At 36.8% G+C, this 57,671-nt stretch carries 41 protein-coding genes, 4 tRNA genes, 6 rRNA genes and 1 pseudogene (1 of these 52 running past the window's edge); 37 read left to right on the top strand and 15 right to left on the bottom strand.

Annotated elements, in window-relative coordinates:
• The first annotated feature begins 242 nt into the window (after positions 1 to 242).
• The 6 genes from argS (at position 243) to I5168_RS13290 (ending at position 6,930) form a co-directional block, all read left to right on the top strand.
• Complete coding sequence (gene argS, locus I5168_RS13315; RefSeq protein ID WP_431472082.1) at positions 243 to 2,027, top strand: arginine--tRNA ligase; 1,785 nt, start codon at positions 243 to 245, stop codon at positions 2,025 to 2,027.
• Between the two features lie 143 nt (positions 2,028 to 2,170).
• Positions 2,171 to 3,523: a DEAD/DEAH box helicase gene (locus tag I5168_RS13310; RefSeq protein ID WP_431472081.1), complete on the top strand. Its 1,353-nt coding sequence runs from the start codon at positions 2,171 to 2,173 to the stop codon at positions 3,521 to 3,523.
• Between the two features lie 196 nt (positions 3,524 to 3,719).
• Positions 3,720 to 4,214, top strand: a complete 495-nt coding sequence (locus tag I5168_RS13305; RefSeq protein WP_105018542.1) for an OmpH family outer membrane protein — start codon at positions 3,720 to 3,722, stop codon at positions 4,212 to 4,214.
• Between the two features lie 113 nt (positions 4,215 to 4,327).
• Entirely contained in the window at positions 4,328 to 4,642 is a 315-nt protein-coding gene (locus I5168_RS13300; RefSeq protein WP_167341642.1) for a hypothetical protein, read from the top strand.
• Positions 4,643 to 4,698: 56 nt separating this feature from the next.
• Positions 4,699 to 6,294, top strand: coding sequence for a SulP family inorganic anion transporter (locus tag I5168_RS13295; RefSeq protein ID WP_431472080.1), 1,596 nt, complete (start codon positions 4,699 to 4,701; stop codon positions 6,292 to 6,294).
• Between the two features lie 9 nt (positions 6,295 to 6,303).
• Positions 6,304 to 6,930, top strand: a complete 627-nt coding sequence (locus I5168_RS13290) for a carbonic anhydrase family protein (protein ID WP_167341644.1) — start codon at positions 6,304 to 6,306, stop codon at positions 6,928 to 6,930.
• 585 nt (positions 6,931 to 7,515) lie between these two features.
• On the opposite strand, the gene meaB is transcribed toward I5168_RS13290, so the two are convergent.
• From meaB to I5168_RS13250, 8 genes are all read right to left on the bottom strand, one after another.
• Positions 7,516 to 8,526 carry a methylmalonyl Co-A mutase-associated GTPase MeaB gene (gene meaB, locus I5168_RS13285; protein ID WP_431472079.1) on the bottom strand — a complete coding sequence of 337 codons (1,011 nt, stop codon included), beginning with the start codon at positions 8,524 to 8,526 and terminating at the stop codon, positions 7,516 to 7,518.
• A 5-nt stretch (positions 8,527 to 8,531) separates the two neighbouring features.
• Positions 8,532 to 8,933 (bottom strand): hypothetical protein, encoded by a 402-nt coding sequence (locus I5168_RS13280; protein WP_042279046.1) that lies wholly within the window; start codon positions 8,931 to 8,933, stop codon positions 8,532 to 8,534.
• Between the two features lie 46 nt (positions 8,934 to 8,979).
• Positions 8,980 to 9,324: a DUF3140 domain-containing protein gene (locus I5168_RS13275; RefSeq protein ID WP_431472078.1), complete on the bottom strand. Its 345-nt coding sequence runs from the start codon at positions 9,322 to 9,324 to the stop codon at positions 8,980 to 8,982.
• Between the two features lie 138 nt (positions 9,325 to 9,462).
• Positions 9,463 to 12,864, bottom strand: a complete 3,402-nt coding sequence (secA, locus tag I5168_RS13270; protein WP_431472077.1) for a preprotein translocase subunit SecA — start codon at positions 12,862 to 12,864, stop codon at positions 9,463 to 9,465.
• Between the two features lie 118 nt (positions 12,865 to 12,982).
• A complete protein-coding gene (locus tag I5168_RS13265; protein WP_042279049.1) occupies positions 12,983 to 13,204 on the bottom strand; it encodes a DUF2795 domain-containing protein in 222 nt (73 codons plus the stop codon).
• A gap of 179 nt (positions 13,205 to 13,383) precedes the next feature.
• Positions 13,384 to 13,956 (bottom strand): cob(I)yrinic acid a,c-diamide adenosyltransferase, encoded by a 573-nt coding sequence (locus I5168_RS13260; protein WP_167341648.1) that lies wholly within the window; start codon positions 13,954 to 13,956, stop codon positions 13,384 to 13,386.
• A gap of 153 nt (positions 13,957 to 14,109) precedes the next feature.
• Positions 14,110 to 14,673 carry a YceI family protein gene (locus I5168_RS13255; protein WP_431472076.1) on the bottom strand — a complete coding sequence of 188 codons (564 nt, stop codon included), beginning with the start codon at positions 14,671 to 14,673 and terminating at the stop codon, positions 14,110 to 14,112.
• Positions 14,674 to 14,723: 50 nt separating this feature from the next.
• Entirely contained in the window at positions 14,724 to 15,155 is a 432-nt protein-coding gene (locus I5168_RS13250; protein WP_431472075.1) for a MarR family winged helix-turn-helix transcriptional regulator, read from the bottom strand.
• Positions 15,156 to 15,308: 153 nt separating this feature from the next.
• Between I5168_RS13250 and I5168_RS13245 the strand changes: the two genes are divergently transcribed.
• Positions 15,309 to 15,884 (top strand): porin family protein, encoded by a 576-nt coding sequence (locus I5168_RS13245; RefSeq protein WP_431472074.1) that lies wholly within the window; start codon positions 15,309 to 15,311, stop codon positions 15,882 to 15,884.
• Here the strand turns inward: I5168_RS13245 and I5168_RS13240 are convergent.
• Both I5168_RS13240 and I5168_RS13235 read right to left on the bottom strand, forming a co-directional pair.
• On the bottom strand, positions 15,874 to 16,365 hold the full coding sequence (locus I5168_RS13240; RefSeq protein WP_431472073.1) for a CIA30 family protein: 492 nt from the start codon (positions 16,363 to 16,365) through the stop codon (positions 15,874 to 15,876). The genes I5168_RS13245 and I5168_RS13240 overlap by 11 nt on opposite strands.
• 54 nt (positions 16,366 to 16,419) lie before the next feature.
• A complete protein-coding gene (locus tag I5168_RS13235; RefSeq protein ID WP_431472072.1) occupies positions 16,420 to 18,003 on the bottom strand; it encodes an ABC transporter substrate-binding protein in 1,584 nt (527 codons plus the stop codon).
• A 156-nt stretch (positions 18,004 to 18,159) separates the two neighbouring features.
• Between I5168_RS13235 and I5168_RS13230 the strand changes: the two genes are divergently transcribed.
• Both I5168_RS13230 and I5168_RS13225 read left to right on the top strand, forming a co-directional pair.
• Positions 18,160 to 18,573 (top strand): DUF2141 domain-containing protein, encoded by a 414-nt coding sequence (locus tag I5168_RS13230; RefSeq protein WP_431472071.1) that lies wholly within the window; start codon positions 18,160 to 18,162, stop codon positions 18,571 to 18,573.
• A 60-nt stretch (positions 18,574 to 18,633) separates the two neighbouring features.
• Entirely contained in the window at positions 18,634 to 19,545 is a 912-nt protein-coding gene (locus tag I5168_RS13225; protein WP_431472070.1) for a TIGR01777 family oxidoreductase, read from the top strand.
• A 20-nt stretch (positions 19,546 to 19,565) separates the two neighbouring features.
• Here the strand turns inward: I5168_RS13225 and I5168_RS13220 are convergent, their stop codons facing one another.
• Positions 19,566 to 20,288 (bottom strand): hypothetical protein, encoded by a 723-nt coding sequence (locus I5168_RS13220; protein WP_431472069.1) that lies wholly within the window; start codon positions 20,286 to 20,288, stop codon positions 19,566 to 19,568.
• Between the two features lie 75 nt (positions 20,289 to 20,363).
• Positions 20,364 to 21,017, bottom strand: a complete 654-nt coding sequence (locus I5168_RS13215; protein WP_042279062.1) for a YceI family protein — start codon at positions 21,015 to 21,017, stop codon at positions 20,364 to 20,366.
• Positions 21,018 to 21,274: 257 nt separating this feature from the next.
• On the opposite strand from I5168_RS13215, the gene I5168_RS13210 reads away from it, so the two are divergent.
• The 14 genes from I5168_RS13210 (at position 21,275) to rrf (I5168_RS13145) (ending at position 36,198) form a co-directional block, all read left to right on the top strand.
• The gene (locus I5168_RS13210) at positions 21,275 to 21,826 is read left to right on the top strand and encodes a nucleotide exchange factor GrpE (RefSeq protein ID WP_431472068.1); all 552 of its coding nucleotides are present in this window, start codon (positions 21,275 to 21,277) and stop codon (positions 21,824 to 21,826) included.
• Position 21,827: 1 nt separating this feature from the next.
• A complete protein-coding gene (gene dnaJ, locus I5168_RS13205; protein ID WP_431472067.1) occupies positions 21,828 to 22,961 on the top strand; it encodes a molecular chaperone DnaJ in 1,134 nt (377 codons plus the stop codon).
• Between the two features lie 225 nt (positions 22,962 to 23,186).
• Positions 23,187 to 24,113, top strand: coding sequence for an ABC transporter ATP-binding protein (locus I5168_RS13200; protein WP_167341655.1), 927 nt, complete (start codon positions 23,187 to 23,189; stop codon positions 24,111 to 24,113).
• Positions 24,106 to 25,398, top strand: a complete 1,293-nt coding sequence (locus I5168_RS13195) for an ABC transporter permease (RefSeq protein ID WP_431472066.1) — start codon at positions 24,106 to 24,108, stop codon at positions 25,396 to 25,398. The genes I5168_RS13200 and I5168_RS13195 overlap by 8 nt, the downstream gene beginning before the upstream one ends.
• 4 nt (positions 25,399 to 25,402) lie before the next feature.
• The gene (locus tag I5168_RS13190) at positions 25,403 to 26,284 is read left to right on the top strand and encodes a mechanosensitive ion channel family protein (RefSeq protein ID WP_167341656.1); all 882 of its coding nucleotides are present in this window, start codon (positions 25,403 to 25,405) and stop codon (positions 26,282 to 26,284) included.
• Positions 26,265 to 27,152 carry a DUF6268 family outer membrane beta-barrel protein gene (locus I5168_RS13185; protein WP_244895670.1) on the top strand — a complete coding sequence of 296 codons (888 nt, stop codon included), beginning with the start codon at positions 26,265 to 26,267 and terminating at the stop codon, positions 27,150 to 27,152. The genes I5168_RS13190 and I5168_RS13185 overlap by 20 nt, the downstream gene beginning before the upstream one ends.
• Entirely contained in the window at positions 27,152 to 28,315 is a 1,164-nt protein-coding gene (locus I5168_RS13180; RefSeq protein WP_167341657.1) for a sigma-54-dependent transcriptional regulator, read from the top strand. Before I5168_RS13185 ends, I5168_RS13180 begins: the two co-directional genes overlap by 1 nt.
• A complete protein-coding gene (locus I5168_RS13175) occupies positions 28,315 to 29,199 on the top strand; it encodes a PPK2 family polyphosphate kinase (protein ID WP_167341658.1) in 885 nt (294 codons plus the stop codon). The genes I5168_RS13180 and I5168_RS13175 overlap by 1 nt, the downstream gene beginning before the upstream one ends.
• A gap of 121 nt (positions 29,200 to 29,320) precedes the next feature.
• Positions 29,321 to 30,655, top strand: coding sequence for an MATE family efflux transporter (locus I5168_RS13170; protein WP_431472065.1), 1,335 nt, complete (start codon positions 29,321 to 29,323; stop codon positions 30,653 to 30,655).
• A gap of 478 nt (positions 30,656 to 31,133) precedes the next feature.
• A 16S ribosomal RNA gene (locus tag I5168_RS13165) occupies positions 31,134 to 32,659 on the top strand.
• A gap of 116 nt (positions 32,660 to 32,775) precedes the next feature.
• A tRNA-Ile gene (locus I5168_RS13160) sits at positions 32,776 to 32,849 on the top strand.
• A 133-nt stretch (positions 32,850 to 32,982) separates the two neighbouring features.
• Positions 32,983 to 33,056: transfer RNA gene (locus tag I5168_RS13155), tRNA-Ala, on the top strand.
• A 140-nt stretch (positions 33,057 to 33,196) separates the two neighbouring features.
• Positions 33,197 to 36,010: ribosomal RNA gene (locus tag I5168_RS13150) — 23S ribosomal RNA — on the top strand.
• 80 nt (positions 36,011 to 36,090) lie between these two features.
• Positions 36,091 to 36,198: ribosomal RNA gene (gene rrf, locus I5168_RS13145) — 5S ribosomal RNA — on the top strand.
• Between the two features lie 131 nt (positions 36,199 to 36,329).
• Here the strand turns inward: rrf (I5168_RS13145) and glyA (I5168_RS13140) are convergent.
• Positions 36,330 to 36,881, bottom strand: a pseudogene (gene glyA, locus I5168_RS13140) (serine hydroxymethyltransferase); the annotation flags it as partial.
• A gap of 449 nt (positions 36,882 to 37,330) precedes the next feature.
• Between glyA (I5168_RS13140) and I5168_RS13135 the strand changes: the two are divergent.
• The 5 genes from I5168_RS13135 (at position 37,331) to rrf (I5168_RS13115) (ending at position 42,395) form a co-directional block, all read left to right on the top strand.
• A 16S ribosomal RNA gene (locus I5168_RS13135) occupies positions 37,331 to 38,856 on the top strand.
• A gap of 116 nt (positions 38,857 to 38,972) precedes the next feature.
• A tRNA-Ile gene (locus tag I5168_RS13130) sits at positions 38,973 to 39,046 on the top strand.
• 133 nt (positions 39,047 to 39,179) lie between these two features.
• Positions 39,180 to 39,253 (top strand) — tRNA-Ala (locus I5168_RS13125).
• 140 nt (positions 39,254 to 39,393) lie between these two features.
• Positions 39,394 to 42,207: ribosomal RNA gene (locus I5168_RS13120) — 23S ribosomal RNA — on the top strand.
• A gap of 80 nt (positions 42,208 to 42,287) precedes the next feature.
• Positions 42,288 to 42,395, top strand: a 5S ribosomal RNA gene (rrf, locus tag I5168_RS13115).
• Together the 16S, 23S and 5S rRNA genes with 4 tRNA genes alongside form the textbook arrangement of a ribosomal RNA operon.
• 131 nt (positions 42,396 to 42,526) lie before the next feature.
• Here rrf (I5168_RS13115) and glyA (I5168_RS13110) read toward each other — a convergent pair.
• Positions 42,527 to 43,804 (bottom strand): serine hydroxymethyltransferase, encoded by a 1,278-nt coding sequence (glyA, locus tag I5168_RS13110; RefSeq protein WP_431472064.1) that lies wholly within the window; start codon positions 43,802 to 43,804, stop codon positions 42,527 to 42,529.
• 98 nt (positions 43,805 to 43,902) lie between these two features.
• Between glyA (I5168_RS13110) and fahA the strand changes: the two genes are divergently transcribed.
• From fahA to I5168_RS13080, 6 genes are all read left to right on the top strand, one after another.
• Entirely contained in the window at positions 43,903 to 45,198 is a 1,296-nt protein-coding gene (gene fahA / locus I5168_RS13105) for a fumarylacetoacetase (RefSeq protein WP_105018587.1), read from the top strand.
• 68 nt (positions 45,199 to 45,266) lie between these two features.
• On the top strand, positions 45,267 to 46,874 hold the full coding sequence (gene bshC / locus I5168_RS13100) for a bacillithiol biosynthesis cysteine-adding enzyme BshC (RefSeq protein WP_431472063.1): 1,608 nt from the start codon (positions 45,267 to 45,269) through the stop codon (positions 46,872 to 46,874).
• A gap of 82 nt (positions 46,875 to 46,956) precedes the next feature.
• Positions 46,957 to 48,492, top strand: coding sequence for a glutamine-hydrolyzing GMP synthase (gene guaA, locus I5168_RS13095; protein ID WP_431472062.1), 1,536 nt, complete (start codon positions 46,957 to 46,959; stop codon positions 48,490 to 48,492).
• Position 48,493: 1 nt separating this feature from the next.
• Positions 48,494 to 50,428 carry a LysM peptidoglycan-binding domain-containing protein gene (locus I5168_RS13090; protein WP_431472061.1) on the top strand — a complete coding sequence of 645 codons (1,935 nt, stop codon included), beginning with the start codon at positions 48,494 to 48,496 and terminating at the stop codon, positions 50,426 to 50,428.
• Positions 50,429 to 50,447: 19 nt separating this feature from the next.
• Positions 50,448 to 50,849 carry an OsmC family protein gene (locus I5168_RS13085; RefSeq protein WP_042278073.1) on the top strand — a complete coding sequence of 134 codons (402 nt, stop codon included), beginning with the start codon at positions 50,448 to 50,450 and terminating at the stop codon, positions 50,847 to 50,849.
• Positions 50,849 to 51,376, top strand: coding sequence for a DUF922 domain-containing protein (locus tag I5168_RS13080; RefSeq protein ID WP_431472060.1), 528 nt, complete (start codon positions 50,849 to 50,851; stop codon positions 51,374 to 51,376). The genes I5168_RS13085 and I5168_RS13080 overlap by 1 nt, the downstream gene beginning before the upstream one ends.
• Here I5168_RS13080 and I5168_RS13075 read toward each other — a convergent pair.
• Complete coding sequence (locus I5168_RS13075) at positions 51,371 to 51,868, bottom strand: hypothetical protein (RefSeq protein WP_146104989.1); 498 nt, start codon at positions 51,866 to 51,868, stop codon at positions 51,371 to 51,373. The genes I5168_RS13080 and I5168_RS13075 overlap by 6 nt on opposite strands.
• A 95-nt stretch (positions 51,869 to 51,963) precedes the next feature.
• Here I5168_RS13075 and I5168_RS13070 point away from each other — a divergent pair, with 95 nt between their 5' ends.
• The 3 genes from I5168_RS13070 to yidC all read left to right on the top strand — a co-directional run.
• Positions 51,964 to 54,684 (top strand): reprolysin-like metallopeptidase, encoded by a 2,721-nt coding sequence (locus I5168_RS13070; protein ID WP_431472059.1) that lies wholly within the window; start codon positions 51,964 to 51,966, stop codon positions 54,682 to 54,684.
• Positions 54,685 to 54,866: 182 nt separating this feature from the next.
• Positions 54,867 to 56,486 carry a CTP synthase gene (locus tag I5168_RS13065; RefSeq protein WP_431472058.1) on the top strand — a complete coding sequence of 540 codons (1,620 nt, stop codon included), beginning with the start codon at positions 54,867 to 54,869 and terminating at the stop codon, positions 56,484 to 56,486.
• Positions 56,487 to 56,554: 68 nt separating this feature from the next.
• On the top strand, positions 56,555 to 57,671 hold the 5' portion of the coding sequence (gene yidC / locus I5168_RS13060) for a membrane protein insertase YidC (RefSeq protein ID WP_431472057.1). 695 nt of this gene lie beyond the right edge of the window; 1,117 of the gene's 1,812 nt are visible here — the first part of the coding sequence; it begins with the start codon at positions 56,555 to 56,557; its stop codon lies off the right edge, out of view.

Here is a 57,671-nt window from a genome sequence, read left to right as displayed (position 1 = left end):
TAATTGAGTCTGTTTTACTGATTAATCCTTTCAATATATATCATTAAAAGACATTAAGGTAGCTGTGTTTTTTTAAAAATGAAATAATGTTTGAGGTTTTATGCTTTCGCGAAAGCGTAACAATTAAATAGAAATATTTAATTACCCTAGTATCTTGTCTATAATACCCTAGTTCACAAGTCTTTTTTCTATTCCATTATCTGTTTAGAAATACTACCTTTGCAGGCCTAAATTACTATACTATGTCTGTGATCCATCAGTTGGAAAATGTTACTAAAACAGCAGTTAAAGAGTTGTTTCAAGTTGATCTAGAAAAAGTTGAGGTAACTCTAACTCGCAAAGATCAAAATGGCCATTTTACCATTATGGTTTTTCCAATGTTGCGTCAAATTAAAGGTAATCCAGCAGTCATAGGTGAACAAATAGGAGCGTACTTACAAGAAAATACCGAGCTCATCGGTAGCTACGAGGTAATCAAAGGTTTTTTGAATGTAACTTTGACAAACGCTGTCTTTATTATCGCTTTCAATGAAATGCTAAGTAATTCTAAGTACGGTTTTACTCCAGTTGATGATTCCTCACCAGGTATTATGGTTGAATATAGTTCACCTAATACGAATAAACCACTACACCTGGGTCATATAAGAAATAACTTATTAGGTTATAGTGTTGCGCAAATTCTAGAAGCATCGGGTAGACGTGTGAATAAAACACAAATAATAAACGATAGAGGTATCCATATATGTAAATCCATGCTTGCCTGGCAAGAACAGGGAAATGGAGAAACTCCAGAAAGTACAGGATTAAAAGGTGATAAACTAGTTGGGAATTATTATGTGAAGTTTGATAAACAATACAAGGAAGAAATAGCTCAACTCATTAATGAAGGTATAGATCCTAAAGAAGCAGAAAAACAAGCTCCATCCTTACTTAAGGCACAAGAAATGCTAAGGAAATGGGAAGCTGGTGATCCAGAAACAGTTGCTCTTTGGGAAAAAATGAATGGCTGGGTTTATGATGGGTTTGAGGTGACTTATAATAATCTAGGAGTAAGCTTTGATAGTCTTTACTATGAGAGTAATACCTATTTACTGGGTAAAGACATCATTGAAGAAGGTTTGCAAAAAGGCGTTTTCTTTAAGAAAGATGATGGTTCAGTTTGGATTGATTTATCAGATGAAGGATTGGATGAAAAGCTAGTACTACGTAGTGATGGTACTGCCGTTTACATGACTCAGGATATAGGTACTGCTATTCAGCGTGTTAAGGATCACCCTATAAACGCTATGGTTTATACGGTAGGAAATGAGCAAGATTATCATTTCAAAGTCTTGTTTTTAATCTTAAAGAAACTGGGGTATGATTGGGCCGAAAACCTGCATCACCTTAGTTATGGAATGGTTGAATTACCATCAGGTAAAATGAAGTCACGTGAAGGAACCGTTGTAGATGCCGATGATTTAATGGAAGAGATGACAGCTACTGCACGTAAAATAGCTCTTGAACAAGGTAAACTTGATGGACTTTCTGCACAGGAACAAGAAGACCTTTTCAAAATTATAGGACTAGGAGCTCTCAAGTACTTCATGCTTAAAATTGACCCAGTGAAGAACATGATGTTTAACCCTGAAGAGTCTGTTGATTTTCAAGGAAACACAGGTCCTTTTATTCAATATGCACATGCTAGGATAAAATCTATTTTAAAGAAGGCTCAATTTGATTCTGTTAAATTAAATGCTAATAGTGATCTAGATATCACCGACAAGGATATTGCAATCATTAAAACAATTGAGCAATTCCCTGATGTGATCCACAATGCTGCTACAAAATTAAATCCTGCTAGTATTGCCAATTATACGTATGAACTAGTACGAGAATTTAATTCTTTCTATCAAAATGTCCCTAAGATCGTTGAAGAGGAAAATGCCGATTTAAAACAGTTTAGACTGTTGTTGTGTTACAAAACAGCGTTAGTAATCAAGGACGCTTGTTCACTGCTAGGAATCGATGTTCCTGAACAAATGTAAATACTCATATGAAACCCAACTATTAATTAATTTAAAAGTTGATTAATAGGAATTATAAATTACGATTAACTATTTGACTGTATGACTGAATAATAGTGGTCAAGTAGATTAATTTACCTTTGCAATCTAGAAAGCAATAAACCATGAATACCTTTACTGAATTAGAACTAAGAACACCGCTGCGTAAAAGTATAGAAGACCTAGGTTTTCAAACCATGACTCCTATACAGGAAAAGTCCTATTCAGTGGTAGCATCAGGACGTGATGTTATAGGTATTGCCCAAACGGGTACAGGGAAAACTCTTGCTTACATGCTTCCCTTGCTTAATTCTTTACCCTATGCACAAATCGATGATCCTAGAATCTTGGTGCTGGTGCCTACCCGAGAATTAGTAGTTCAAGTAGTGGATAATATTAAATCCTATTCAGCGCAAATGGAGCTAAGGGTTCAAGGAGTTTATGGAGGCACTAATATTAACACGCAAAAGAAAGCTCTGGCAAACGGTGTTGATATTGTGGTAGCAACTCCAGGAAGGTTGTATGATCTTATAGTACATCAATCTATAAGTTTTAAACATTGCAAAAAGGTGGTTATCGATGAGGTAGATGTGATGTTGGATTTAGGATTTAGATTTCAACTTACCAATATCTTTGATCATTTACCCAATAAAAGACAGAATATCATGTATTCTGCAACAATGACTGATCAAATAGAAGCCTTTATCAAGGACTATTTTTACAACCCTACCAAGGTGTCTGTAGCAGTTTCTGGAACAAGGCTGGATAACATAAATCAACAAAGTATAGCAGTACCTAACTTTTATACTAAGGTAAATTTACTCATGCACCTTATAAGCGATCACGAGGTTTATAGTAAAGTACTGGTTTTTGTAGATAATAAACGTAGTGCTGACAGGTTGCATGAGGTCATCCAACCTCATTACGGTAATGAAGTAGCAGTTATTCATTCCAACAAAACACAAAATTATCGTTTACGATCCATTGAGGCATTTACAAACGGTGATTGTCGTATCCTTGTAGCTACAGATGTAATGGCACGTGGACTGGATATTGAGGGAATTTCACACGTTATTAATATCGATGTACCCGCATTTCCTGAAAACTACATGCATCGTATAGGACGTACTGGTAGGGCTCAAAATGCTGGTAATTCTATTTTATTTTACACTGAAAAGGAGATAGAATCAAAACAAGCTATTGAACAACTTATGGATTATTCTATTCCAGAAGTTGCCTTTCCTGATGAAGTAGAAGTGTCAAAACAAAAAACTCCTGAAGAACAACCCAAGGTCAGAGAAATTTTTAATCCTAATAAAGTAGAAGAAGACGAGCGTGGTGCCGCTTTCCATGAAAAAAAGGATAAAAACAAAAAAACAAATCAAGGCGGTAGTTACCGTCGCAAAATGGCGGCTAAGTATAAAAAGCCCAAAACTCGTGGCGATAAGAATGCCAATCGTCGTCGCAAGAAAAGGTAACGACATCTTTTGAGCCATTTTCCATTAAAGTAGTAGGTTAATTAATGTTAAGGAGAGTACTTGTTACGCTTTCGCGAAAGCGTAATAACCACTTTTTCAACAGGTTATATTTACGGCATTATAATTGAAATGTCTGAGTGAAATAATATGCAAGGTGTGACATGTTGTTTATCTTGCAAACCTTAAATAACTACAAATGAAAAAAGTATTTTTATTATTCTTTTTAATAGGTTCAATGGCAATGGCACAGACTGCCTATGTGAATTCTGATTATCTACTAGCTTCAATGACAGAGATGCAAGCGGCAAATGCAGAAATTCAAAAATTGAATAAAAGTTTAGGCAGCGACTTGCAAAAAGCAGAGGCAAATGCGAAACAAAAATTAGCCGATTTACAATATAAAGCAAGTGCTCCTGGAGTTACAGAAGAACAAATGAAGCAGTATGCCTCACAAGCAGATGCATTACAAAAGGAATTAGAAAGTAGTGCTCAAAGTGCAGAAAGAACACTAGGTCTTAAACGTCAAGAATTGTTAGACCCAATTCTAGAAAGGGTTAATGATGCAATAGAGACCGTTGCCAAAGAAAAAGGTTTTAAACTTGTCGTAAATGCAAGTGCAGTGTTGTTTGCAGATGAGTCTGTTAATCTTACACCAGCAGTAGCAGCAAAATTAGGTGTTACTTTGAAGTAAGTAATCTGATTAATAAATAGCTAAGCCACCTTTAAGGTGGCTTTTTTTACGCCCTATATTGTTCTATTAAATATGTTTATAGTAGTTATAAAAATAGTTTATATTTACCCCATATGCAGTTAGGAAGACTATATATGATAGGTGCGGTGATCTTAGCTTTAGCTTTGATCTCAATACCTGTTATTCCTACTTTAATGGATCAAGTAAGTAAATCAGAACTAGTTTATGATATTGATATCGAATTAGATTCTGAACAAATTTCTCTTAACGAGATAGAGAAAGAAAACCAACTACCAGTTTTATTTTATTCGATCTTATCCATTTCGATACCATCTTATAAGGTGAAAAGCTCGATTAGTCATCATAATGCATTTAATTGGGATTCTCCCATCAGGCAAATCCAATTGCCGCCGCCAGTCATAGCGTAATATTTCTACCCTTTATTTAGTATTATCCATGCACATGCATGTAAAAAAAACGTATTATGTCTACAACCAAGTATTTACAAAATTTAAAATCAGATTTACCGGCAAGTATCGTAGTGTTTTTCGTTGCACTACCACTTTGTTTAGGAATAGCGCTAGCCAGCGGTGCACCGCCTTTTGCGGGAATAATAGCTGGTATTATAGGAGGAATAGTAGTAGGAGCTCTTAGTGGTTCTCAAATTGGAGTAAGCGGTCCAGCAGCTGGGCTTGCTGCAATTGTACTCGCATCTATTAGTGAATTAGGATATGAAACCTTTCTAGCCGCAGCAGTGATAGCTGGCGTTATCCAAATAGTTTTTGGAGTTGTACGTCTAGGTGTTATAGGATACTACTTTCCTAGTAGTGTGATTAAAGGGATGCTAGTAGGTATTGGTATTATTATTTTCACTAAACAAATTCCACATTTTTTCGGGTTAGATAAAGATCCTCAAGGAGATTGGATGTTTTTTCAATTAGACGGAGAAACTACTTTTTCTGAAATAGGAAAGATTGGTGAATTTATCAGTCCTGGTGCAACTATAATAGCTGTAATTTCATTGGCAATTTTGTTGTTATGGAGTAACGTATTAATTAAAAAGTCTAAAGTGTTCCACTTAATTCAAGGGCCTTTGGTAGCTGTGGTAGTAGGAATATTATACTATTATTTTACTCAAGATAATACAGTATATGGTATTGCCAATGAACACCTAGTAAATGTTCCTGTGCCATCCAGTATGGATGACTTTTTTGGTCAATTTACTTTTCCTGATTTTAGTGATTTAGGTAATTTTTCAGTTTGGATAACTGCCTTTACGATTGCACTAGTAGCTAGTCTTGAAACATTATTGTGTGTGGAAGCTACTGATAAACTAGATCCTCAAAAACGAGTAACACCAACTAACAGAGAATTACTGGCCCAAGGAACTGGTAACGTACTTTCTTCTTTAATAGGAGGATTACCTATTACTCAAGTTATTGTGCGCAGTAGCGCCAATGTTCAAAGTGGTGGACGTACTAAAATGAGCGCAATAATTCATGGTTTCTTCCTTTTGATATCAGTTATATCAATCCCTACCATACTTAACATGATCCCTAATTCGGTTCTTGCAGCTATATTATTAATAGTAGGATATAAACTTGCTAATCCAAAAACTTTTGCAGCAATGTGGAAAGCAGGATGGAGACAGTTTATACCCTTTATCGCAACTGTGATAGTTTTATATTTTAACTTCCTTGCAGGAGTAGGAGTAGGACTGGCCATAGGAATTGTATTTACTTTATATCAAAGTTTTAAGAACAGTCATTTTCTACATAAAAAAGAAGCTGAGGTGGACAACCAGCATAAGATAAACATGACTTTTGCTGAAGAAGTGACTTTCTTCAATAAAGCAACTATTTTAAAAGAATTAGATAGCATACCAGAAGATACCTTCCTAGAGATAGACGTGCGTAATACAGTTTATCTAGATCACGATGTTATCGAAATTTTAGAGGACTTTGGGACAAAAGCTAAAAATAGAAACATCTACATAAAACTATACTCACAAAGAGGTACGGTGGAAAATCCGGATAGTTTTATCGAGTTTTTTAAACGAAAAAAATTACAATCAGCTTAATTATTAATGATGATTACACAAAATAAAGAAACACAAGCGGCGATGACTCCGCAAGCCGCTTTAAAAGAATTAAAAGAAGGAAATCAAAGATTTGTTGGGCAACAACAAATTTCACGAAATTTAAACGAACAAATACAATCAACTAGCACTGGACAATTCCCATTTGCTACCGTACTTCATTGTATAGACAGTAGGGTAAGCGCCGAGCATATTTTTGATCAAGGGATTGGAGATTTATTTAGTGTAAGAATTGCAGGAAACTTCGTTAATGAAGATATTTTGGGAAGTATGGAGTTTGCTACTAAACTTGCTGGAACCAAAGTTATTTTAGTATTAGGTCATACTGCATGTGGTGCCATTAAAGGTGCTTGTGATCATGCACGTATGGGTAACCTTACCACATTGATTAATAAATTAGAACCAGCAGTTGAAGCTGTAAAAGAGCCAAAGGAAGAAGACCAACGTACATCTAAAAATATTGACTTTGTAAATGCTGTCGCTAAACAAAACGTATTGATGACCATTGAAAACATCCTTAAAAAAAGTGAGGTAATCAGAGAACTTGTAGAGGATGAAGATGTTTTATTAGTTGGTGGTATGTATGACATTTCAACAGGCTCAGTAGACTTTTATTAATACAGTCAGTGTTTGAAAAAACATTTAAATATTCAAGACCTAGTTTTACAATACACAGTATTGGTAGAACTAGGTTTTGTTTTTCCATATTGGTAGGATTTGTTGTAGGACTGATTCTATTTTATGGCTTTTACTTATTTTTTTATATAGATTCCTTTTTAAGTTTCAATAATGATTACCGTTTATACGATGGCTTTATCAAGATAGGCATAAAGATAGTTCAACACTATATGCTTTATCTGGATTAAGTTTTTGTCTAGGTTATCTTATTACCGTCTATCTATGGCTTACTTCCCATATTAATCATATCAATAGAAGAATTTCAGGATTTGCGAGATATGGAGCAACACAAGTATTGTTCTATTTTTTTATGGTATTGTATTTTGTTTTTAAAATGCAATCAGTCACTATGGAATATGCCCAGATAATAGTTCAAGAATACCAATATAGCTTTTGGTTGTTACCAGTTTTTCTCTTTCTTTTTGCAAATCAGCACCTATCTAAAATTTACAAAAATTGGGTGCAACTTATATTTTCATCAATAAGCATTACTGCTGCCTGCTTGTTGTTGATACTAATTGTCGGTTAGAGAGAAAGTAATCTGTCGGCTGCATCAAATGCCGATATTTTACGCTCAACAACAGAAGTTTCTATCTCTTTAATTTGATTTATTATTTCGGATCTTGAATAGAATGCTTCTTTTAATCGGTCTTCTATAGTTTGATGTAACCAGTATAATTCCTGTGAGTTACGACGTTCCAGTAAACTACCGTTTTGATTACTATGTTGTCTAAATGATGCAATCTCTTGAGCAATTTCTTCAATGCCTTCATTGTGCAATCCACTACATAAATGCACCTTAACTGGATATTGATGGGATTTAGGATTTATAAGATGCAACGCATTTTGAAACTCTCTTCTGGCATGTAAAGCTGCTTTTTTATTATCACCATCAGCTTTATTGATGATAACAGCATCGGCCATTTCCATTATTCCTCGTTTAATCCCTTGTAAATCGTCTCCAGCGCCTGCTAGTTTAAGGAGAAGGAAAAAGTCAGTCATACTGTGAACCGCAGTTTCACTTTGACCGACTCCAACAGTTTCTACCATAATAAAGTCAAATCCTGCCGCCTCACACAGCAAGATGGCTTCTCTGGTTTTTCTTGCCACGCCACCTAGAGTTTCGCCTGCTGGACTAGGTCTTATATAAGCAAATTTACTTTTAACCAATTGTTCCATTCTAGTTTTGTCTCCTAGTATGCTTCCCTTGGACACGCTACTACTGGGATCAATAGCTAGTACAGCTACCTTAAAACCTAATTTGATTAAATGAATTCCTAGAGACTCTATAAATGTTGATTTGCCTACTCCCGGAACGCCAGTTATTCCTAATCTAAAGGAGTTTCCTGAATAGGGTAGTGCTTGTTGTAGTAACGCTTTCGCGAAAGCATAATCCTCACTAGCTTTACTTTCAACACCAGTTATTGCTCTACTTAAAGCACTTATATCTCCTTTTCTTAATTTCTCAAAAACTTCCTGTGAGGAAGGTTTTTTCCTGCGTTGCCAGGATTTAGGATTAAGGTGCTCTAAACTCATAAAAGTTATTTGGATGCAAATTTATAGCCTAGATAAGCCATAGGTATATAGGCAATTGTTAAATCTAGTATCATAAACCAGGTAGGTCCTCCAAACATTGAAATAGCGGTAATACCACCAACTAGGAAAAACCCACCAATTAATAAAGACCAAAGTAGTTGGTATGATACAGCAACTTTTGAAGCAATGTATGCCCCAAATAAGGTTCCTAAAGCATGTGCCAAAAATGGGAAGATGAAGTATTCCATCGATAGGGTAGGAATCACTTGAGCATAGGCCTCATAATCATTAGGATCGATTCCTGTGGGAAAAACTGCGTTACCTATAAAGACGATACCGCTGTTGAGTAAACCACCAGCGATTATTCCTGCTGGTAATGCTATAATATTTCGTAATAGAGGTTTCATAATGGTAGATTTTCAACCACTAAAATACTACTATTACTGAACAATCTTAACAATTCATTTCTTTACAAGGGTCATGTCCCCAATTTTTAAGACTGTATCTCCAATCGCTTTCTTTTATATCGCTGTCTGGTTTTTGAGCTGTGTGCCTGTGAATATATCCTATCACTTTATTCATGTGCTCGTAGTCATTTTGATTGAGATCGTCCTTCTTCTTGTTTTTGATAGTTATAATCTTACGTCCAGACTTATGACCTTTTGATTCTCCATCACCACTATCTTGACCTACACTTTTTGATTTGTCGGTATCTAACCATTGTTCTAGTTCACTCGGAGTCATGTTTACAGCATCATAGAACTCGTTATAAATTTCTTCATTACTCTTATCACTCATTTTTTATTTAAAACTATAAAATGAATATACCTTTTGTAGTTAGTAAGTTGTTAACTAAGAATATTTTAACTGGGTTTACTGAATAAAAAAATCCCCAACAAAAAATGTTGAGGATTTATCTTATGGTGATAGTTACAATTATGCTTTACCTTGAACCACCCATTCACCTTTGTTTATTAAAGGGATTGCTTGTTTAAATTTAACTTCTTTAGTCTCACCTGTCATCACGTTCTTAATCACTACCTTTTCATTACGACCGATTTTAGGTTGTTCACGGGTTATGGTCTCAGTAACTTGTGGACGTTGTTGACTAGCGCCTGCTCCAACTGATCTAGCTTGTGCTGCTCGCTCATCGCTGTTTAAAACTTCTTCTTTTTGAGTGGTAGTTTTTTCAGTCTTTCTTTCTCTTGCTTCACTTATGTTTGAAGTGTCTCTAGTAGGTAGGTCACCTTTGAACATAAATCCTATTACTTCTTTATTTACTTTATCGACCATTTGTTTGAAAAGTTCAAAGGCTTCAAATTTGTAAATAAGTAGAGGATCTTTTTGTTCATGGACAGCTAGTCTCACACTTTGGCGTAATTCATCCATTTGACGTAGATGATTTTTCCAAGAGTCATCAATTATGGCTAGCGTAATGTTTTTCTCAAAATCTGTAACTAGAGTTCTCCCTTCGCTCTCGTAAGCATCGTTAAGGTTAGTCGCTACATTAAGTGTTTTTATACCGTCAGTAAAAGGAACTGCAATACGTTCATAATTACGTTCATCATTTTCTACGATGTTTTTAATTACCGGAAACACTTCTTGCGCAGTGCGCTCCATTTTATCCTTATAATGGTTGTATGCTGCTTTATAAACGATACCTGTGATTTCTTGATCAGATTTTGACTTGAATTCTGATTCATTGATAGGACTGCTCATTGAGAAAAATCTTATCAATTCAAATTCAAAATTCTTGTAGTCTTGAGCAAGTTTATTACTTGTAGTTACATCTTCGGCGATATCATAGATCATGTTTGCGATATCTACAGCAAGACGTTCTCCAAATAAGGCATTATAACGGCGTTTATAAATTACCTCACGTTGCGTGTTCATTACATCATCATAATCAAGAAGATTTTTACGCACACCAAATGCGTTTTCTTCTACTTTTTTCTGTGCTCGTTCAATGGATTTAGAAATCATAGAATGTTGAATAACTTCACCTTCTTTCATTCCTAATCGGTCCATAGTTTTCGCCATACGCTCTGATCCGAATAACCTCATTAAATTATCCTCAAGAGAGACATAGAACTGTGAACTACCTGGATCACCTTGACGACCAGCACGACCTCTTAACTGGCGATCTACACGTCTAGAATCATGACGTTCTGTACCAATTATGGCAAGACCACCTGCATTCTTAACTTCGTCTGATAGTTTAATATCTGTACCACGACCAGCCATGTTTGTAGCGATGGTTATTTGTCCTGGGTTACCAGCTTGAGCGACTATATCAGCTTCCTTTTTATGCTGTTTTGCATTAAGAACATTGTGTTCTATTCCTGCACGTTGTAATGTACGACTTAATAATTCTGAAATTTCAACAGAGGTTGTTCCTATAAGAACAGGTCTTCCTTGTTCTCTTAAAGATAAAACCTCATCAATTACTGCCTTATATTTTTCACGTTTAGTCTTATAAACCAAGTCTTGTCTATCGTCACGAGCAATTGGTCTGTTAGTTGGAATTTCAACAACATCTAACTTATAGATTTCCCAGAATTCACCAGCTTCAGTAATTGCAGTACCTGTCATTCCCGATAATTTTTTATACATACGGAAATAGTTTTGCAAGGTAATGGTAGCAAAGGTTTGTGTGGCGTCTTGAATTTTTACATTTTCTTTTGCCTCAATTGCTTGGTGTAAACCATCGCTGTAACGTCGTCCTTCCATTACACGACCTGTTTGTTCATCAACAATTTTTACAGACATTTCACGTGTAATCCCTTTTGCAGTTTCTTTTTCTTCTTCTGCAACTATATATTCAACATCTTTTTCAAAAAGAGTGTAAGCTTTAAGAAGTTGATTTAGAGTATGAATACGTTCTGATTTTATCGAATATTCACGAAACAGATCTTCTTTCTTTTCAGCTTGTTCTTCGGCAGAAATATCTTCTTTTTCAATTTTGGCAATCTCAATACCTAACTCAGGAAGTACAAAGAACTCTGGATCTTCGGCACCTGATAAATGCTCAATACCTTTATCGGTCAATTCAACCTGATTGTTCTTTTCATCAATCACGAAATAAAGAGATTTGTCAATCTCTGGCATTTCACGATTGTTATCTTGCATGTAAAAATTCTCAGTTTTTTGAAGTAAAGTTTTATTTCCTTCTTCACTTAGGAATTTTATCAATGCCTTATTCTTAGGTAATCCTCTATAAACTGTGTAAAGTAATTTACCACCTTCTTTAGTGTCACCGTCATTAATCAATTTCTTGGCTTGTGCAAGTGTTTGCGTTAATTCTCTACGTTGAATGGTTACCACATTCTCGACAGGAGCCTTCAACATGTCAAATTCTTGACGATCACCACCTTTTGGAATAGGACCAGAGATGATTAAAGGCGTACGAGCATCATCAATTAAAACCGAATCGGTCTCATCAATGATTGCATAGTTGTGTTTACGTTGAACAAGATCCTTTGGCGAGTGAGCCATGTTGTCTCTCAAATAATCAAAACCAAACTCGTTATTAGTACCGTAGGTAATATCTGCTAGATAAGCTTTTCTACGTTCTTCTGAATTAGGTTTGTGATAATCGATACAATCGATAGTAAGTCCATGGAATTCAAAAATAGGTCCTATCCAGGCACTATCACGTTTTGCTAGATAATCGTTAACGGTAACTACATGAACACCATTACCAGTTAAGGCATTAAGATAAACAGGAAGAGTAGCTACGAGTGTTTTACCTTCACCAGTTTGCATTTCGGCAATTTTTCCTTGATGAAGTACAGTACCACCAATAAGCTGTACATCATAATGAATCATATCCCAAGTAACTGCTTTACCAGCTGCATCCCAAGAATTGGCCCAAATAGCATTGTCACCATCTAATCGAACATAATCTTTTACAGCAGAAAGTTCACGGTCTCTAGGTGAAGCCTGTACTATTAATTCTTCATTTTGAACAAAACGTCTTGCAGTTTCTTTAACAACAGCAAAAGCTTCGGCCATTATTTCTTCTAGAACAGCTTCTGTTTGATCATAAGCAACATCATTTAATTGGTCGATCTCATTATATAAATCTTCCTTTTTATCGATGTCTTGTTCTTGTTCTACTTGAAGTTTAAGATTTTCAATTTGCTCTAAAGTATCCTTTTTAGCAGCTTGAATTTTATCTTTAAATTCTTGAGTTTTTGCTCTTAATTCATCTATGGAAAGAGAACTTAATTCCTTCTCAAAGGAAAGAATTTGATTCACGTAAGGCTGTAAATCTTTAATATCTTTCTTTGCTTTATCTCCAACAAAGATTTTTAAAACGGAATCTAATAGTCCCATATATTGTTACTTAATTGATTAATAGTAGTTTAAAAAATGAATACTACCTTTGCTAATATCCTAAATTCAAGCAAAAAAAAAGTCTCTTTGCGAGACTTTTTTATGATGTAATTGTTTTTTAATATTCATCCTCGTTCCAGAGGTAATCCTCATCGGTAGGATAATCGGGCCATATTTCTTCAATAGACTCATATATTTCACCTTCATCTTCAATTGCTTGAAGATTTTCAACCACTTCTAAAGGTGCCCCAGTACGTATGGCATAGTCAATAAGCTCATCTTTCATAGCTGGCCATGGAGCGTCACTTAAATATGATGCTAGTTCAAGCGTCCAATACATAATTTTACTCGTTAATTTTTGCAAAAATAAACTTATCGTCGATTTATGCAAGTTATTATTTATTAATGATTCAAGATTTGCAAAGAGCGTACAAGCTTTTGAAAATCAAAATGTTTTGTGCCCAGTGTTATAGACTCAGTTACCCCACTTGTGAATGCTGATTTAAAATCAACTGATTCTTAATACTTTTTTGGGACCCATTTTATTTCTTCGGCTTGCAAATCAAATGACAATTTACGTGCCAAGACAAATAAGTAGTCAGACAGTCTGTTTAAATACCTTAAAACCTGTTCGTCAACAGGAGTATTTTCGTTTAATTCACTAGCTAAACGCTCTGCTCTTCGACATACTGTTCTAGTAATGTGACAAAATGACACCGATTGATGTCCGCCAGGAAGAATAAAGTGAGTCATAGGCGGAAGATCCTCATTCATTCTATCCATTTCTTGTTCTAGCATTAATATATCTTCATCGGCTATTTTGGAAATATTAAGGCGATCTTTACCATTTTTCAATTTTTCTTTTTCTGGTGGTGTTGCTAGTATAGCACCTACTGTAAATAAATGATCTTGTATATCGATAAGAATTTTTTTAGTAGACGCTGTAACTGGTTGGTCTCTCAATAAACCTATCCATGAATTGAGCTCGTCAACCGTACCATAACTATCAATTCTTAAATTATGTTTAGGTACTCTTGTGCCTCCAAATAAAGCAGTGGTTCCTTTATCACCTGTTTTAGTATAGATTTTCATAAAAATAAGATTCCTACAAATGTACTAGTATGACGCAAGAGTTTACTAAAAAGTATCATAATCTATACGCACCTTATTATTGTATAAAATTAAAATCCCACGAATAGCATTCGTGGGATTTAATTCACTATAATAGTTCAATTTGAAATTTTGCTAGTAAATTAAGGATACTTCAACCTCAAAATTATCATAGATAAAATTGTCGCCTAATCCCTTAAAAAAACTTTTAGACCCATATTTTACGTTGTACTTGCTTCTGTCTATAACAAGGGTAGTGCTAGCTTCATTATTGTTATAAGTAAGATCAAAAGTTATTGGGTGAGTAATACCTTTAATTGACAAATCTGCAGTGATTGTCGCATTTCCTTCCTTATTATCAATACTCGTAAAATCTAGAGTGGCTTGTGGATGATTTGCTGTTGAAAAAAAATCATCACTTTTTAAGTGACCTTCTAATTTTCCTTTCATTTCTCCTTCTAGATCTGTAACTACCAGACTAGACATATCAATTACAAAACTTCCACCTTTAATCTTATCATTTTCAAACTCTAAAGTTCCCGATGTTAGATTAATAGTTCCTGTGTGCTGTCCACCAAATTTCTTACCGGTCCATACAGCGGTGCTTTTTTCAGTATTTATTTTTTTCATGTTAACATTGTTTGTGAATGTTGCAGCTACTATAGCTAGAACAACAGTCGATTTAAAAATTAGATTCATTTTAATTGTTTTTACATTAATTGTATATACATATATTTATTAAAATTTTTTTAAAGCTTCATAAGAAGGGCAATTAATCGATTTTTCTCCTCGTCGTTAAGGTTTTGAGTGATTTCGCTTTCTTTTTCGTCCACTTGATGGTCGAGGATAGTTAGTAGATTTAATCCTTCTTGAGTTATGGTAATTTCAATTTGTCTGCGATCTGACGGACATTGTACTCGTTTTACCAATTTTTTTGTAACTAATTTATCGATTACTCTAGTGGTGTTAGAATTGGCGTGAATCATGTCCTTGCTTACATCCTGTAAACTGGCTGGTTTACCATTTCTACCTCTTAAAATACGCAATGCATTAAATTGTTGAAGGGTTATTCCTTGCTCTTTTATAGCGCTACTTACTTCATCAGTAAAGTCTGTACCCTTCTTGATGATTGTAGTAGTTAGCTTTCGCGAAAGCGGAATATGCATTTTGTTTTCTTTCATTAATTACAATTGAATTAATTGTAGGTACAAATATATTATTTTACTCTTACGATTAGATTTATTTCATGTTAAAAATAAATTAAGCTTTTTAAGATCAAAGAAATGCAAAGAGAATAAATAGTAAGTTTGAACGTTAACAAAAGAAAAATTGCTATGAGAAAATTGATTTGTTTAATTGCCTTGATGTCTGTTTATTTTGCTCAAGCTCAAACTGATGGAGGAGTAGGACTAAAGGCAGGAGTTAATTATGGGTCTACAGGAGATTTATCTCAAGACGGTCAAACTATTATTGATAATCCTGATGAGAAAATAGGATTTCACGTTGGTGTTTTTGGGAAAATTGATTTAGGAGCTATTTATATAAGACCAGAATTAATGTATACTCAATTGAATAGTGAGTATAATGGGCTGGGATTTGAAGTTAATAAATTGGATGCTCCTGTTTTAGTAGGTGTCAATATTATAAGACCTCTCCATATTTTTGCAGGGCCTAGTTTTCAATATATTCTAGATACTGACCTTGAGGATGTTGATATTGATGACGTAGAAGAGGATTTTACCATAGGAGCACAATTTGGAGTAGGCGTTAATTTAGGTAATCTGGGTATTGATGTGCGTTATGAACGTGGTTTTACAGAAAACGAAGCCGAGTTCACCAATGTAGGATCTCTAGGTACACTTGATACTAGACCTAGTCAAATCATATTAGGACTTAGTCTTACTCTATAATTTCTAAGTTATGAAACAAGATTTCAAAATCTTGTTCCTTTTTATTACCAATAAGCAGCCCAATTTCAATGGGCTGTTTTCCATTATAAACTTCTTTATTTAATTTTCTACCGCGGTATTGAGGTTTTAAATCTTTTACGGTAAAATTAATGGTTTGCTTTTCACCAGTTGTTTGAAATTTATATACGTAAGATATCCAGGAATCTTGCGCAGCTCTCAACCTAAATTCAAAATCGCTACCATCTCCTGTTATCGTGAGCTTGAAGGATTTAACCTCGTTAATATCTAAAGGTTTTACATTATATCGCAACGAGGCAAAACCACCGTTGTTTCTTGTCGATACATGACCGTAATATCGTAGTTGTTTACTTGTGATCTCAAAATTAGATTGTGACAATCCACCCATCACGCCATCATTTATTACATACCAATTTTCAGCATCATTTTTATCTGGTGTTATAGTATGAGTGGTGGTTAGCATAAGGCATAAAATGAAGAACAGAAAACGCATTTTTTATATAAGTCGCGTAAATTATTACTTACTTAATTTTTTTACCGATGTAAGATCAAGAATATTGGTCGGATCTGCTTTTAGGTTTATTATATTTTTTGGGTAAAATCTGGTACTTTCATCATAGTATAGAGGTATTACAGGAGCTTCTTCATTAATAATACTGTCCATTTTTTTATACAGTATCACTCGTTCGTCTACACTAGCTGTGACAATACTTTTTTTGTATAAAGCATCGTAGTGATCATCATGAAAAAAACTATAATTAGAACCTGATGGTGTATGATTTTTAGAATAAAATAAGCTTAGGTAATTTTGAGCGTCTGGATAGTCGGCAATCCAGCTACTACGAAACATTTCTAATTGTCCTTTACTACGCAATTGTCTTAAAGTTCCTGGCGGCATTACCTCAATTTGTATAGTAATACCAATTTTTTCTAATTCTTTTTGGATAAACTCACAAAGGTCTAAATAATTTGCGCTGGTAGCTAGATTGATAATTACTGAATTGGCACCTGATTCTTGTTTATAAGCATTTACCAATTCACGAGCTTTTTTCCTATTATAAATGAGCTCTGGTGCTTGTTGAGAACCTGGTAAACCAGCAGGAATGAAACCACGCGTAGCTGGTATTCCTATGTTGTTTCTTAAATAGGTAATCATTTTGCCACGATCAAACCCTATATTTATGGCAGTTCTTATTTTTTTTGACTGCAATGCAGGATTTTTAGACTTTAAATTAATTCCTAGATATTCTGTATTTAAGAATGGTGCTTTGGCAAGGGTTATATCTTGTTGATGTTTCTCTTTGAGATCACCAGTGCTGGTTAACAATTCATCTTTATAACTAGCATCAATAGCGTTAATAAAGTCAAGATTTCCTTGAGCAAACTCAAGATACTCACTTTGTTTATCTGGCTTAAAAGTAATCGCTACTGATTCAAGATAAGGAAGCCTATTTCCCTGTGAATCAGTTTCCCAATAAGATTGATTTTTACGTAATACCATTTTTACGTTTTCTTCCCATCTTTTTAAATAGAAAGGACCAGTACCTACTGGCTGACTTCTAGGATTTAACTCGAGAACTTCGATTGCATTTTCAGATAATATAGATGCATACTGCATGCTCATTAAACCTAAAAAAGCAGGAAACGCTTGCTTAAGTTTAATGTTTAACACACTATCATTGGTCACCTCGATATTCTCAATATTACTTACTATAGTAGAACCTGGACTGGCTAGCGCTTCATTTTTTAATCTATTTAAACTATAGGCGACATCACTGGCTTTAACACGTTCCTTTTTATCTTGATTAGGATAATAGAAATAGCTGTTGTTCCTTAAAATAAAAGTGTATTTTGTGGCTGTGCTGTCAATGTTCCAGCTTTTAGCAAGATCAGGAATCACATTTAAATCCTTATCCAATTTGACGAGTGTGTTATACAATTGATTACAAACCCACATATTGCGTTGGTCTTTGGCAAATGCAGGATCTAAACTTGTGACACCAGCATGCTCGTTATACTTAAAAACAGGACCGTAATTATTATGATCAGATTTATTACAGCTATAAATCAATACAAGTAACAGGAGTATAAATAGTCTCATTGTCGTAAATATACAATGCATTCTCAATGTGTTAATGGTAGTTATAGGGATAGATGACAATTGAGTACTTATATTTTACAATTGAGTAAGTTGAATTACGCTTTCGCGGAAGCATGATCACATATTTGCATTGTCAAACATATTAAACACACAATTATGAAAACGATTATCACTTCAATTTTACTAGCATTAGTTTCTTTAACAATAAATGCACAAGAGGAAAAAACTTTTACATTGACGGTAACTGTGAACAACGCATCTACCGATGATGGAAAAATGGTTTATGCTTTAAACACTGCGGAAACATGGAATAAGAAACCTTATCAATCAACAAGTATAGAGATCAAGGACGGTAAAGCGATTGCGACTTTTGAAAACATTCCGCAAGGTGAGTATGCCGTGACCGTACTGCACGACAAGAATAATAATCAAAGAATGGATTTTACCGATAATGGTATGCCTACTGAGGCATATGGATTGAGTAATAATCCCATGAGCTATGGTCCACCACAATGGAGCGAGGCCAAATTTGAGATTAGTGAAAACAAAGAGATTATTGTAAGGTTGTAATAACGTTAATCTCTTGATAATAAGTAATAGGATGTCTTTAAGTCATCCTATTTTTACTTTATGAAGGTACTAATAACAGGAGCAACAGGACTTGTAGGTAAACAAATCGTTAATGATTTACATGAAAAGGGACATGTGGTCCATTATTTGACCACGAGACAAGAGGCAATTAAAGATGAGCCTAACTACAAAGGTTTTTTGTGGAATGTAAAAGAAGGTAGTATAGATGTAAAATGTCTAGACGGCGTTACTAATATCATTCATCTAGCAGGTGAAACTGTTTTTCAAAGATGGACCGATGATGCTAAGAAACGTATTATGGATAGTAGGGTGTTTTCAACCCAGTTATTAATCGATACGCTTAAAAACAACAAGCATCAAGTTGAACACGTAACTACTGCAAGCGCGATAGGGATCTATCCGGATCAACAAGATGGTCGAGCATTAAAGGAAAATGAAATTCCACCTACGGCTTCCAATTTTTTAGCAGATGTTTGTATCGCTTGGGAAAAAATAGGAGCTCTTTTTACCCAGCTTGGATTGAAACACAGTATAGTGCGCATAGGTATCGTACTTTCAGACAAAGGTGGTGCTCTTGACCAAATGAGCAAACCGGTAAAGTACTATGCTGGCGCAGGTTTTGGAAACGGGAAAATGTGGCAAAGCTGGATTGCTATTGACGATCTTTCAGGTATTTTTATACATATAGCTCAAGAACAGTTGGAAGGTATTTATAATGGAGTTGCGCCTAATCCAGTGCGCAACAGGAATATGATGGAAACTATAGGGAAGGTTATAGGAAAACCCGTTTTTCTACCAAATGTCCCCAAATTTATAATGAAAATGATGCTAGGTGAAATGTCTGCTATCGTTTTGTCTAGCCAACATGTAAGTAGTGAAAAAATTGAAAAAACAGGATATACTTTTGAATATAGAGAATTAGAAAATGCTCTTCAAAACTATTTATCCTAAAGAAAATAATCATTGACAGGCTAGTTATTGTTTCTTTTTCTGAGCACTACTATTAAAAGAATAACTAGTACAACCGTTATTGCAATACCAGTACCTAAATAAAATAGATTCATTAAACCATTAATAGTTTTTTTATTTAATGGTTTTTCGAATTTGAATAAATGATCTGTTTTGACTTGGTTATGATGACAAGCAGCATATTGATTGATGCCAGTGTATTTTGAATTGAATTGTATGCTATCAAAAAAATCTTGATTGGAATACACACTATGTTTATTTTTAGGTTGAATTATACTTACTTGATATAAATAGTTTTTTATTACTAATAATCTAGTATCATAATGCAAGGGTTCCAATTGTTGATTCCGATAATATTCAAATACTGCTTGGTAAACCCCATTTTGACTAAATCTAGAATTATAAGCGACTTGTATAGATCGTGAATTATTATCGATGAAATCTTCAATAGTAGATTTATAAAACGATTTCAATTCTTCCCGGTCACAAAAATGAATCCTATCGCCTAAACTCCTTTTCCTAATAATATAATAAGTGTCATACTGTTTAAAAACGACTACTTCATTCGTTTGATGTCTATTGGAATATTTGTGACTAAGATCTATTCCTTCAGCCAAATTAATGGTAACTAAAGAATCGATTTTAAAAGGTTCATCTTGGGCAACACACTTATTGCTTAAACAGCATAGCAGTAAAAAAATAAAAAGAGGTTGGGTAAGTTTCATACTGTAAGCAAAAATAAAAAAGACCTATGAGGTTTGAACTCATAGGTCTTTGATCAATTATCAAAAAACTTTTGCTTATTTAGTTCCTACTAAATTTACAGTTAATTTAATGTCATCACTAATTGCTTTATTAGCGGCTATGTCAAAAAATGTCCCAGATCCGTATTTAATTCCCCAATCTGTTCTGTTAATAGTAAACTCTTCAGAGTCTAACATCATTTTATCACCTTCATATTTTACAGTAACAGGGAATGATACATTTTTAGTAACATCTTTAAGAGTAAGGTTTCCAGATAAAGTAGAACCTTCAATTCCAGTTACAACAAATTTTGCCGTAGGATATTCTGGTGTATTAAAAAAGTCAGTCTGTTGGTCTTCTACAGTTCCTTCTAGGTGAGCTTTTAGACTTGCAGCTTTGTCACCTTCAAGATCTGTTACCTCGATAGAGGTCATGTCGATTACAAACTCACCGCTTTCTAAAGTTTCACCGTTCACTTTAACCATTCCACTTTTAAGTGAGATGTTTCCTGTGTGATCTTCGGTTGGTTTTGAACCTACCCATGCAATGTTTGATGCTTCTGTATCAATCGTGTATGTTACAGCTTCTACAGTTGCTTCAGCAACTTCTTTTTCTTCAGTAGCATCTACCTCGTTTTTGTTTTCTTTACAAGCTACTGCACCTACTAATAAAAGTGCTAGACTAGCAAATTTTATAAATGACGTTTTCATAATTTGAATTTAAGTTGTTGTAAAATTACATGTACCTACAATTAAACAGGTTAAAGGTTTATTAAAAAATCCTGTGACATTTTGACATCGTTCCACTAGATGGCAGTAATTTTGCTCCTTCAGGCGCGATGATGTTTGTGCATTGTTGTTGATAATTACGCTTTCGCGAAAGCGTACAAATTCAAACTATCAATTCTCATACATCGACATATTAGAAAAAATTGAAGTTTTACAAGAAAATAAAAGACCAGTTTAACATGGCGAAAGATAAACAACAACAAGAAGAAGTAGAGCAAGAGGTGTTGCATAACACTGAAGAACAAGATGTTGCTCAAGAGCAAGATCAAAGTGAGGAAAAAACTGAACTGGAAAAAGTTCAAGAGGAGTTACAAGCAGAAAAAGACCGCTACTTAAGGTTGTTTGCAGAATTTGAAAACTATAAACGTCGCACAGCCAAAGAACGTGTAGAGTTATTCAAAACAGCCGGTGAAGGCATTTTAAAGGATATGTTACCGGTATTAGATGATTTTGATAGAGCACTTGTAGAAATCAATAAGTCTGATGATGAACAACTTACCTCAGGTGTTACACTTATAAGCAACAAGCTGCGCAATACATTAAAATCAAAAAACCTAGAAGAAGTTGAGGTTGAGGCTGGAGATACTTTTAATGCAGACGATCACGAGGCTGTTACACAAATTCCAGCCCCTAATGATGATATGAAAGGTAAAATCATTGACGTAATAGAAAAAGGATATAAACTAGGTGACAAAGTGATACGTTACCCAAAAGTGGTTATAGGAAAATAATATGGCAGATTTTTATGAAGTATTAGGTATAGATCGCAATGCGAGTGCTGCAGAGATTAAGAAAGCATATCGTAAAAAGGCGGTTAAATACCATCCAGATAAGAATCCTGGTGATGCAGAGGCAGAAGAAATGTTTAAAAAAGCAGCCGAGGCTTATGAAACCTTGAGCGATCCTCAGAAAAAAGCTAGATATGATCAACTAGGTCATCAGGCATATACGAGTGGCGCTGGCGGTTTTGGAGGTGGCTCTGGTGATTTTGGCGGCATGGATATGGATGATATCTTTAGTCAGTTTGGCGATATATTCGGCGGTGCTGGTGGTGGCTTTTCTGGGTTTGGAGGATTCGGTGGCGGCGGCGGACGCCGCAGAGTTAAAGGTAAAGACCTGCGAATAAGAGTATCCCTTACCCTAGAAGAGGCTGCAAATGGAGTAGATAAAAAGGTTAAGGTTAAACGTAAAAAACAAGCGGCAGGAGTTTCTTATAAAACTTGTGGCACTTGTAACGGTAGCGGACAAGTTACTCGTATTCAAAACACGATTCTTGGAAGAATGCAAACCAGCGCTCCTTGTAGCACCTGTGGTGGATCAGGTCAAATCTTGGACAAAAAACCTAATGGTGCAGACTCTCAAGGTCTCATAGTAGAAGAGGAGTTAGTGACTATTCAAATTCCTGCTGGTGTTGAAAGTGACATGCGATTAAAGGTAGGTGGTAAAGGGAACGATGCACCAGGAAATGGTGTGAGTGGAGACCTACTAGTTGATATTGAAGTTAAACCTCATGAATCACTACAACGAGAAGGAAATAATTTACACTATGACCTATATATAAGTGTTCCAGAAGCTGTATTAGGAACCTCTAAAGAAATTCAAACGGTTACAGGAAAAGTCAGAATACCGATAGAATCTGGAATTCAAAGTGGAAAAATTTTAAGATTACGTGGAAAAGGGATGCCTAGCTTAAATGGTTATGGAACTGGTGATCTACTTGTTCATGTAAACGTCTGGACACCACGTAACTTAACTCGTGAGCAGAAAGAGTTTTTTGAAAATATGATGGCCGATTCAAACTTTGAACCAGCTCCTGAGAAGTCGGATAAATCATTTTTTGAAAAGGTAAAAGACATGTTTTCTTAAAAAAAACTTAATGAATTAGAAAAAAGTTCTATATTTGAAATAACAATTGGTTTCAACACCAGTTGTTATTTTTCTTTTTCATAGCAATTTTTCCCACCTCTTTGTCAAAAGAGGTGGGTTTTTTTATGGCTTAATCTACCTTTAAATAAATCATTCCTATTAAATATATCTAAAATACTTTATACCACGGCCTATATTGTTAACTTGCGTGTTTCATTATTGAATATGGGATACGCATTACAAGCAGAAAACATAACAAAACAATATGGCGATTATACTGCATTGAATAATTTGACCATAAAAGTTCCCGAAGGATCTATATATGGATTATTAGGTCCAAACGGTGCAGGTAAAACTTCTCTTATTAGAATTATCAATCAAATTACAATGCCTGATAAAGGTAGTGTGTTATTGAATGGTGAACCACTAGCACCAAATCATATTGCACAAATTGGATACATGCCTGAAGAGCGTGGTTTGTATAAAAGCATGAAAGTAGGCGAGCAATGCCTGTACCTAGCCCAATTAAAAGGTCTGTCTAAAAAAGAAGCTAAGCAACGACTGGAGTTTTGGTTTGAAAGATTAGGGATGCAAGGATGGTGGAATAAAAAACTGCAAGAATTGTCAAAGGGTATGGCCCAAAAAGTTCAATTTATTGTGACTGTTTTACACCAACCTAAGCTATTAATCTTTGATGAACCGTTTTCAGGATTTGACCCAGTAAACGCCAACCTCATAAAGGATGAAATCCTATATCTAAGAGATCAAGGTGCTACTATTATTTTTTCTACTCATAGAATGGAAAGTGTGGAAGAAATGTGTGATCATATTGCTTTAATTAACAAATCAAATTTGGTTTTGGAAGGCCCTATTAACCGTGTAAAACAAGAGTATCGTAACAACGATTATCAAATAAGTGTTTTAAGTGAAACAGATTCATGGTTAAAAGAACTTCCAGTTGAGTGGCAAGCACAATCAACCGATATCAAAGGACTAGATAATACAGTTGATTTTAAAATTCATTTACAAAAAGAAGTTTCTATAAATGAGGTTTTCAATAGATTAACCCAATTGGGCGAAGTAACTCATTTCAGTGAAATTATACCTAGCATAAACGATATATTTATTAAAAACGTAGGTAGCAATGAGTAAACTAGGTTTAATAATTAAAAGAGAATACTTGACAAAGGTTCGTAATAGGACCTTTATAATAATGACCTTTGTAAGTCCTATGATATTCATCGGTGTAGCTGTGCTTATAGGTTGGCTCACAAATTTGAATAGAGAAGATTCTAGGACTGTAGCAATACTTGATGAGACTGGTGCGTCCTATGTAGATTTGTTTGAAGACTATAGCAACTTCAAATTCGTTCGAGTTGATAATCAGATCGATCAAGCCATAACTGCTACTAAGGAGGCAGGCTATTATGGATTGATACATATATATGGTGTTGACAATGAAGTCGAAAATTTGACCTTTTATTCAAAAGACAATCCATCTTCAGGTTTTATAGAAAGAATAGAGAATGCCATAAACAAAAAAGCCACTGAGTATAAATTATTAGAAAACAATATTCAACCTAGCATTTTACAAGCAGCAACTGTAAAAAAGCAGTTGCAGTTACAAACATTTGATGGCGATACGACCAGTAAGGAAGCAGGATGGATTAAAATTGCTGCAGGTGGAGCAGCAGGATATTTATTAATGATGTTCATCATAATATATGGTAACATGCTCATGCGGTCTGTAATTGAGGAAAAAACAAATCGTATTGTAGAAATTATAGTGAGCAGTGTTAAACCTATATATCTTATGTTGGGTAAGATAACAGGAACGTCACTGGCGGGAATTACTCAATTTCTTATTTGGGTGGTTTTAGGTGGAACGCTGGCAATTGTTTTGTCAGTCGTTTTGGGACCAGATTCTCTTCAAAACCCAGCTAACGAGCAACTCGTTAATCAAGTTCAAACAGCTAGTGAAGCCCAAGCTTTTGTCAATGACATTTTAAAATTACCAATAGGACAATTGATTTTCCTCTTTTTCGTCTATTTCATAGGAGGATATTTTTTATACGCTAGCATATATACTGCTATAGGTGCAGCTGTAGATAGTGAGACAGATACACAGCAATTTATGCTTCCTATCATCTTACCATTAATGCTATCCATATATGTGGGTTTTTTCTCAGTTATAGATAATCCACACGGTACTGTTGCGGTTACATTTAGTTATATACCTTTAACCAGTCCCATCGTTATGTTAATGAGAATTCCTTTTGGAGAAATAACTTGGTGGGAAATTCTTATAAGTGTAAGCTTGCTATACGCAAGTATAATAGGAGTTACCTATATAGCTGCCAAAATATACCGTGTAGGTATTTTAATGTATGGCAAAAAGACGAGTTGGAAACAATTATATAAGTGGTTAAAGTATTAACGAGATGAAATTAGATTGGCAATCCATCAAAGATTTTTTGACCTATCAAATAATTGAAGCAAAGGAAAAGGGCGATTTTCATTTAGACACATGGATGGTGATTCTTGCCATTGTTGCTTTACTTGCAACCAAGGTCCTCTTAAGAGTATTGAAAAAAATTCTTACTCGTAAAATGGATCACAGTGACAAACTAAAATTTGATAGTATTTTCAGGTTTTTTAACTATCTGGTTTACATCATTGTTATCCTGGTTATACTGAATAGTTCTGGAGCAGATATTACGGCATTACTTACAGCCAGTGCAGCGTTATTCGTCGGGATTGGATTTGCTTTACAGGACTTCTTCAAGGATATCATAGCAGGTATAACAATTATCGTGGATAAATCGGTTCTGGTTAATGACATCATAGAAGTGGATGATAAGGTGGGTCGTGTTTTTGAAATCAAATTAAGAAGTACGAGAGCCATCACAAGAGACGATAAAGTATTGATTATACCTAATCACTTATTTCTCTCGGACATTGTTTTTAATTACACACAAAATCATGCAAAAACAAGAGAAAAGGTAGGAGTAGGAGTAGCCTATGGAAGTGATACACGACTAGTAGAAAAAATACTACTCGAGGTTGCGAATAATCAAAAAGGAGTGCTTAAAAGTCCAGAACCCATGGTTCTATTTCAAAATTTTGGAGATAGTTCTTTAGATTTTGAACTGTTTTTTTACGTACGCGATGCTTTTACCGATCCTAAAATTAAGAGTAGTCTGCGTTTTGAAATTGACAAAGCTTTTAGAGAAAACAATATATCAATACCGTTCCCTCAACGAGATTTACACCTAGTATCTTCTAATATCACATGGAAAAAAGATGATGAAAAAACTGATTAAAATATTAATACTGATAATTGTTGTTCTCGCTTTCGCGAAAGCGAACTCACAAGCAACTGATCTATTTAGAACAGAATTTACGTATTTCCCACAAAGTGATAGTGATAATAGCTTTAGGAGATTTAGAACCTTTGTCAATGTTCCTTTGAAAGTAAAAGAGCAATCCTATCTTGTTCCTTTCATAGAATATAGGAACGTTCACTTACTAATAAGAGATGATGAACGATTTAGACAACTTAAGACTGATAGGTATGAAAGTATTGAAGTTGCATTAGGATATACATTTCCTATGGAGAATAATTGGCGATTTGGTGCAAGGGTAGGTTTATTAGCAGCATCAAATTTTGATGAGGCAAAGCCAATAAGTGAAGATTTGTTTTTTACAGGAAGTGCTTACTTCATCAAGGACATGAAAAAACGAACAGATGGTGGAAAACCATGGCGACTTGTATTAGGTGTGCAGTACTCAACAACGGTTGGTCGACCATTCCCATTACCTTACGTAAATTATTACAGAGAGTTTGCAACAGATTGGAGCTATAGTATAGGAGCTCCCAAAATGAATTTAAGATATAGATTTAACGATCAACATAGTGTACAATTATATGCAAGATTAGATGGTTTTTATGCTAATATTCAAAACGACGTAAACACAATTAATGGAGTTGCTGATAATATAAGTATGACAACTGCCATGATGGGACCAGGTTATACATATAACTTAACAAAGCATATTTCATTTTATGTATATGCAGGATACACTATCTTTAACGATATAAGATTAAGAGATGCAGATGGAGAAGATGTGCGCACTATTAATAGCAGCAATACATTTTATTCTAGAGCAGGTATAAAATTTCAAATTTAATGGCACAAATACTTATTATAGAAGATGAAAGCGCAATTAGAAGAGTGCTGGGTAAAATATTAAGTGAAGAGGATAAGAATTACAAAATCACTGAAGCCGAGGATGGTCTTGCAGGTATGGACCTTATAAAGGACAACGATTATGATCTGGTACTTTGTGATATAAAAATGCCCAAAATGGATGGAGTAGAGGTTTTGGAAGCTGTTCAAAAAATTAAGCCCGAAACTCCTGTAGTAATGATTTCTGGACATGGTGATTTAGATACTGCTGTTCAAACTATGAGATTAGGAGCTTTTGATTACATTTCAAAACCACCAGATTTAAATAGGTTGTTGAATACTGTGCGCAACGCCTTAGATCGTAAAACTCTAGTCGTAGAAAATAAGCGGTTAAAGAAAAAGGTAAGTAAGAATTACGAGATGATTGGTGAGAGCGAATTAATTTCAATAATCAAAAATATTATTGAGAAAGTAGCTCCTACAGATGCCCGAGTTTTAATAACCGGTGGGAATGGTACAGGTAAAGAACTTGTGGCTCACTGGTTACATGAAAAAAGTGATCGTTCAAAAAAGCCATTCATTGAAGTTAATTGTGCCGCTATTCCTAGTGAACTCATAGAAAGTGAGCTCTTTGGTCATGTTAAAGGTAGCTTTACTGGAGCAAATAAAGATCGTGCAGGAAAATTTGAAGCCGCAAATGGCGGAACCATTTTTCTCGATGAAATAGGTGATATGTCATTGCCTGCTCAAGCCAAAGTTTTACGAGCGTTACAAGAAAATAGAATTCAACGAGTAGGTAGTGATAAGGATATACAGGTAAATGTGAGAATTCTTGCAGCTACAAATAAGGATCTAAAAAAAGAAATTGAAGAAAAAAGATTTAGAGAAGATCTATATCATAGATTAGCTGTGATTTTAATAAACGTTCCATCACTGAATGATCGACGTGATGATATACCCTTATTGGTAGAGCACTTTGCACAAAAAATAGCTCAGGAACAAGGTGGTTCGAGAAAAGAGTTTCATGCTAATGCAATTAAATTATTGCAAGAATATGATTGGACGGGAAATATTAGAGAATTACGTAATGTAGTGGAACGACTAATCATATTAGGAGGAGAAGAGATTAGTGAAAATGATGTCAAACTATTTGCAAGTAAATAATGGAATTCAACGTAACGCCATCAGATTTTAAAGTTGACTCTACTTTTAACCTGTCATCTCATCCTACCTTACCTTTAGATATTTTAGAAAAAAAAGAGGCAAAAAAAAGGCTAGCTAAGGTTAGAAGAGAATTAGCACATTTCCAGGCTAGAATGTATGCCCATGACAAACACGCTGTACTGGTCTGTTTTCAAGGTATGGATACGGCAGGAAAGGATAGCTTAGTAAGAGAAGTTTTTAAAGACTTTAATGTGAGAGGTGTTGAACATTATAGTTTTAAAGTACCTACCGATTTAGAACGTTCACATGGATACTTATGGCGTCACTATATAGCTTTACCTTCAAAAGGTCATTTTGGAATTTTTAATAGAACGCATTATGAAAATGTGTTGGTGACTAGAGTACATCCAGAATACCTGATGGGAGAAAATCTCCCTGATTTTAATGATCCTAGCGATGCTAATTCTGATTTTTGGAGTATGCGATTTGAACAAATCAACAATTTCGAAAAAGAACTTACGCAAAATGGTACCTTTATATTTAAGTTCTTTTTGAATATCAGCAAGCAAGAACAAAAAAATCGCTTATTAAGGAGATTGCACATACCAGAAAAAAACTGGAAGTTTTCAGATGGAGATCTAGCAGAGAGGAAACTTTGGGGTAAATATATGGATTGTTATCAAGACGCTATAAAAAATACTTCGACAACATACGCACCGTGGTATGTAGTGCCGTCAGATAATAAACCAATGGCAAGATTAATAGTTGCTGAGGTTTTGAATCAAACACTGCAACAATTTAGTGAGATACAACCACCTAAATTAGACATGGATAAAGCTGCTAATATTCAGAGTTATATCAGCCAATTAGAAAACGAGGAATAAATTCTAGTTACATTCTAACCTTGAATTTTTTAATTCTATTGATGTGACTAAAGTACCTTAATATGTTATCGTGAGCATTTGATTGTTTAGTTTTGGCGCCTTAATAACAAAAAAAACTGGCGTGAACCTAGTATCATATAAACAAGAATTTTTAACTAATTACAAAATTGCCTATCCTATAGTTTTAGGACAGGTAGCTCATTTATTAGTAGCGTTGGCTGATAATGTTATGGTAGGTAAACTGGGAGATGCTCCTCTTGCAGCAGTATCCTTGGGAAATACCCTTATCTATATTGCATTAAGTATTGGTATTGGGTTCTCCTTCGCTATAACGCCATTAGTATCTACAGCACAAGGTCAGGAAAACTGGACCAAGGTTAAAAGGATTCTAGACAACGGAGTGTTCCTATCCTTTATTATGGGAATATTACTCACTGCATTACTTATAGTGGCAGAACCTCTATTATTTTACATGGATCAACCAGAAGAAGTTGTTGAACTCGCGATTCCGTACATGCATATTGTCTCTATATCCATGGTGCCTTTAATGTTGTTTCAGGCCTTCAAGCAATTTTCTGATGGATTGAGTCTTACTAAACATGCAATGAACGCTGCAATTATTGCAAACGTGATAAACGTAATGTTGAACTATCTATTAATTTATGGAGAGTTTGGTTTTCCAAAATTAGGATTAGTAGGTGCAGCATGGGGTACTTTAGTCTCTAGAATAATCATGGTGATAATAATTTATATTTCGCTTTCGCAAAAACCGAGTCTACATCAACAATTCAAGGGTCCAATAACTATATCTAAGACCAATATCACTAAAATCTTATCGCTAGGATTTCCCACTGCATTGCAAATGTTGTTTGAAGTGTCTCTTTTTACAGGAGCAATATTTTTATCTGGTATGTTGGGAACAAAACATCAGGCTGCAAATCAAATTGCATTGAATTTATCTGCATTAACATTTATGTTCGGTATAGGATTAGGAGTTACAGCTACTATTCGAGTAGGAAACCAACTAGGGAAAAGAAATTTCGCTTACATGAAGCAAATTGTAAAAAGCTTATTTTTTATGGTTCTAGTAATTGAGATCCTATTCATGTGTTTATTCTTCATCGGAAGAAATTACCTGCCTTGGATTTATATAAACGATACAGAGGTTATACAGATAGCCTCACATTTATTGCTAATAGCAGCAATTTTTCAGGTTAGTGACGGAATACAAGTTTTCCTTTTAGGTTTATTGCGTGGATTGCATGATGTTTGGTACCCTAGTTTATTTTGCTTTATAAGTTATTGGTGCATAGGATTTCCTTTGGCGTATTACTTGGGGTTGCACACTTATTTATCTTCAATGGGTATATGGGTAGCCTTATTAATTGCGTTAACATCATCGGCAACTATGATGTTTTTCAGATATAAGTATTTAGTGAGAAGGATTGCAATGTAGTTTTAAGTTTCTTAAAAGTACAAGTATTATGTCTATTTACGAATAGATAAGGGATTATATATTGTGATTAAAAAAGTTTTGATTTTTTTATTTTGTAAGTAAATGATTTGAAGGTGTTTGAGGATGGGTTGTAATTTTTTTCAAATTTTTTGTCATAAAAGTTTGTTTGGTAAGAAAAAGTGTGTGTATATTTGCACCCGCTTTGGGAAACAACGATGTTTAAATTAAGCGATAGTTCTTCAAAAAGGTTGGAAATATTTGTAGCGGATTGTGAGGATTTCGCATCAAATTTTCGGTCTAGATATTTTGAAGTAGTTCATTGAAAATAATGATTGACAGCACAGCGATACTGTTTTTGTATTGATTAATACAAAGGCAAGTATTGGTAAGAAAATAAAAATAGACACATGTACGCTAATTGAGGGTTCTTAAAAGAGGTTTTTGGAATTATTCTAATAAATGATCTTTAAAAGATTCTACGATGAAGAGTTTGATCCTGGCTCAGGATGAACGCTAGCGGCAGGCCTAACACATGCAAGTCGAGGGGCAGCATAGATAGCTTGCTATCTGATGGCGACCGGCGCACGGGTGCGTAACGCGTATACAACCTACCTATTACTGAGGGATAGCCCGAAGAAATTTGGATTAATACCTCATAGTATTATAAGATGGCATCATTTAATAATTAAAGGTTACGGTAATAGATGGGTATGCGTCCTATTAGCTAGATGGTGAGGTAACGGCTCACCATGGCAACGATAGGTAGGGGTCCTGAGAGGGAGATCCCCCACACTGGTACTGAGACACGGACCAGACTCCTACGGGAGGCAGCAGTGAGGAATATTGGACAATGGAGGCAACTCTGATCCAGCCATGCCGCGTGTAGGAAGACGGCCCTATGGGTTGTAAACTACTTTTGTACGGGAAGAAATACAGTCACGTGTGATTGTTTGACGGTACCGTAAGAATAAGCACCGGCTAACTCCGTGCCAGCAGCCGCGGTAATACGGAGGGTGCAAGCGTTATCCGGAATCATTGGGTTTAAAGGGTCCGTAGGCGGGTAATTAAGTCAGTGGTGAAATGCAGGGGCTCAACTCCGGCACTGCCATTGATACTGGTTATCTTGAATTATTGTGAAGTGGTTAGAATATGTAGTGTAGCGGTGAAATGCTTAGATATTACATAGAATACCGATTGCGAAGGCAGATCACTAACAATATATTGACGCTGATGGACGAAAGCGTGGGGAGCGAACAGGATTAGATACCCTGGTAGTCCACGCCGTAAACGATGGTTACTAGCTGTTTGGATCGATTGAGATCTGAGTGGCCAAGCGAAAGTGATAAGTAACCCACCTGGGGAGTACGTTCGCAAGAATGAAACTCAAAGGAATTGACGGGGGCCCGCACAAGCGGTGGAGCATGTGGTTTAATTCGATGATACGCGAGGAACCTTACCAGGGCTTAAATGCAGTATGACAGATTTGGAAACAGATTTTTCTTCGGACATATTGCAAGGTGCTGCATGGTTGTCGTCAGCTCGTGCCGTGAGGTGTCAGGTTAAGTCCTATAACGAGCGCAACCCCTATTTCTAGTTGCCAGCACATAATGGTGGGGACTCTAGAGAGACTGCCGGTGCAAACCGTGAGGAAGGTGGGGATGACGTCAAATCATCACGGCCCTTACGTCCTGGGCTACACACGTGCTACAATGGTAGGGACAGAGAGCAGCCACTTCGCGAGAAGGAGCGAATCTACAAACCCTATCTCAGTTCGGATCGCAGTCTGCAACTCGACTGCGTGAAGCTGGAATCGCTAGTAATCGCATATCAGCCATGATGCGGTGAATACGTTCCCGGGCCTTGTACACACCGCCCGTCAAGCCATGGAAGCTGGGGGTGCCTGAAGTCGGTGACCGAAAGGAGCTGCCTAGGGTAAAACTAGTAACTGGGGCTAAGTCGTAACAAGGTAGCCGTACCGGAAGGTGCGGCTGGAACACCTCCTTTCTGGAGTTCCTGAAATAATGGAACGAAACAAGGGATAGTTTCAAGACCTTTAACACTCAATTAGTGTGTGTTTATTTTAAAAAGCAAGTCAATCAAGAAATAGTCGCAAGACACTCAGTCTCATAGCTCAGCTGGTTAGAGCGCTACACTGATAATGTAGAGGTCGGCAGTTCGAGTCTGCCTGAGACTACGATGTCTTAGGTAGTTATTGAGTAGATAATTATAGCTAAGAGATAAAGTTCATTTATAGAATTTTAATGGAAATTCTAGAGGTTGAGGATTCTAAATTCGATATTCTGAATTCAGTATTTAGGATTCGTCATGGGGAATTAGCTCAGCTGGCTAGAGCGCCTGCCTTGCACGCAGGAGGTCATCGGTTCGACTCCGATATTCTCCACGAATGATTAGTAGAGATTAATCATTAAACGTTCATTGACATTTTGAAAAGATCAAAACGAGCATTAGTTCTAATATTAATTAGGATTAATACAAGATAGAAAAAATAATATTACTATATATCGTTGTATAGTAATAGGTATCATAAGCAAATAAGGGCGTATGGGGGATGCCTAGGCTCTCAGAGGCGATGAAGGACGTGATAAGCTGCGATAAGCTGCGGGGATTGGCACATACGATGTGATCCGCAGATTTCCGAATGGGGCAACCCGGCATGTTGAAGACATGTCACCAGTAATGGAGCAAACCCGGTGAACTGAAACATCTAAGTAGCCGGAGGAAGAGAAAACAATAGTGATTCCGTTAGTAGTGGCGAGCGAACGCGGAAAAGCCCAAACCAATTAGGTTACGGCCTAATTGGGGTTGTAGGACTACAATATTTGATGCTAAAAGAATAAGAATCCTTTGGAAAGAGGAGCCAAAGAAGGTGATAGCCCTGTATTGGTAATTTTAGTTATTGATAGTAGTATCCTGAGTAGTGCGGGGCACGGGAAACCCTGTATGAATCTAGCGGGACCATCCGCTAAGGCTAAATACTCCTGAGAGACCGATAGTGAACCAGTACCGTGAGGGAAAGGTGAAAAGAACCCTGAATAAGGGAGTGAAAAAGAACCTGAAACCATACGCTTACAAGCGGTCGGAGCCTTCGGGTGACGGCGTGCCTTTTGCATAATGAGCCTACGAGTTACCGTTGCTAGCAAGGTTAAGTGTTTCAGACACGGAGCCGTAGCGAAAGCGAGTCTGAATAGGGCGCTATAGTTAGTAGTGGTAGACGCGAAACCGTGTGATCTACCCATGGGCAGGGTGAAGCTGTGGTAACACACAGTGGAGGCCCGAACCGGTTGACGTTGAAAAGTCTTCGGATGACCTGTGGGTAGGGGTGAAAGGCCAATCAAACTCGGAAATAGCTCGTACTCTCCGAAATGCATTTAGGTGCAGCGTTGATTTAGTTTTATAGAGGTAGAGCTACTGATTGGATGCGGGGGCTTCACCGCCTACCAATTCCTGACAAACTCCGAATGCTATAAAATGATGATCAGCAGTGAGGGCATGGGTGCTAAGGTCCATGTCCGAAAGGGAAAGAACCCAGACCATCAGCTAAGGTCCCAAAATGTATGTTAAGTTGAAAAAACGAGGTTGTACTGCTTAGACAGCTAGGATGTTGGCTTGGAAGCAGCCATTCATTTAAAGAGTGCGTAACAGCTCACTAGTCGAGCGGTACGGCATGGATGATAATCGGGCATAAACATACTACCGAAGCTATGGACTCCATTGAGAGTGGTAGGAGAGCATTCTAATTGTGTTGAAGGTGAACTGTGAGGTTTGCTGGAACGATTAGAAACGAAAATGTAGGCATAAGTAACGATAAAGGGGGCGAGAAACCCCCTCACCGAAAGACCAAGGTTTCCTCAGCTATGCTAATCAGCTGAGGGTTAGTCGGGTCCTAACGCGTACCCGAACGGGGAAGTGGATGGATAACAGGTTAATATTCCTGTACCTGCTCACAATAAAAGTGACGGAGGTGTGAATTTGGTGCGTACTGACGGAAATGTACGTTGAACCAACTGTTAAGGTTGGGATAGTACCACAAGGCTACGGCTACGTGGATAATCCAGAGGAGCAACTTCCAAGAAAAGCAAGTGAAGCAGCCCGTACCGTAAACCGACACAGGTGGTTGGGATGAGAATTCTAAGGTGCTCGAGTGATTCATGGCTAAGGAACTAGGCAAAATAGACCTGTAACTTCGGGAGAAAGGTCCCCTATTTAATAGGGCGCAGTGAAAAGATCCAAGCGACTGTTTATCAAAAACACAGGGCTCTGCAAAATCGAAAGATGAAGTATAGGGCCTGACACCTGCCCGGTGCTGGAAGGTTAAGAGGAGGGTTTAGCTTCGGCGAAGATCTGAATTGAAGCCCCAGTAAACGGCGGCCGTAACTATAACGGTCCTAAGGTAGCGAAATTCCTTGTCGGGTAAGTTCCGACCTGCACGAATGGTGTAACGATTTGGATACTGTCTCAGCCATGAGCTCGGTGAAATTGTAGTATCGGTGAAGATGCCGATTACCCGCTACGGGACGAAAAGACCCCGTGCACCTTTACTATAGCTTAGTATTGATTTTGGATAAGTAATGTGTAGGATAGGTGGGAGACTATGAAGTGACGTCGCCAGGCGTTGTGGAGTCATTGTTGAAATACCACCCTTTGCTTATTTGAAATCTAACCCAGAAATGGGGACATTGCTTGGTGGGTAGTTTGACTGGGGTGGTCGCCTCCAAAAGAGTAACGGAGGCTTCTAAAGGTTTCCTCAGCACGCTTGGTAACCGTGCGTAGAGTGCAATGGCATAAGGAAGCTTGACTGAGAGACATACAGGTCGATCAGGTTGGAAACAAGAGCATAGTGATCCGGTGGTTCCGCATGGAAGGGCCATCGCTCAAAGGATAAAAGGTACGCCGGGGATAACAGGCTGATCTCCCCCAAGAGCTCACATCGACGGGGGGGTTTGGCACCTCGATGTCGGCTCGTCACATCCTGGGGCTGGAGAAGGTCCCAAGGGTTGGGCTGTTCGCCCATTAAAGTGGCACGCGAGCTGGGTTCAGAACGTCGTGAGACAGTTCGGTCTCTATCTGTAGTGGGCGCTAGAAATTTGAGTGAATCTGACTTTAGTACGAGAGGACCGAGTTGGACTGACCGCTGGTCTACCAGTTGTTCCGCCAGGGGCATTGCTGGGTAGCTACGTCGGGAAGGGATAAGCGCTGAAAGCATATAAGCGCGAAACCCATCACAAGATGAGATTTCTTTAAAGGGTCGTGGGAGACTACCACGTTGATAGGTCATAGGTGTAAAGGCAGTAATGTCATAGCCGAGTGATACTAATTACCCGTAAGCTTAGATACCTCTATCTACTTGTATTGATTTTGAACTTTTCAAAATGTCAACATATACAGTTGGATTATTTTAATTTAACTGAAACCTTTAAGGTGGTTATAGCAATGGGGCTCACCTCTTACCATTCCGAACAGAGAAGTTAAGCCCATTAGCGCAGATGGTACTGCATTTGTGGGAGAGTATGTCGCCGCCTTCTTTTAAAACCCTTATCAATTTGATAAGGGTTTTTTGTTGTGGTAAATTTTTTCTAATTAGAAATAAATTAAATAAAAGGCTGTTATTATTTATTTAATAACAGCCTTTTATTGTATTCTATTAATATGTTCTTTAGAGTTGAAATAAAGAATATGTGCTCATCATCAAATTGATTTGTTCTTTTATAGATTTTAATTTACTCTCATCGTCTTTATTTGTGATTGCGTCACTTATATATTGAGATATTAGACTCATTTGATCTTCTTTCAATCCTCTTGTTGTTACAGCTGCAGTTCCTATGCGTATACCACTTGTTATAAACGGTGACTGGTCGTCAAACGGCACCATATTTTTATTTACGGTTATATCTATCTTACCAAGAAGCTCTTCTGCGTCTTTACCCGTAATGCCTTTGTTTCTTAAATCGATTAACATCATATGGTTATCTGTACCATCAGAAATAATATTAAACCCTTTATCGATTAAGGCACTTGCGAGTGTTTGTGCATTTTTCTTTACTTGAACCATGTAATGAAGAAAATCATCAGAGAGTGCCTCTTTAAATGCCACTGCTTTAGCAGCGATTATATGCTCTAAAGGACCTCCTTGATTACCAGGAAATACAGCACTGTTTAACAATGATGACATCTTTTTCAATTTACCGCTCTTCAAACGTTGATCAAATTTCTATTTACGACTAGACAACGGATTATATATTGTGATTAAAAAAGTTTTGATTTTTTCATTTTGTAAGTAAGTGATTTGAAGGTGTTTAAGGATGGGTTGTAATTTTTTTCAATTTTTTTGTCGTAAAAGTTTGTTTGGTAAGAAAAAGTGTGTGTATATTTGCACCCGCTTTGGGAGACAATGATGTTTACATAAAGCGATAGTTCTTCAAAAAGGTTGGAAATATTTGTAGCGGATTGTGAGGATTTCGCATCAAATTTTCGGTCTAGATATTTTGAAGTAGTTCATTGAAAATAATGATTGACAGCACAGCGATACTGTTTTTGTATTGATTAATACAAAGGCAAGTATTGGTAAGAAAATAAAAATAGACACATGTACGCTAATTGAGGGTTCTTAAAAGAGGTTTTTGGAATTATTCTAATAAATGATCTTTAAAAGATTCTACGATGAAGAGTTTGATCCTGGCTCAGGATGAACGCTAGCGGCAGGCCTAACACATGCAAGTCGAGGGGCAGCATAGATAGCTTGCTATCTGATGGCGACCGGCGCACGGGTGCGTAACGCGTATACAACCTACCTATTACTGAGGGATAGCCCGAAGAAATTTGGATTAATACCTCATAGTATTATAAGATGGCATCATTTAATAATTAAAGGTTACGGTAATAGATGGGTATGCGTCCTATTAGCTAGATGGTGAGGTAACGGCTCACCATGGCAACGATAGGTAGGGGTCCTGAGAGGGAGATCCCCCACACTGGTACTGAGACACGGACCAGACTCCTACGGGAGGCAGCAGTGAGGAATATTGGACAATGGAGGCAACTCTGATCCAGCCATGCCGCGTGTAGGAAGACGGCCCTATGGGTTGTAAACTACTTTTGTACGGGAAGAAATACAGTCACGTGTGATTGTTTGACGGTACCGTAAGAATAAGCACCGGCTAACTCCGTGCCAGCAGCCGCGGTAATACGGAGGGTGCAAGCGTTATCCGGAATCATTGGGTTTAAAGGGTCCGTAGGCGGGTAATTAAGTCAGTGGTGAAATGCAGGGGCTCAACTCCGGCACTGCCATTGATACTGGTTATCTTGAATTATTGTGAAGTGGTTAGAATATGTAGTGTAGCGGTGAAATGCTTAGATATTACATAGAATACCGATTGCGAAGGCAGATCACTAACAATATATTGACGCTGATGGACGAAAGCGTGGGGAGCGAACAGGATTAGATACCCTGGTAGTCCACGCCGTAAACGATGGTTACTAGCTGTTTGGATCGATTGAGATCTGAGTGGCCAAGCGAAAGTGATAAGTAACCCACCTGGGGAGTACGTTCGCAAGAATGAAACTCAAAGGAATTGACGGGGGCCCGCACAAGCGGTGGAGCATGTGGTTTAATTCGATGATACGCGAGGAACCTTACCAGGGCTTAAATGCAGTATGACAGATTTGGAAACAGATTTTTCTTCGGACATATTGCAAGGTGCTGCATGGTTGTCGTCAGCTCGTGCCGTGAGGTGTCAGGTTAAGTCCTATAACGAGCGCAACCCCTATTTCTAGTTGCCAGCACATAATGGTGGGGACTCTAGAGAGACTGCCGGTGCAAACCGTGAGGAAGGTGGGGATGACGTCAAATCATCACGGCCCTTACGTCCTGGGCTACACACGTGCTACAATGGTAGGGACAGAGAGCAGCCACTTCGCGAGAAGGAGCGAATCTACAAACCCTATCTCAGTTCGGATCGCAGTCTGCAACTCGACTGCGTGAAGCTGGAATCGCTAGTAATCGCATATCAGCCATGATGCGGTGAATACGTTCCCGGGCCTTGTACACACCGCCCGTCAAGCCATGGAAGCTGGGGGTGCCTGAAGTCGGTGACCGAAAGGAGCTGCCTAGGGTAAAACTAGTAACTGGGGCTAAGTCGTAACAAGGTAGCCGTACCGGAAGGTGCGGCTGGAACACCTCCTTTCTGGAGTTCCTGAAATAATGGAACGAAACAAGGGATAGTTTCAAGACCTTTAACACTCAATTAGTGTGTGTTTATTTTAAAAAGCAAGTCAATCAAGAAATAGTCGCAAGACACTCAGTCTCATAGCTCAGCTGGTTAGAGCGCTACACTGATAATGTAGAGGTCGGCAGTTCGAGTCTGCCTGAGACTACGATGTCTTAGGTAGTTATTGAGTAGATAATTATAGCTAAGAGATAAAGTTCATTTATAGAATTTTAATGGAAATTCTAGAGGTTGAGGATTCTAAATTCGATATTCTGAATTCAGTATTTAGGATTCGTCATGGGGAATTAGCTCAGCTGGCTAGAGCGCCTGCCTTGCACGCAGGAGGTCATCGGTTCGACTCCGATATTCTCCACGAATGATTAGTAGAGATTAATCATTAAACGTTCATTGACATTTTGAAAAGATCAAAACGAGCATTAGTTCTAATATTAATTAGGATTAATACAAGATAGAAAAAATAATATTACTATATATCGTTGTATAGTAATAGGTATCATAAGCAAATAAGGGCGTATGGGGGATGCCTAGGCTCTCAGAGGCGATGAAGGACGTGATAAGCTGCGATAAGCTGCGGGGATTGGCACATACGATGTGATCCGCAGATTTCCGAATGGGGCAACCCGGCATGTTGAAGACATGTCACCAGTAATGGAGCAAACCCGGTGAACTGAAACATCTAAGTAGCCGGAGGAAGAGAAAACAATAGTGATTCCGTTAGTAGTGGCGAGCGAACGCGGAAAAGCCCAAACCAATTAGGTTACGGCCTAATTGGGGTTGTAGGACTACAATATTTGATGCTAAAAGAATAAGAATCCTTTGGAAAGAGGAGCCAAAGAAGGTGATAGCCCTGTATTGGTAATTTTAGTTATTGATAGTAGTATCCTGAGTAGTGCGGGGCACGGGAAACCCTGTATGAATCTAGCGGGACCATCCGCTAAGGCTAAATACTCCTGAGAGACCGATAGTGAACCAGTACCGTGAGGGAAAGGTGAAAAGAACCCTGAATAAGGGAGTGAAAAAGAACCTGAAACCATACGCTTACAAGCGGTCGGAGCCTTCGGGTGACGGCGTGCCTTTTGCATAATGAGCCTACGAGTTACCGTTGCTAGCAAGGTTAAGTGTTTCAGACACGGAGCCGTAGCGAAAGCGAGTCTGAATAGGGCGCTATAGTTAGTAGTGGTAGACGCGAAACCGTGTGATCTACCCATGGGCAGGGTGAAGCTGTGGTAACACACAGTGGAGGCCCGAACCGGTTGACGTTGAAAAGTCTTCGGATGACCTGTGGGTAGGGGTGAAAGGCCAATCAAACTCGGAAATAGCTCGTACTCTCCGAAATGCATTTAGGTGCAGCGTTGATTTAGTTTTATAGAGGTAGAGCTACTGATTGGATGCGGGGGCTTCACCGCCTACCAATTCCTGACAAACTCCGAATGCTATAAAATGATGATCAGCAGTGAGGGCATGGGTGCTAAGGTCCATGTCCGAAAGGGAAAGAACCCAGACCATCAGCTAAGGTCCCAAAATGTATGTTAAGTTGAAAAAACGAGGTTGTACTGCTTAGACAGCTAGGATGTTGGCTTGGAAGCAGCCATTCATTTAAAGAGTGCGTAACAGCTCACTAGTCGAGCGGTACGGCATGGATGATAATCGGGCATAAACATACTACCGAAGCTATGGACTCCATTGAGAGTGGTAGGAGAGCATTCTAATTGTGTTGAAGGTGAACTGTGAGGTTTGCTGGAACGATTAGAAACGAAAATGTAGGCATAAGTAACGATAAAGGGGGCGAGAAACCCCCTCACCGAAAGACCAAGGTTTCCTCAGCTATGCTAATCAGCTGAGGGTTAGTCGGGTCCTAACGCGTACCCGAACGGGGAAGTGGATGGATAACAGGTTAATATTCCTGTACCTGCTCACAATAAAAGTGACGGAGGTGTGAATTTGGTGCGTACTGACGGAAATGTACGTTGAACCAACTGTTAAGGTTGGGATAGTACCACAAGGCTACGGCTACGTGGATAATCCAGAGGAGCAACTTCCAAGAAAAGCAAGTGAAGCAGCCCGTACCGTAAACCGACACAGGTGGTTGGGATGAGAATTCTAAGGTGCTCGAGTGATTCATGGCTAAGGAACTAGGCAAAATAGACCTGTAACTTCGGGAGAAAGGTCCCCTATTTAATAGGGCGCAGTGAAAAGATCCAAGCGACTGTTTATCAAAAACACAGGGCTCTGCAAAATCGAAAGATGAAGTATAGGGCCTGACACCTGCCCGGTGCTGGAAGGTTAAGAGGAGGGTTTAGCTTCGGCGAAGATCTGAATTGAAGCCCCAGTAAACGGCGGCCGTAACTATAACGGTCCTAAGGTAGCGAAATTCCTTGTCGGGTAAGTTCCGACCTGCACGAATGGTGTAACGATTTGGATACTGTCTCAGCCATGAGCTCGGTGAAATTGTAGTATCGGTGAAGATGCCGATTACCCGCTACGGGACGAAAAGACCCCGTGCACCTTTACTATAGCTTAGTATTGATTTTGGATAAGTAATGTGTAGGATAGGTGGGAGACTATGAAGTGACGTCGCCAGGCGTTGTGGAGTCATTGTTGAAATACCACCCTTTGCTTATTTGAAATCTAACCCAGAAATGGGGACATTGCTTGGTGGGTAGTTTGACTGGGGTGGTCGCCTCCAAAAGAGTAACGGAGGCTTCTAAAGGTTTCCTCAGCACGCTTGGTAACCGTGCGTAGAGTGCAATGGCATAAGGAAGCTTGACTGAGAGACATACAGGTCGATCAGGTTGGAAACAAGAGCATAGTGATCCGGTGGTTCCGCATGGAAGGGCCATCGCTCAAAGGATAAAAGGTACGCCGGGGATAACAGGCTGATCTCCCCCAAGAGCTCACATCGACGGGGGGGTTTGGCACCTCGATGTCGGCTCGTCACATCCTGGGGCTGGAGAAGGTCCCAAGGGTTGGGCTGTTCGCCCATTAAAGTGGCACGCGAGCTGGGTTCAGAACGTCGTGAGACAGTTCGGTCTCTATCTGTAGTGGGCGCTAGAAATTTGAGTGAATCTGACTTTAGTACGAGAGGACCGAGTTGGACTGACCGCTGGTCTACCAGTTGTTCCGCCAGGGGCATTGCTGGGTAGCTACGTCGGGAAGGGATAAGCGCTGAAAGCATATAAGCGCGAAACCCATCACAAGATGAGATTTCTTTAAAGGGTCGTGGGAGACTACCACGTTGATAGGTCATAGGTGTAAAGGCAGTAATGTCATAGCCGAGTGATACTAATTACCCGTAAGCTTAGATACCTCTATCTACTTGTATTGATTTTGAACTTTTCAAAATGTCAACATATACAGTTGGATTATTTTAATTTAACTGAAACCTTTAAGGTGGTTATAGCAATGGGGCTCACCTCTTACCATTCCGAACAGAGAAGTTAAGCCCATTAGCGCAGATGGTACTGCATTTGTGGGAGAGTATGTCGCCGCCTTCTTTTAAAACCCTTATCAATTTGATAAGGGTTTTTTGTTGTGGTAAATTTTTTCTAATTAGAAATAAATTAAATAAAAGGCTGTTATTATTTATTTAATAACAGCCTTTTATTGTATTCTATTAATATGTTCTTTAGAGTTGAAATAAAGAATATGTGCTCATCATCAAATTGATTTGTTCTTTTATAGATTTTAATTTACTCTCATCGTCTTTATTTGTGATTGCGTCACTTATATATTGAGATATTAGACTCATTTGATCTTCTTTCAATCCTCTTGTTGTTACAGCTGCAGTTCCTATGCGTATACCACTTGTTATAAACGGTGACTGGTCGTCAAACGGCACCATATTTTTATTTACGGTTATATCTATCTTACCAAGAAGCTCTTCTGCGTCTTTACCCGTAATGCCTTTGTTTCTTAAATCGATTAACATCATATGGTTATCTGTACCATCAGAAATAATATTAAACCCTTTATCGATTAAGGCACTTGCGAGTGTTTGTGCATTTTTCTTTACTTGAACCATGTAATGAAGAAAATCATCAGAGAGTGCCTCTTTAAATGCCACTGCTTTAGCAGCGATTATATGCTCTAAAGGACCTCCTTGATTACCAGGAAATACAGCACTGTTTAACAATGATGACATCTTTTTCAATTTACCGCTCTTCAAACGTTGATCAAATGGATTTTCAAAATCCTTACCCATTATAATAATTCCTCCTCGTGGACCTCTTAATGTTTTGTGAGTAGTTGACGTACAGATGTGAGCGTATAAGACTGCATCATTTAGAATACCTTTGGCAATTAGTCCAGCGGGATGTGCAATATCTGCTAGTAGTATAGCTCCAATTTTATCTGCGATTTCTCTAAATCTTTTGTAGTCAATATCTCTACTATAAGCACTAGCACCAGCTATTATAAGTTTAGGTTTTTCAGCTTCTGCTATTTTCTCGATGTTATCGTAGTTAAGTAAACCAGATTCCTTATTAACACCGTAGAAGGATGTTTGATAAAGTTTTCCAGAAAAGTTCACAGGTGAACCATGTGTTAAATGACCACCATGAGCTAAATCAAATCCTAGTATTTTATCACCAGGAGAAAGGCAAGCATGAAATACAGCTGTGTTAGCTTGGCTACCAGAATGAGGTTGAACATTTACATATTCTGCATTAAATAATTCTTTAGCTCTTTCTATGGCTAGATTTTCGATTTCATCCACAATTTCACAACCACCGTAGTATCTCTTGCCAGGATAGCCTTCTGCATATTTATTAGTTAAAATAGAACCTGCTGCAGCTAGAACGTCTGGGCTTACATAGTTTTCACTAGCAATTAATTCTATACCATTTGTTTGACGGATTCTTTCCTGATCAATCAAATTGAAAATTTCCTTATCTCTGTGTGCCATATTATATTAATTATTTGACAAAAATACATGTTGCTATATATAATCTATACTTAAATTATATATTTGATTAGTACTTTTCAACAACAATAACTTACGGTATGCCAAATAAAACTAACGACCCGAATAGAAAATCATGGATCGGCTATAATCAAGATACTCATTTTCCTATACAAAATATTCCATTTGGAGTTTTTTTGACTAGAGATAATGTAATTACAATAGGTACAAGGATTGGAGATTATGCCATAGATCTAGGTGCCTTGCAAGAAATGAATTACTTCTCAATGATCCCGTTGACTGATGACATGTTCATGCAGGATACTCTTAACGATTTTATTTCGGATGGTAAAAAAACATGGAGACTAGTTCGTAATAGAATTGGCGATATTTTTGATAAAAACAATCCAGAATTAAGGGACAATAAAGAACATAGAGATAGAGTAATCTTCGCTATGGACGAAGTTGAAATGCAATTGCCAGTTTCAATAGGTGATTATACTGATTTTTATAGTAGTAAAGAACATGCAACCAATGTTGGAACCATGTTTAGAGATCCCGAAAATGCTCTTTTACCTAATTGGTTGCATATGCCAGTAGCATATCATGGGCGTAGTAGTACAATTATCCCATCTGGTATCAATATTCATAGACCACAAGGACAAACTATGCCAGCAGGTTCTGATGCACCTGTATTTGGTCCTTCTAAATTAGTAGATTTTGAATTAGAAATGGCATTTATAACTACTGATGCCAATAATCTAGGACATCCCATTCCAGTAAATGAAGCAGAGGATTACATTTTTGGTATGGTTTTATTTAATGACTGGAGCGCAAGAGATATCCAGAAATGGGAATATGTTCCCTTAGGTCCATTTCTTGCTAAAAATTTTGCTAGTAGTATTTCTCCATGGATTGTTACCTTAGATGCTTTGGAACCTTATAGGGTAGAAAGTCCTAAAAGGGAGAAACCTGTGTTAGATTACCTTAATAGTAAAGGGAAAAAAAGTTTTGATATTCATCTAGAAGTGGATATAACCCCAGAAGATGGAAAACCAACAACAGTTTGTAAATCCAATTTTAAGTACATGTATTGGAATATTTCACAACAACTAGCACACCATACCATTAATGGTTGTAGTGTGAATAGCGGTGATCTAATGGGTAGTGGAACTATTTCTGGACCTACGCCAGATAGTTATGGTAGTATGTTGGAATTGAGCTGGCGAGGTGAGAAACCGGTTAAACTTAACGATGGTACAGAACGTAAGTTTATTCAAGACAACGATACGGTTACATTGCGTGGTTATTGTAATAATGGTCCTTTTAGAATAGGTTTTGGCGAAGTAACAAATAAGCTTTTACCAATCTACGAACCTAAAACAAAGAATAAATAATATTACGCTTTCGCGAAAGCGTATCAATTCCAATTTGTTCTACAATTCAAAGAACTATAGTAAGATTAATGGACGACTGTCATATTTCATATCAAGATCTAAGATATTTTTCTAACCTAATAAAGGATTATTTAGATGAAAAACCTGATGTTAAATCTTTATACCACAGATTTCCAAATATTAAAAATTTTGAAAATCAAATAGAAGAAAAGTCCATAGAATGGTCTTCAAAATCACTAGAGCGACAAAATTTGGTAAAAGTCCTAAGAGATCAATACAATGGTTTGGAAGATATTGATAAAGTTCTGTATAATATTGATTTACTCGAAAAAGAAAACACATTCACAATAACTACTGGACATCAATTAAATCTATTTACGGGTCCTTTATATTTTTTCTATAAAATCATAGACACCATAAACCTAACCAACAAACTAAGGTCATTTTATCCCAAGTATAATTTTGTGCCTGTATACTGGATGGCTAGTGAGGATCATGACTTTGAAGAAATTCAATACTTTAACTATGCAGGGAAAAAAATTGTTTACGAAACAGATCAAACAGGGGCAGTAGGTAGATTTGAAAACCGTGAATTAAATAAGGTTTATAAAGTTCTTGAATTGTCTTTGGGTAAAAGTGATTACGCTCAGGAATTATTACAAACATTTGAAAAAGCCTATTTAAAAACCAGTTCGTTATCTGAAGCCACTAGGGTACTAGTTCATCAATTTTTTAAAGATGATGGGTTACTTATTCTAGACGCTGACGATACAACGCTAAAAAGAACAATGTTTCCTTTTTTTAAACAGGAATTTACAGATCAAAAATCTTATAATCAGGTGAACAATACTCTTGCTAGTTGGCCTGAAAAATATAAGGTTCAAGTAAACCCTAGAGAGAACAATTTGTTTTATCTAAAGGATAATTTAAGGTCTAGAATAATTTCTCATGAAAATAACACCTATTCGATTGACGGTACAGATTTAAAATTTGACAAGAAGGAAATTTTGGAAGACCTAAATAAACACCCAGAAAGATTTTCACCTAATGTTATATTGAGACCTCTTTATCAAGAAGTTATATTACCTAATTTGTGTTATATAGGTGGTGGTGGTGAAATGGCCTACTGGTTGCAATTAAAGCAAATGTTCGATAGTTATAACGTGACGTTTCCAATATTACTTCTTAGAAACAGTGTGTTGATTGCAACTGAAAAGCAGCTTAGAAAATTAACAGCCCTCAAATTGTCTGTGCAAGAATTGTTTTTACATCCGGACGAGCTCAAAGAAAAGGTTACCAATTTGCATAGTGAGATTGAAATAGATTTTTCTAATCAGAAGAGTCATCTTAAAAAGCAATTTCAGGATTTGTATGAAATAGCGACAAAAACAGATCACTCATTTTATGGAGCAGTGGCAGCACAAGAGCGTAAACAGATAAAAGGTCTTGAAAATTTAGAAAAGAGACTCCTTACAGCTCAAAAACGTAAATTAAAGGATGTGAATGAAAGAGCATTAAAGCTGCAAGAACAGTTGTTTCCTAATGGTAATTTACAAGAGAGAGTTCTTAATTTTTCATCCTTTTATGAAAAATACGGTTCTCAATGGCTGGAAAAACTGAAGAGTAATTTAAATCCATTTGATTTAAGGTTTACGGTGATTGAATTACCTGATTGATAAGATATAGTTGTTAACAAAACCTGATGACAATTATTTAAAAGCCTGATGGCTTTTTTCTAGCAAAAGGGTAAATTTGCCCATGCAACATGACAAGGTACTTATAATCGATTTTGGCTCGCAGTATACTCAGCTTATTGCTCGCCGTGTTAGAGAACTCAATATCTATTCTGAAATTCATCCCTATCATCACTTGCCTGATGATATCGATGGATTTAAAGCCGTAATACTTTCTGGTAGTCCAATGTCTGTAAGGTCTGATCAGGCATTTCACATAGATCTAGATTCTATACGTGGTAAAAAGCCACTTTTAGGTGTTTGTTATGGAGCACAGTACCTTGCACATTTCCATGGAGGTGAAGTAGGAGCTAGTAGCACAAGAGAATATGGACGAGCTAATTTGAATTACGTTCACCCAGATGAGCCTTTTTTCAAAGGAATAAACAAAGGCAGTCAGGTCTGGATGAGTCACAGTGATACAATTAAAAAACTTCCCACAGGCGGAACACTTTTAGCTTCTACAAATGATGTGGAGAATGCCGCATACAAAATAGAAGGAGAAAAAACCTATGCTATTCAATTTCATCCAGAAGTTTATCATAGTACAGATGGTAAGTTACTACTGCAAAACTTTTTGATAGACATAGCCGAAGTAAAACCAGACTGGACGCCTAATGCTTTTGTTGAAGAAACAGTTGCCCATCTTAAAGAGAAAATAGGTGATGATAAAGTGGTATTAGGATTGTCTGGTGGAGTAGATAGCAGTGTGGCTGCTATGTTACTGCACAAGGCGATAGGAAACAATCTGTATTGTATTTTCGTAAACAACGGCTTACTTCGTAAAAATGAATTTACTCAAGTACTTCATCAATATGAAGGAATGGGACTTAATGTAAAAGGAGTGGATGCTTCGGCACGATTTATGGAAGCACTTGCTGGTGAAAGCGATCCAGAGAAAAAACGTAAGGCAATAGGGCGTGTGTTTATAGAAGTATTTGATGATGAAGCTACTTCTATCAAAGACGTTACTTACCTGGCACAAGGAACGATTTATCCTGATGTGATAGAAAGTGTAAGTGCTACTGGTGGACCTAGTGCCACGATTAAATCTCATCACAATGTAGGAGGATTGCCAGATTTTATGAAATTAAAAGTGGTAGAACCTCTTAAGGCATTGTTTAAGGATGAAGTTCGTAGAGTAGGAGCAAGTATGGGAATGGCACCAGAATTATTGGGTCGTCATCCTTTTCCAGGTCCAGGATTAGCTATTCGTATTCTAGGTGATATCACACCAGAAAAAGTCGCTATACTGCAAGAGGTAGATGCTGTTTTTATTGAGAATCTTAAAAAATGGAATCTTTATGATAAAGTATGGCAGGCAGGAGCAATCTTACTTCCTGTAAATTCTGTAGGAGTGATGGGTGATGAACGCACTTATGAAAAATGTGTAGCTTTAAGAGCTGTAGAAAGTACAGATGGTATGACCGCCGATTGGGTGAATTTACCTTATGAATTTTTACAAGCTACCAGTAATGAGATAATAAATAAAGTAAAGGGCGTTAATAGAGTAGTGTATGACATTAGTTCAAAACCGCCAGCAACAATAGAGTGGGAATAATATGAAGCATTTTATATATAGTTTATTAATTATTTGTCTCGCTTTCGCGAAAGCGAGCTGTGCAAGCGCACAAACCTATAAAAAGCATACAGTTGATCAGGGTGAGACCTTGTATAGTATAACGCAGTTATATGACGTAACCGAAGATGCTCTAGTTCAACTTAATCCCGACCTTAAATCAGGATTAAAAATGGGTGCAGTACTATTGATACCTGAAAAGTCTGGCAAGCAAGATAGTAGGATTGAAAAATATATCACCCATAAAGTTAAACGAAAAGATAATCTTTTTAGACTTGCTCAAAAGTATGGGATTGATGAACTAGATATAAAAGAGGCCAACAAAGAATTATACTCAAAACCCTTAAAACGAGGTGATAAAATAAGAATTCCTGTTTTTGCCGAAGACCAAAAGCAACAAGTGACACAGGATAATTCACCTATCACTTTGATAGATGGACAATATAAAGTCTTGCCCAAGGATACTAAATACGGTATAGCAACTAGATATGGTATAAAAGTTAAGGAATTAGAAAAACTTAATGATGGTTTAGATAACTTACAACCTGGAATGATAATCAACGTTCCCAAAAAGAATACCATTGAAAATGAAGGGTCAACTGATGCAAGTAAATTTGTGACCTACACTGTGCCGGCAAAAATGGGAATGTATTCGCTTACTAGATTAGCAGGAATTTCCGAGGATAGTATAATATCTTTAAATCCTGATGTTAAAGAAGGTCTCAAAGTTGGAATGCAATTAAAATTACCTGCCAGAGTTAACCTAGATAATGGTTTAAGTGGTAATGGTATAAATACAAATAGGTTATATAGCAATTTACGAGATAGTATTGTTAATTATGACCAACAGCGTATAGCAGTAATGCTACCTTTATCATTGCATAAAATTACTGAGGAACAATCCCAGGATGATAGATTGCAAGCTGATCGTACTCTAAGGATTGCCCTAGATTTCTATAGTGGTATGCAGGTAGCCAGAGACAGTGCCAAAAAATTAGGAATAGACGTCAACTTTGATTTATACGACACTCGTAAAAGTTTAGATAGAACAAAATCCATTTTAAATCAAACAGATTTTTCGAATTACAATACTATTATTGGTCCATTGATGGGTAAAAATGTAGTAGAGGTGGCAAAACACGTAAAAGGAGATGATATTCCTGTGGTGAGTCCTCTCACAACAACCGATGTAAGACTGTATAAAAATCTTTTTCAATCAAGACCTGTAGATGAGCTTTTTATTGAAAAAATGCAAAAATATATCCTTAGTATTAAGGAAGGAAAAAATATTATTATAGTTACAGACAATACAAAGCCTGAGCTTAAAAATTTATTTGCAAACCTTGTTCCCGAAGCAAAACTGTTAATTCCTAATCAAAAAAAGAATTACATTTTTAGTCGTCACTATTTTGATGCCTTGGATAAGGAAAAAGAAAATTTAGTAATTCTTGCAGTTGATAACGTTGGATTTATCACTGATGCTGTTTCTAATTATAGCGCAAAGGCTGATGACTTTAAAATCACCATGATAGGAATGGATAATTACGAGGATATGGATTTGTCAAATACTCGACTTGCGCAGCTTAATTATATTTACCCAAAAATGAATAGAGATTCTGGTGGTGATACCGCTTTCGCGAAAGCGTACTATCGAGCACACAATATTTCACCCAATGAGTATGCAGCAAGAGGATTTGATGTAACTATGGATGTGATATTAAGACAAGCTAGCGCTAGTGATTTATTTGAAAGTGCCATGCGCCATGGAGCAACAACGATGGTTGAAAACAAATTTGATTATCGAAAGAAGTTTCTTGCGGGATATTATAATGAAGCAGTTTTTCTATTACAATATCAAAAGGATTTATCTATAAAAGTTATTGATGTGGACTCGTCTGAGGAAACAAAAGAGAATTAATTAAACGAATAGTTGAGATATGACATCAAGGGTTGAGTATTTAGGAGATTTAAGGTGTAAATCTGTTCATATTAAAAGTGATAACTCATTCGTAACAGATGCTCCTACTGATAACAATGGGAAAGGAGAAGCCTTTTCACCAACTGATACTGTGGCAACAGCTCTTGCAAGTTGTATGCTTACTGTAATGGGAATAAAGGCAAATGATCTTAATCAGGATATTTCTGGTAGTTGTGCTCATGTGTTAAAAACAATGGCAAGTGAACCTCGAAGAATTTCTAAAATAGAAGTTTCACTTGAAATGAAGGGTAATTGTGATAAGCGCACTCAAATTATTCTTGAGAGGATAGGGAATACTTGTCCTGTACTAAATAGCTTGCATCCTGACATTGAAAAGGTAATTAAGTTCAACTGGGAATGATGAAACTTGCTTGGTGTTTCGTTTTTCTTTTAGTTCTTAATTCTAATCCTTCAGAATATTTTACTTATGCGGATCATCCTGTATTGACCTGGGAAGATTTTAAAGGTATTCCACCACAAAATGCGAGACATTTTGCGAGTGTCAACACAGGTATAGCCTATAGTTATGAGGTTAAGATTTTAAATGGTGATTTTCATTTGAGCTATGAAATAGAAAGTCAATTTTATCCTCAGCTCAGTTGGAAAAAAAATATACAAGAAAGTAGTAGAGATTTACTTGCTCACGAGCAATTGCATTGGGATATTTCTGAAATTTATGCTAGAAAACTTAGAACAGCTTTAAGCAAATATCGACCTAGAAAGTCATACAAAACTGATTTGAATGAAATCTTCCAAAAAATTGAATCAGAAAGACGAAAGCTACAAAAGCAGTACGATAGGGAAACTAATCACGGTATCGACAAGGAAGAACAAGCTAGGTGGTACATAAAAATCAAGGAGCAACTTTTTAAAACTACTCATCTATAATTTGATAGTGGTATTAATTGATTTTAAAATGTGAGGCACTTCACTTAAAGAGAAAGTTCCTGTTAAAGTAATCTGTTCATTGTTTCTATTGAGCTTAATATTAGCTTTTTCAACTGGATAGTATCCAGTCGCTCCTCTACAATTACACAATCTACCGAAAGACAAATCCTTGATATTTTCCTGATTGTACTCGTAGGTACCATTCTCGTTAGGAATTAAAATGTGAAGTTCTTCCTTGTAATAAGAATCTGCAATGTTATTCATCTCATCTCTTAAGAAGGAATAACGAACAGAACTTTGATCAGAGTTCATCTTTTTAATGTAGGTGGCACCATATTCATCTGCTTGTATCTTGAAAATTGTATTTTCAAAAAACTCAGATTGACATGTGCCTCCTTCTGGGCAATTGGATGAACTGTTTTTCATTATCATATCCTTTTCAGTTTTACATCCCAAGGTTACAGTTAGAACAATTAAAAGAAAGATCTTCATTATAGAAATTTTAAATTTTTGTCCACTATTCATTATGAGTTTGTTTATATAAATGTGATGATTAAACGTTATTTTTACAGCATAAGATATAGATTATGCAAAACAAATACCCTTCTAATGCTTTATTTTTAGTTTTAGTAATATTGATTTCATCAATTTCGATTGCTCAAAATAATTTTTTTAAACAAATTTCTAAAATTCAAATTAAGGATTCTGATAAACTCGAAAGGAAATCAGAGCCTTTTAGGTACAAACTTTATTCTATCGATGTAAATCAAATTAAGGCATCGATTATTAATGCTCCTCATCGTTTTGATAGTACCACCCATAGCTCTGACATTATCACCTTGCCTACAAGCCATGGTGTTTTGGATTTTGAGGTTTACGCAGCACCTATTATGGAAAAAGCATTGCAGGATAAGTATAGCGATATCAATTCTTATATAGGCTATTCAACAGATAATTCCAGTACTCAAATTCGTTTTACAATCACACCATTAGGATTTCACGGAATGATTTATAACCCAGAATCTGGATTGGAATTTATTGATCCTTTTACAAAGGATAGATCAGTTTATATATCTTATTCAAAACAGGATCTACCAGTTATTGATGCTGGCGGTTATTGTACACTAGATACGTCAAATGTTCAATCACGTGAGGATCATAGCCACGATATTTCTAAGAATGCAAATGACGGTCAGTTGCGTACTTATAGAATTGCTATAAGTGCTACCATAGAATATTCTAGATTTCATTGGGAACGAGCAGGTTTTACAAATACAGACACTGAACAAGTACGAAGAGCGGCTGTTCTAGCAGCTATGAATGTAACACTCGCGCGAAACAATTTTGTTTATGAACAAGATTTATCAGTTACAATGAATTTAGTGGCTAACAATGATTTATTAATTTTTATCAATTCTGATAATTTAAGCAACGACAATGCTGGAGCAATTTTACCTCAAAATCAGCAATTAATTGACTCAACTATAGGGTCAGGTAATTACGATATTGGACATGTTTTCACAACTGGTGGTGGTGGTTTGGCTTCGTTAGGTAGTGTTTGCGTACCTGGTAGAAAAGCACAAGGAGTAACTGGACGAGCACAACCAATTGGAGATCCATATGATATTGATTTTGTAGCTCATGAATTAGGACATCAATTTGGTGCGCCACATAGTTTTAATGGTACAGCAGGAAGCTGTTCGGGTGGTAATAGAAGTGGTGGATCTGCCTATGAAGTAGGAAGTGGTTCAACAATTATGGCATATGCAGGAATTTGTCCACCTCAAAACGTTCAACCTAATAGTGATGCTTATTTTCATCAAACGAGTATTAATAGTATATGGAATACAATCGATTTTACCTGCGCACAACAAACTCCTACTGGAAACTCTCAACCAACTGCAAATGCTGGTTTAGATTATTTTATACCTAGTCAAACTCCTTTCAAATTAACTGCAAGCGCAACGGATGCAGATGGTACTGCAGGGTTGACATATACTTGGGAGCAATTTGATCTTGGCTCAGCAGGGTTGCCTAGCCCAACTAATACTACAGGACCACTATTTAGATCTTTTCAAGGAACTACTAGTCCTACAAGATTTATCCCACAGCTTGAAGATATAGTTGCAAATGGAGGAGTATCTACAGAGTGGGAAGTACTTCCTTCTGTAACAAGGGGAATGAATTTTACCGTAACCGTAAGGGATAATGATGCAAGAGGTGGACAAACGGACTCTGATACCATGAGAGCTACTTCAATAACCGCTGCAGGACCCTTTAGAGTTACATCTCAAAATACTACGGGTATAGTATGGTTGCCAGGAAGTACTGAAACCATTACTTGGGACGTAGCAGGAACCAATGCAAACGGTATTAATGAAGGGTTTGTTAATATTGTTTTATCAACTGATGGTGGTCAAACCTTCGATACTGTTTTAGCATCAAACGTTCCTAATAATGGTTCTTATGATTTGATAGTTCCTGGCGGAATTGTAGCGCCTAATTGTAGGTTAATGATAGAGGCAGCTAATAACATCTTTTTTAATATAAATGATGAAGATTTCAATATAAACGCAAATGTGCAAACCACTTGTGATACCTATTCTTCAGGAAGTATCAACTTACCTATTCCTGATGGTCAAGGAAGTAATGTTCAAGGAGCTGTATTAGCAAATCAAATTAACATTCCAGTTTCTAATATTTCCCAAGAAATTAGAATAGATTTAGATATTACACATGACTATGTTCAGGACTTAGTAGTACAAGTTAATAATCCGAACGGTGATGTTGCTACGATTTGGGGTAGAACATGTATTGGTGAGGACGATATTGATATTTTGTTTCAAGATGGTGCACCTGATGTTGTATGTGTTAGTCCTGTTTCAGGAACTTACTCTAGTCCGGTTGATCCTATGTCAACATTATCAAACAGTGATGTTAATGGCAATTGGACTATAGTAATGGCAGACTTTTTTAATGGAGATGCTGGTGTATTGAATCAATGGGCTGTTCAAGTATGTCAAACAACAGTCACTCCGTTGAGTAATCAGGATATTGTATTGACTCCGCAAGTTTCTATATATCCAAATCCTGCTACAAATTCATTCAACCTTTTATTAGATCAATGGAATGACGAACCTACTTCTGTAACCTTATATGACCTGTCTGGTAAAGAAATTATAACTCGCAATTTTGAGAACTCGTTTGTAGAGCAGCAGTTTTCTTTGGAAACAATTGCCAGCGGTATGTATATAGTAGAAGTAAAACAAAATAGTAATACGATTTCTACTAAACTCATAGTAGAGTAAGTATATAAAATAAAATTATAATTCAAATCCCTATTCCTCATAAAAAAGGAATAGGGATTCTTTAATAATAGCAACTAAATTTCTTAATCGGTGAAGTGCTTAATAACTACTTCAATTATGCTTACAATCCCATATTAAATAATTACTTTTGCACCTGTTTTTAAAGTAAGGAAACAGATATTATGGCACATGCTAAGTACATTTTTGTAACGGGTGGAGTAACCTCATCATTAGGAAAAGGAATTATCGCAGCTTCACTAGCAAAACTGCTACAGGCTAGAGGATTAAGAGTTACAATCCAAAAACTTGATCCATACATTAACGTAGATCCTGGAACACTGAATCCTTATGAACATGGTGAGTGTTACGTAACAGAGGATGGTGCCGAAACTGATTTAGATCTAGGACATTATGAAAGGTTTTTAAATGTTAATACCTCTCAAGCAAATAACGTTACTACAGGACGTATTTATCAAAGTGTCATTCAAAAAGAACGTAGAGGAGAGTTCCTAGGAAAAACGGTTCAAGTGATTCCACATATAACTGATGAGATTAAGGAGCGTATTCAGATTTTAGGTAAATCAGGTGATTATGATGTTATAATTACCGAGATAGGTGGAACAGTTGGAGATATTGAGTCATTACCTTACATCGAAAGTGTACGTCAATTACAATGGGAATTAGGTGATAACAATTCATTAGTTATTCATTTAACGCTTATACCATTTTTAAGTGCGGCAGGCGAGTTAAAAACAAAACCTACCCAGCACAGTGTTAAAACATTAATGGAAAGTGGAATACAAGCAGATATATTAGTTTGTAGAACTGAACACGAACTTTCTGATGAAATAAGAACGAAGCTAGCACGTTTTTGTAACGTTAAACCAGAAGCAGTAATACAATCTATTGACGTAGAAACTATTTATGACGTTCCTAATAAAATGCTATTAGAAGGATTGGATAGAGTTGTCATTAAACAATTACACATAGAAACTGAGAGCCAACCAAACCTTAAAAGTTGGAACGAGTTTGTTATCAAACATAAAAATCCTAAAAGTCAGGTGACGATTGGATTAATTGGTAAATATGTTGAGTTACAAGATAGCTATAAATCTATTTTAGAAGCATTCATTCATGCCGGTGCAGAAAATGAGGTAAAAGTTAAGATTGAGAGTATTCACAGTGAGTACTTAGAGGTAGAAAATGTTGAGAAAAAGTTATCACATTTAGACGGCGTTCTAGTTGCACCTGGGTTTGGTGAACGAGGGATAGAAGGTAAAATAGAAGCAGTTAGGTATGCTCGAGAAAACGGATTACCATTTTTTGGTATCTGTTTGGGTATGCAAATGGCGGTAATTGAATATTCACGTAACGTTTTAAAATTGAAAGAGTCTAACTCTATAGAAATGGACGACAACACGCCGCATCCTGTAATTTCTCTTATGGAGGATCAAAAAAATATACTAGACATGGGTGGTACCATGAGACTAGGTGCTTGGGATTGTAAATTGAATGGTGGTAGAGTGTCAGAAATCTATGGAAATGAATTGATAAGTGAGCGTCATCGTCATCGTTATGAATATAACAATGAATATAGAGATCAACTTGAACAAGCTGGATTAAAAACTACCGGAGTCAATCCAAAAACTGATTTGGTTGAAATCGTTGAAATAGAGGATCATCCTTGGTTTATTGGAGTACAGTACCATCCTGAGTATAAAAGTACAGTAGCAAATCCACACCCATTGTTCAAATCATTTGTAGCTGCGGCGGCAACATTTAAAAGTAATAAAAATAAATAATCTGATTCCGCTTTCGCGAAAGCAGAATCACCACAAACCCTTTACAGAGTTTCAAACTCTATCTAGAAATGGAAGAAAATAAAACAGACTGGAAGCAAATATTAGGTATGTCCTTAATCTTTGCAATATTGATGTACATGTTCTTTATGAATAAGGAAGAAGTACAAGAACAAGAACCCAATACCACAACTGAACAATCTATATCCAATAATGATCAACCTGTTCCTGATGGCTTGACAGTTGTTAATGATTCAATTAATCCTAGTAATAGTGCTGAAACTTTATCGTACCAGACCGAATTAGTAGATTACAAATTCAGTACAAAAGGAGCTTATTTAACCCAAGCAGAACTTTTAAAGTTTAAGACTTACGATTCTTTACCGGTTTACTTAGTAAACGATGGTGATATGCGATTGAATTTGACCTTTATGACCAAGGATGGTCGTAAGTTAAATACCGCAGACATGCTTTTTACTCCGCAACAAAGCATGAACGGTGAAAATAAGGTTTTTAACTTCGTTGCTACACCAGGTAATAATGCCAAAATAGAATTTAGATATGAAATCAAACCAGATAATTATATGGTTGATTTTACTATTAGAAGTACTGGTTTAAACTCGGTTGCAAATACAAGTGATGCTGTTTCACTTAAATGGGATATGCAAGGGTATAGACGTTCAAAGAGTATCCAAAATGAGAACAGATATACTGAAATTAAATTTGAATATGATGGTGGTAGCGATGATTATACAGGACAAGGAGAAACCGCCGAGGAGGAAGGAAACGCTATTACTTGGGCAGCTTACAAGCAACACTTTTTCAGTTCAATACTTGTAACCGACACTCCATTTACGTCTGGTGTTTTAAGAACGAAGAATATTGCATCAATAGACGATACACAAAATAAATTTACCAAGGAATTTAGTTCAGAATTTCAATTAGAGTATTCTGGTGGTGAAATAATGTATAATATGGACTGGTATTTTGGTCCTACGGATTATGATATTCTTGAAAATTATGATGCCAATCTGGAAGAAGTAGTTGATTTAGGTTGGGGAATTTTTGGTGTCATTAATAAATATGTAATTAGACCACTATTTACTTTTATTACGTCTCCTAAATATCTAGGAATTCCTGTTGGGATAGGTATTATTCTTCTAACATTTGGGGTAAGGTTATTATTAT

This window comes from Nonlabens sp. SCSIO 43208 (genome assembly GCF_050703575.1).
In the GTDB taxonomy this organism is placed as follows: Bacteria; Bacteroidota; Bacteroidia; order Flavobacteriales; family Flavobacteriaceae; genus Nonlabens; species Nonlabens tegetincola.
Note: the sequence above shows the minus strand (reverse complement) of the source record. Positions and strands in the feature narration are given on the sequence as shown.

Excerpts from the sequence above, each read along its gene's own strand:
- I5168_RS13080 (WP_431472060.1), top strand. The coding sequence starts at position 50,849 with ATGAAACTTGCTTGGTGTTTCGTTTTTCTTTTAGTTCTTAATTCTAAT.
- I5168_RS13185 (WP_244895670.1), top strand. The coding sequence starts at position 26,265 with ATGATGAAAAAACTGATTAAAATATTAATACTGATAATTGTTGTTCTC.
- I5168_RS13200 (WP_167341655.1), top strand. The coding sequence starts at position 23,187 with ATGGGATACGCATTACAAGCAGAAAACATAACAAAACAATATGGCGAT.
- I5168_RS13195 (WP_431472066.1), top strand. The coding sequence starts at position 24,106 with ATGAGTAAACTAGGTTTAATAATTAAAAGAGAATACTTGACAAAGGTT.
- I5168_RS13175 (WP_167341658.1), top strand. The coding sequence starts at position 28,315 with ATGGAATTCAACGTAACGCCATCAGATTTTAAAGTTGACTCTACTTTT.
- I5168_RS13255 (WP_431472076.1), bottom strand. The coding sequence starts at position 14,673 with ATGAATCTAATTTTTAAATCGACTGTTGTTCTAGCTATAGTAGCTGCA.
- dnaJ (WP_431472067.1), top strand. The coding sequence starts at position 21,828 with ATGGCAGATTTTTATGAAGTATTAGGTATAGATCGCAATGCGAGTGCT.
- bshC (WP_431472063.1), top strand. The coding sequence starts at position 45,267 with ATGGACGACTGTCATATTTCATATCAAGATCTAAGATATTTTTCTAAC.
- guaA (WP_431472062.1), top strand. The coding sequence starts at position 46,957 with ATGCAACATGACAAGGTACTTATAATCGATTTTGGCTCGCAGTATACT.
- I5168_RS13290 (WP_167341644.1), top strand. The coding sequence starts at position 6,304 with ATGATTACACAAAATAAAGAAACACAAGCGGCGATGACTCCGCAAGCC.
- I5168_RS13215 (WP_042279062.1), bottom strand. The coding sequence starts at position 21,017 with ATGAAAACGTCATTTATAAAATTTGCTAGTCTAGCACTTTTATTAGTA.
- meaB (WP_431472079.1), bottom strand. The coding sequence starts at position 8,526 with ATGAGTTTAGAGCACCTTAATCCTAAATCCTGGCAACGCAGGAAAAAA.
- I5168_RS13265 (WP_042279049.1), bottom strand. The coding sequence starts at position 13,204 with ATGTATTGGACGCTTGAACTAGCATCATATTTAAGTGACGCTCCATGG.
- I5168_RS13225 (WP_431472070.1), top strand. The coding sequence starts at position 18,634 with ATGAAGGTACTAATAACAGGAGCAACAGGACTTGTAGGTAAACAAATC.
- I5168_RS13275 (WP_431472078.1), bottom strand. The coding sequence starts at position 9,324 with ATGAGTGATAAGAGTAATGAAGAAATTTATAACGAGTTCTATGATGCT.
- secA (WP_431472077.1), bottom strand. The coding sequence starts at position 12,864 with ATGGGACTATTAGATTCCGTTTTAAAAATCTTTGTTGGAGATAAAGCA.
- I5168_RS13075 (WP_146104989.1), bottom strand. The coding sequence starts at position 51,868 with ATGAAGATCTTTCTTTTAATTGTTCTAACTGTAACCTTGGGATGTAAA.
- I5168_RS13190 (WP_167341656.1), top strand. The coding sequence starts at position 25,403 with ATGAAATTAGATTGGCAATCCATCAAAGATTTTTTGACCTATCAAATA.
- I5168_RS13250 (WP_431472075.1), bottom strand. The coding sequence starts at position 15,155 with ATGAAAGAAAACAAAATGCATATTCCGCTTTCGCGAAAGCTAACTACT.
- I5168_RS13065 (WP_431472058.1), top strand. The coding sequence starts at position 54,867 with ATGGCACATGCTAAGTACATTTTTGTAACGGGTGGAGTAACCTCATCA.
- I5168_RS13245 (WP_431472074.1), top strand. The coding sequence starts at position 15,309 with ATGAGAAAATTGATTTGTTTAATTGCCTTGATGTCTGTTTATTTTGCT.
- I5168_RS13235 (WP_431472072.1), bottom strand. The coding sequence starts at position 18,003 with ATGAGACTATTTATACTCCTGTTACTTGTATTGATTTATAGCTGTAAT.
- I5168_RS13085 (WP_042278073.1), top strand. The coding sequence starts at position 50,448 with ATGACATCAAGGGTTGAGTATTTAGGAGATTTAAGGTGTAAATCTGTT.
- I5168_RS13260 (WP_167341648.1), bottom strand. The coding sequence starts at position 13,956 with ATGAAAATCTATACTAAAACAGGTGATAAAGGAACCACTGCTTTATTT.
- glyA (WP_431472064.1), bottom strand. The coding sequence starts at position 43,804 with ATGGCACACAGAGATAAGGAAATTTTCAATTTGATTGATCAGGAAAGA.
- I5168_RS13220 (WP_431472069.1), bottom strand. The coding sequence starts at position 20,288 with ATGAAACTTACCCAACCTCTTTTTATTTTTTTACTGCTATGCTGTTTA.
- I5168_RS13210 (WP_431472068.1), top strand. The coding sequence starts at position 21,275 with ATGGCGAAAGATAAACAACAACAAGAAGAAGTAGAGCAAGAGGTGTTG.
- I5168_RS13310 (WP_431472081.1), top strand. The coding sequence starts at position 2,171 with ATGAATACCTTTACTGAATTAGAACTAAGAACACCGCTGCGTAAAAGT.
- I5168_RS13070 (WP_431472059.1), top strand. The coding sequence starts at position 51,964 with ATGCAAAACAAATACCCTTCTAATGCTTTATTTTTAGTTTTAGTAATA.
- I5168_RS13300 (WP_167341642.1), top strand. The coding sequence starts at position 4,328 with ATGCAGTTAGGAAGACTATATATGATAGGTGCGGTGATCTTAGCTTTA.
- I5168_RS13230 (WP_431472071.1), top strand. The coding sequence starts at position 18,160 with ATGAAAACGATTATCACTTCAATTTTACTAGCATTAGTTTCTTTAACA.
- I5168_RS13240 (WP_431472073.1), bottom strand. The coding sequence starts at position 16,365 with ATGCTAACCACCACTCATACTATAACACCAGATAAAAATGATGCTGAA.
- I5168_RS13090 (WP_431472061.1), top strand. The coding sequence starts at position 48,494 with ATGAAGCATTTTATATATAGTTTATTAATTATTTGTCTCGCTTTCGCG.
- I5168_RS13305 (WP_105018542.1), top strand. The coding sequence starts at position 3,720 with ATGAAAAAAGTATTTTTATTATTCTTTTTAATAGGTTCAATGGCAATG.
- I5168_RS13295 (WP_431472080.1), top strand. The coding sequence starts at position 4,699 with ATGTCTACAACCAAGTATTTACAAAATTTAAAATCAGATTTACCGGCA.
- I5168_RS13280 (WP_042279046.1), bottom strand. The coding sequence starts at position 8,933 with ATGAAACCTCTATTACGAAATATTATAGCATTACCAGCAGGAATAATC.
- fahA (WP_105018587.1), top strand. The coding sequence starts at position 43,903 with ATGCCAAATAAAACTAACGACCCGAATAGAAAATCATGGATCGGCTAT.
- I5168_RS13180 (WP_167341657.1), top strand. The coding sequence starts at position 27,152 with ATGGCACAAATACTTATTATAGAAGATGAAAGCGCAATTAGAAGAGTG.
- argS (WP_431472082.1), top strand. The coding sequence starts at position 243 with ATGTCTGTGATCCATCAGTTGGAAAATGTTACTAAAACAGCAGTTAAA.